Here is a 57,671-nt window from a genome sequence, read left to right as displayed (position 1 = left end):
GATCCGGCAGGGCCGGCGCTACCTGCTCATCACCGCCACCGGCGGGCTCGCCGCAGTCGTCGACACCGCCACCGGACGGACCCGCTGGGCGGCGGACCTGGGCCCGACGGCCAACCCGCACAGCATCGAGCTGCTCCCGGACGGCAATGTGGCGGTGGTGGCGAGCGGCGGCTGGGTGCGGCTGTACGCGGCCTCGCAGGGGCCGCGCGCCACGGCGTACACCGAGTTCGGGCTGCCCGGCGCGCACGGAGTGCTGTGGGACGGGCGGTCCGGCCTGCTCTGGGTGCTCGGGGACGGGGCACTGATCGCGCTGCGGGTGGGCGGTGCCCCGGCCGCACCGACGCTGACCGCCGTTCGCACCGCCCCGCTGCCGGACCGGGGCGGCCATGACCTCGCGCCGGTGCTGGCCGCCCCCGGCCGGTTCTGGCTGAGCACCCTGCGCGGCCTGTGGCAGTACGACCCGGCCGCCGACCGCTTCACGCCCGTCCGGCTGGCCGGTTCCGCGGCGGAGCGGGACGTCAAGAGCATCGGCGACGAGCCCGGCACCGGGCGGCTGCTCACGGTGGCCCCCGACCACACCGCGCCGTGCGACTGGTGCACCTCGGTGATCCGGCTGCACCGCCCGGAGGGGGTGCGGACCCTGAGCGGCACCCATCTGTACAAGGCGCGATGGTGGGGAGGCCAGTAGCAGATCAGTGACGGACGGTAGTCGATCTTGCTCGGCGGGTCGGCGATACCACCCGTTCTGCTTACCGCGTTCGGCTGACGGGGCATATTGTGTACTCCCGCAAACTACTCCGATGGAAGTCAGTTTCCCGTCACCGTCCGAAAACCTTCTGCGGACCCGCGCCGACTGGGATAGCGTCGAAGCCGTCGGGGGGCCGACACCGATCAGGGTGTAATCGAACGTCAGTTACCGGGCCGTAATGGCCCGAATTGGTCCTGGAGAAAAGAATGCGGTATTCACCGGAGGAAAGCCGGTCGGACGTCATCGACGATCTGCAGCTCGCAGTCGAATCGCTGGCGGCCTTTCCGGCCCGGAACGCGGCCGGTGCGGCCGATGTCACCGTACGCCTCGCCGCCGTCGCCGAACTCTGCCGGTCGGTCGACGTGGTGCTCGACAGCCTGGTCGTCCAGGCGGCGGCCGAAGCCGCCGAGGAGGGCTGGACGGCCGCCCGGATGGCGGCCGAACACTCCGGTTACTACGCCAGGTTGCAGCGCGCGCTGCTCCCCACCGGGGCCGGCGCCGGGCTGACGCAGCAGTGAGCGCGCTGTACTCGGGCGTGCACGTGCTGTCCTGCCCCACCCGGTGGAGCGACGTCGACGAGAACGGGCACATCAACAACGCCCGGCTGGTCGGCTACATCCAGGAGGGGATTTACGACCTGTTCTGCCACCACGCGACCGCCGTGCGGGAATCGCTTTTCCCGTCCGGATTCATTATCGCCCGGCATGAGATCGATTATCTGGAACAGTTGCACCACCGCCCCGAACCATTGTCGGTGCGGTTGACCGTGGAACGGATCGGGCGCAGTTCCGCCCATGTCGAGGTGAATGTCTGCCGCGAGCCGCTCACCTTTATGCGGGCACGGACCGTCGTGGTCGCGCGGGACCGGGAATCCGGTCGCTCGCGCAAACTCACCCAGAACGAGCGGCGCTTTCTGTCGGCGTATATGTCGGACTCGGTCGTGGACCGGGCGTCGGACATGGCGCGTGGCGACAACGTGGTCGCCGTCGCGCAGCCGATGGCGCCGGCCCAGCGGACGGCGGCGCGTTCCGGTGCCGGGGTGGGCTCTTCGCGCGGCTCGCGCAGGCGGGTTCGCGCCTCGGTGGGCTGACCCGAGCGTTCCCGTGCCGGTGACGGCACGGGCCGGTGGCGTGATCGACAACGGCGTCGATCCGCCCGACCGGTCCCGGCCCCGGCGTCAAGGTTCCGTTCAGCCTTCCGGCTCCCGCCGGATCGACGGGTCTCGACCCGGCCGGACCGCAGTACGCTGAGCAGCACGGGAACCGGTACGTCCCCCGGCGGTCACGGGCTGCGATGAGGCAGGCTCCACGGACCGACGGCCGCCGACCCGGCCCGGTCCCGCTGACCGGAAGGAGGACACGATGACCATCTCCTGGGAGGACTTCCTCGCCCGCGTCGTGGAGCGCGGCGAGTACCGGGGTCAGGCGGAGGCGGATCATGCCGCCCGGGTCGTGCTCGCGCTGCTGGGCGAGCACCTGGTGGGCGCGGAGCGGCTGGACCTCGCCGACGCGCTGCCCGGGACGTACGCCTCGCTGCTCCGGGACGCCCAGCCGGCCGCCGAGCCGCTGACCGCCGAACGCTTCGTGGAGGCCGTGGTCGGCTGGATCGACGGGGCGACGCCGGCGACGGCGCAGTGGGACATCGGGGCGGTGCTCAGCACCCTGGCCGACCTCGTCCCGGGGGAACTGATCGACGGGGTGATCGAGCAGCTGCCGGACGGCTACGACCTGCTCTTCGGGCACCCGCTGCCGGCCTGAGCCGACCGGGCGCCGGTGCCGGACCGGCTCGTCGCGCGGCAGGTCAACTCCGTGCGGGGCCTGTCCTTTGGCCTGCCCCGGGGCCGGCGCCCGGTGAGCCTCGCGCGCGGCGGTCATGCGCGCACGGAGGCGAAGTAGGGGGAGGGCGGCGGCCGGTAGGGAGGCGGGAGTTCGAAGACGGCCCCCCGGGGTCGCCCTGCCGACCGGCTCCGCCTGGCTTGGCCCGGGCGGCAGGGGGCCGGCACGGCTCAGCGGCAGAGCGCGGCCGCGCCGATCAGCCCGGCGTCGGTGCCGAGTTCGGCGCGGCGTACGTCCAGCCCGCGGACGTACGAGAGGACGGCGTAGCGGTCCAGGTGGCGGGCGAGCGGGGCGAACAGCACCTCCCCGGCGGTGGCGACGCCGCCGCCGACCACCACCCGGTGGAGGTCGACCAGGGCGGCCGTGGCGGCGATCCCGGCGGCCAGCGCCTGGGCGGCCCGGTCGAAGGAGGCCAGCGCGATCGGGTCGCCCGAGGCGGCGGCCACGGCCACGGCGCGGGCGGTGCGGTCCCCGCCGGGCGGCCGCCAGCCGTCGGCGAGCGCCCGGCGGGCGATCGCGGTGCCGCTGGCCAGGCCCTCCAGGCAGCCGCGGGAGCCGCACGGGCAGGGTTCGCCGTCCAGGTCGACGGTGATGTGGCCGAGGTGCCCGGCGTTGCCGCTGGGGCCGGGCCGGACGGCGCCGTCCAGCACCAGCCCGGCGCCGACGCCCGTGGACACCACCAGGCAGAGCGCGTTGTCGGCGCCCCGGGCCGCGCCCTGCCAGTGCTCGGCGGCGGCCATCGCCACGCCGTCCCCGGCGAGGCGCACGGGCAGCGCGCGGGCGGCCACCGCCGGGTGCGCCGCGACCTCGGCGACCAGCGGGAAGCCGCGCCAGCCGGGGATGTTGACCGGGCTGACGGTGCCGTCGGCCAGGTCGACCGGGCCGGCGCTGCCGATGCCGACGGCCGTCACAGCGGCCCAGTCGGCCGTACCGGCGAGCTGGTCCAGCACCTTGTGCACGACGGCGAGCACGGCCGCGCCGGGCTCGATGGCCGGGGTGGGCAGCTGGAGTCGGTGCCGCAGCCGTCCGTCGCCGTCGACCAGTGCCCCGGCGATCTTGGTGCCGCCGATGTCGACGGCGGCGAACAGGGGGGTGAGCGGCATGGCGGGCTCCAGGAGGGTCGCAGGGGCGGCGCCCCGGCCTGGACGGGGCCGGGGCGCCTTTACGGTACGTCGGCCGGCAAGCCGGGTACGTCGGCCGGCGGGCCGGGCACGTCCGTCAGCGGGCCGCGCTCAGCCGCAGCGTGACCAGTTCGAACGGCCGCAGCGCCAGCCGCACCCCACCGTCCTCGACCGTCACCTCGCCGCGGGTGCCGTCCCAGGGCCGCTCCAGCAGGTCGCAGGGCACGGCGCCGGCCAGCGGGAAGGAGGTGGTGAGCCGGCCGCGGGCGCGGCCGCCGCCCGCCTCGTAGACCCGGACGACCAGGTCGCCGCTGCGGTCGTCGGCGAGCTTGACCGCGCTGACCACCAGGGCGTCGTTGTCCAGCTCGACCAGCGGCGCGACCTGTTCGGCGCTGCCGGTGACCCGCCGCTCGGGCAGGCCGATCCGGTAGCCCTCGCGGACGGCGTCGGCGATCGCCGCGCCCGGCACGAGCGCGTGCCGGAAGCGGTGCAGGCCCTGGTCGGTCCTGGGGTCGGGGAAGCGCGGGGCGCGCAGCAGCGAGAAGCGGACCGTGGTGGTGGTCCCGCCGTCGGCCGCGCGCACGGTGCGGGTGACGTCGTGGCCGTAGGTGGAGGCGGTCACCAGGGCCACGCCCCAGCCGGGTTCGTCGAGGTGGACGAAGCGGTGGTTGCACGCCTCGAACTTGGCGGCGTCCCAGCTGGTGTTGGTGTGGGTGGGCCGGTAGAGGTGGCCGAACTGGGTCTCGGCGGCGTAGCGCTCGGTGTGGACGTCCAGCGGGAAGGCGGCCTTGAGGAACTTCTCGGTCTCGTGCCAGTCGACCTCGGTGTCGATGTCGAGGCGCTGCTCGCCGGCCCGCAGGGTGAGGGTCTGGACGACGGTGGAGGAGCCGAAGGAGCGGGCGACCCGGACGGCGGCCCGGCCGTCGGAGGCGGTGGCGGTGAGGGAGTCCACTCCGGTCAGGTCGGTGACGGTGTTGCGGTAGAACTGGTCGACGTCCCAGGCGTCCCACATGTTGGGGAAGTCGGGGTGCAGCTGCAGCAGGTTGGCACGGCTGCCGGGGGCGACGGTCTCGCGGCCGCTGGACAGTTCGACGACCGAGCCGATCAGGCCGTCGGCGTCGACGGTGACCTCCAGCAGGCCGTTGCGCAGGGTGAAGCCGCCCTCCGGCCGCTCGACGGCCGTGCAGCCCGCCTCCGCGGGGGCCACCACGGCGGCGCCGCCCGCCGGGACGGCCGAACGGGCGTGCGGCGCCGCGTTGAACACCAGCTCGCGCCCGCCCCCGGCCGCCCCGGCCAGCGCCTGCTGGGCGGCGCCGATCAGCCCCTCCAGCTCCGCCGCCAGCGCCGCGTACGTGGCCTCCGCCTCGCGGTGCACCCAGGCGATCGAGGAGCCGGGCAGGATGTCGTGGAACTGGTGCAGCAGCACGGTCTTCCAGATCCGGTCCAGCTGTTCGTACGGGTACGCCGCGCCGGTGCGCAACGCGGCGGTGGCGCACCAGAGTTCGGCCTCGCGCAGCAGGTTCTCGCTGCGCCGGTTGCCCTGCTTGGTCCTCGCCTGGCTGGTGAGGGTGGCCCGGTGGAGTTCGAGGTAGAGCTCGCCGACCCAGACCGGCGGGTTCGGATACTCGGCCTCGGCCTTGGCGAAGAACTCGGCGGGCTTCTCCCAGCGGACGGTGGCCGAACCCTCCAAGTCCCGCAGCCGGGCGGCCTTGGCGACCATCTCACGGGTCGTCCCGCCGCCGCCGTCACCCCAGCCGGTCGGCGCGATCGAGTGCCGGGCCACCCCCTTGTCCTTGAAGTTCCGTGCCGCGTGGGCGATTTCGCTGCCCTTCATGGAGCAGTTGTAGGTGTCCACGGGCGGGAAGTGGGTGAAGATGCGGGTCCCGTCGATGCCCTCCCAGAGGAAGGTGTGGTGCGGGAACTTGTTCACCTGGCTCCACGAGATCTTCTGGGTCAGCAGCCACTTGGAGCCCGCGTTGCGGATGATCTGCGGCAGGCCGCCGGTGAAGCCGAAGGTGTCCGGCAGCCAGGCCTCGTGGTTCTCGACCCCGAACTCCTCTAGGAAGAACCGTTTGCCGTGTACGAACTGACGGGCCATCGCCTCCGAGCTCGGCATGTTGGTGTCTGACTCGACCCACATGCCGCCGGCCGGCACGAACCGGCCCTCGGCCACCGCCTTGCGGACCCGCGCGTACACCTCGGGGCGGTGCTCCTTGATCCAGGCGTACTGCTGCGCCTGGGACATGGTGTAGAGGAAGTCCGGCTCGTCCTCCAGCAGGGCGGTCATGTTGGCGGTGGTGCGGGCGACCTTGCGCACCGTCTCGCGCAGCGGCCACAGCCAGGCGGAGTCGATGTGGGCGTGGCCGATCGCGCTGATCCGGTGCGCGGACGGGGCGGCGGGCGCGGCCAGTACGGCGGTGAGCTCCGAACGGGCCGCCGCCGCCGTGCCGTTGACGTCCTGGAGGTCGATCGCGTCCAGGGCCCGTTCCACCGCGCGCAGGACCTCCCAGCGGCGGGCGCCGTCCACCGGCAGTTCGGCCATCAGCTCGCCGAGCACCTCCAGGTCCAGCGACAGCTGCCAGACCGTGTCGTCGAAGACCGCGAGGTCCATCCGGGCCAGCTTGTACTGCGGCTGGTCGCCGGCCGTCTCCTTGTCGCCCAACTCGGTGGGCAGGAAGGGGTGGTAGTCCAGGACGACCGGGTTGGCGGCGGCCTCGACGTGCAGCAGCACCTGCTCGCCGCCGGCCGCCGGGGCGGCGATCCGCACCCACTGGTTGCGCGGGTTGAGGCCCTTCACCGGGCTGCCGTCCGGGCGGTAGACCAGGCCCTCGCACTGGAAGCCGGGCATGTTGGCGTCGAAGCCGAGGTCGATCAGCGCCTCGACCGTCCGTCCGGCCCAGGCCTCGGGCACGGTGCCGGAGACGGTCAGCCAGCTGGTGCCCCAGGGCGCGCCCCAGGCGTCGCCGACCGCGATCGGGGTGCGCGGCGCGGCCAGGCCCTCGGCGACCGGGACGGGCTCGCCGGGGGCGGTCCAGATGCCGACCTCCAGCGGGACGGACTCGGGGTAGATCGCCGGGAGGATGCGCTCCTCCAGGACGCGCTTGAGGCGGGACTCGACGAGGGTGCGGTCATCATGCATGTCGGCAGGCTCCGTTGCGTGCTGGGGACGATTGCGGAAACGGCTACAGAGAACGTACGTCGGCGGGCTGCAACACCTCGGTGATGCCGCGCGCAGCCAGGTGCGCCCGGTCCCCGGCGCGTTCGGCGAGCACGGCGGTCGGGCGGGCGCCGGCCTCGGCGAGGCGCATGAACGCCTCGTACACCGGGCCGCCGGGGCCGCACACCGAGCGGCGCGGCGAGGTGACCTCGTTACCGGTGGCGACCACCACGGCGGTGCTGCGCGGCTTGGGCGGCTGCCAGTCGCGGCGGGCCTCGGCGGCGGCCTCGGCGAGCCGGGCGCCGGCTGGCTTGACGGCCCGGTCGGTGGTCAACAGACCGAGGCCGTACTCGAGTTCGGGGAAGTCGGCGAGCGAGCGGTCCACGTCATGGGAGCACCACCAGGTGACGCCCCAGAGGTTTGGGCAGTCCAGCACGGCGTCGACGGTGGCGCCGGTGAACCGGGCCGCGTCCTCGGCGGTGATGTGCGGGGCGGGCGCGCCGACCTCCTGCAGCCAGACCGGGCGGGCCGGGTCGTCCGCCCAGGCCTTGGACAGCTCGACCAGGTAGGCGGCGTGCTGGGCGGTGGCGGTGGAGTGGGCGCCGTAGCGCTGGGCGGTGCCGTTGAACACCCAGGAGTGCACGGCGGTGGCGGCGCCCAGCCGGGCCGAGTGCCAGGGCGTGAACGGGTGCCCGTCCAGGTACCAGGCCGCGTCGTACGAGGCGTGCAGGTGCAGCCGCCCGGGCGCGCCCCGCTCGCAGGCGGCGAGCATCCGGCGCAGCCAGGCCTCGACCTCGGCGGGGGTGACCCGGTCCGGGTCGGGGTGCGGGCCGCCGGAGAACTGGTTGATCTCGTTGCCGAGCGTCATCCCGAGGAAGTTCGGCCGCTCGCGCAGCGCCCCGGCGAGGGTGCGCAGGTAGGCGGCCTGGCCGTCGAGGACCTCGGGGTCGGTGAAGATGTTGCGGCGGTGCCAGGTCTGCGTCCAGGACGGCAGGAAGTCGAAGCTGGACAGGTGGCCCTGCAGGCCGTCCACCGCTACGTCCAGGCCGCGTTCGCCGGCCGCGTCCACCAGGGCCGTCAGCTGTTCGACGGCGCGCGGACGGATCAGCGTGCGGTTGGGCTGGAACAGCGGCCAGAGCGGGAAGACCCGGACGTGGTCCAGGCCGAGAGCGGCGATGGAGTCGAAGTCGGCGCGCACGGCGTCGAGGTCGAAGTCGAGCCAGTGGTGGAACCAGCCGGCACTGGGGGTGTAGTTGACGCCGAAGCGTGGAGCCTGCGGAGTGGTGGTCACGGGGGCTTCCTCAACTGATCCGGGGCGTAAGGGAGACGGGCTCATCCCTTGACGGCTCCCTCCTCGACGCCCTTGAAGAAGAAGCGCTGGCAGACGGCGAACACCACGACGATCGGCAGGAAGGCGATCATGGTGCCGGCCGCGATGAGCCGGGGGTTGGCGGAGAAGGTGCCGTTGAGGTACTGGAGTCCGACGGTGAGGGTGTACTTCTGCGGGTCGTTGAGCACGATCAGCGGCCAGAGGAAGTCGTCCCAGGCGCCGATGAAGGTGAAGATGACGATCACGCTGAGCATGCCGCGCACGTTCGGCAGGCCGATGTGCCACAGCCGCTGCCAGACGTTGGCGCCGTCGACCAGCGCGGACTGGTCCAGCTCGGCCGGTACGGCGGCGAAGGCGGTGCGCATCAGCAGCACGTTGAGCATGGCGATCGCCCCGGGCAGGGCGACGCCCAGCAGGTTGTCGGCCAGGCCGAGGCCGCGCACCAGCACGTACTGGGAGACGATGGTGACCTCGCCGGGCAGCACCAGGGTGGCCAGGAACAGGCCGAGGAGCAGCTTGGCGCCCCGGAAGCGCAACCGGGCGAGGGCGTAGCCGGCCAGGGTGCAGCCGACCACGTTGCCGGTGATGCAGACGGCGGCGACGATCACCGAGTTGAGGGCGTAGGTCCACACCGGGATGGTGTCGGCGACCTTGCCGTAGTTGCCCACGGTGGGCTGGTCGGGCACGAAGCTCGGGGTGCGGGTGTAGACGTCCTCGGTGGCGCCCTTGAGGGAGGTGGACAGCTGCCACAGGAAGGGGCCGATCACCAGGAGCAGGACGAGGAGGAGCAGCAGGTAGCGGGCCGCCGTCCGGGCGGCGGATGGGGTGTTGAATCCCCTTGCGGCCCTGGGGCGTTCGGCGGTTCGGTGGAAGCGGTCGGCGGTCTCGGATTCGCGGACGGTGGTCATGGGTTCAGGCCGCCTTCCGGTTCAGCCGCAGCAGGAACAGCATCGGGCCGAGGGTGATGGCGAACAGCATCAGGCTGAGCGCGGAGGCGTAGCCCAGGTGGCCGTTGAAGCCGCGGCTGTACATCTGGATCAGCATCACCACCGACATGTCACGGCCGCCCGGGCCGCCCAGGCCGTTGGAGAGCACGTACAGCTCGGAGAAGACGCGCAGCGAGCTCACCGAGATGAGGGCGGAGATCAGCACCATGGTCGGCCGCACCCCCGGCAGGGTGACGTGCCGGAAGCGGCTCAGCGGGCTCGCGCCGTCCACGGCCGCCGCCTCGTGCAGTTCGCGCGGGACGTTGGCGAGGGCGGACAGGTAGATGACCATGTAGTAGCCCAGGCCCTTCCAGACGGTCAGGGCGATCGCGCTGAACAGCAGCAGCCAGCGGTCGGTGAGGAAGGAGACCGGGGAGTGGGTGAGGCCGCTCTGCTGGAGCAGTCCGTTGACCAGGCCCCGGTCGTCCAGCACCCAGCCCCAGATCAGCGCCACCACGACGGCGGAGGCGATCACCGGGGTGTAGAAGGCGGTGCGGAAGAAGGTGATGCCGGGGATGCGGCGCTGGACGAGCAGGGCGAGCAGCAGCGGCAGGACGGTCAGCAGGGGGAGGCAGACCAGCATGAAGACGATGCTGTTGAGCAGGGCGTCGGCGAGCTGGGCGTCGTCGAGCAGGCGGCCGTAGTTCTCCAGGCCGGTGAACCGGCCGCCGCCCAGGGGCTTGGCGTTGGTGAAGGACAGGATCACCGTGTTGACGGCCGGCCAGAGGTTGAAGACGGCCAGCCAGAGTATCGCGGGCCCGGCGAGCAGCCAGGGGGTGAACCAACGCCGGTGGGTCATACGGTCGCCTTCCTGGGGCGGGGCCTTCCGGGGAGCCCGGGGGTACGGGTCATTCCCGGGGCGGCGGGTGTGGGAGAGACCCGCCGCTTCGCCGGTACGGGTTCGGGGCGTGTGGGGGTGTCAGCCCTTGAGCAGCTTGTTGCACTGCTCGACGGCTGCGTCCAGCGCCTGCTTGGAGCTGGTCTGGCCGCTGATGGCGAGGGCGAACTGCTGCTTGACGATGGTGCCCATCGCGTCGTCCACCTCGACCGGCTGGATCAGCTTGGCCTTGGCGAGCGAGTCGAAGGCGATCACCTTGGCGTCGCCCGCGTTGGTGCCGTCGCTCTTGCTGAAGAACGGGTCGTTCGCGGAGGCCTTGGTGGACGGGAAGACGCTGGTCAGGTGGGCGAAGGAAGCCTGGTTCTCGGGGCTGGTGACCCAGCGGGCGAGGGCGACCGCGGCGGCCGGGTTCTTGGTGTTCTTGGGGATGGACAGGCCCTGGACGTACAGCGGCGGGGTGTCCATCGCGGGGGAGGCGACGACCTTCGGCGCGAGAGTCGGGTTGTCGGTGGCGAGGCTGGTGATGTAGTTGCCGCCACCGGTGGTCCAGGCCACGGTACCGGCGCTGAAGAGCTTGGAGTTGCCGGCGTAGGTGTCGGTGAGCACCCCGTTCGGCATCAGGCCGTCCTTGAAGGCGTCGCGGTACTTGTCGAGCAGCGCGGCGGCCTCGGGGGTGTTGAAGGTGAAGGACTTGCCGTCGTCGGCCATGATCTTCACGCCGATGTTGTAGAGGTCGCCGAGGCCCGGCTTACGGCTCATCAGGTAGTCCTGGCCGCCGGACTTCTCCTTCATCACCCGGGCCTGGGCGATGAGTTCGTCCAGGCTGGTCGGCGGCTTCTTCGGATTCAGGCCGTCCTTCGTGAGCAGCTCCGAACTCCAGTAGTTCACATCGGTGTTGAGGTACCAGGGGTAGCCGAAGGTGCCCTGGTAGCCGTGGTAGCGGTAGGCCTCCACGCCGCCGGCCAGGTACTCGTCGGCGAGCTTGGGGTCGGCCTTGGCGACGTCCAGCAGGACGTCCTTCCTGACGAGCGGGAAGGCGAAGTCCGGCGGGAGGTTGACCACGTCGGGCAGGGTGCCGGAGGCGGCCTGGCTGAGCACCTTGTCGGAGTAGCCCTCGCCGGGCTGGTCCAGCCAGTCGACCTCGACGCCGGGGTACTTCTTCTTGAAGCCGTCGATCACGCCCTGCATGTAGTCGGTGAACTTCGGCTTGAGCGCCCAGGTCTGGATCGAGACCTTGCCCTTGACCTCGCCGGTGGCGGCCGCACTCGCCACGCTGTCGCTGTTCTTGCTGTCTCCGGAGCCGAGACCGCAGCCGGTGAGGGCCACGGCGGTGAGGGCCGTCGTCGTCAGTACCGCCCAGATTCTTCGCATGAGGGTCTCCCGGTCCTGGGGGTGGGTGGGGGATCGCGCCGCGCTCGGGGGTGTGCGTTCTTCGGTTGTGTCGTGTTCGGAATCCGACCGACTAAACCGGTCTAGCTCTGGCAGGGACTATGCTCCCGCCTAAACTTGGCTGTCAAGAGAAGGAGTCGGGTTCCGTGGGCAGACCGACGATCGCCGACATCGCGCGCCAGGCCGGGGTCTCCAAGGGCGCGGTCTCCTTCGCGCTCAACGGCCGCCCGGGCGTCAGCGAGGCGACCAGGGCCCGGATCCTGCGGGTCGCCGAGGAGATGAACTGGCGCCCGCACCACGCCGCACGCGCCCTCGGCGGAGCCCGGACCGACGCCGTCGGCCTGGTGATCGCCCGCCCCGCCCGCACCATCGGCGTCGAGCCGTTCTTCAGCCACCTGCTCTCCGGCCTGCAGGCCGTGCTCTCGGCCAGCTCGGTCGCACTGCACCTGATGGTCGTCGAGGACACCGCCGCCGAGATCGAGGTCTACCGGCGCTGGGCCTCCGAACACCGGGTCGACGGCTTCGTCGTGGTGGACCTCCAGGTCAAGGATCCGCGGCTGCCGGTGCTGGACGAACTCGGGCTGCCCGCCGTCGTCCTCGGCGGGCCCGGCAAGGGCGGCAACCAGCTGCGGATCTGGGCCGACGACCGGGAGGCGATGCTCTCCATCGTCGACTACCTGGCCGCCATCGGGCACCGCCGGATCGCCCACCTCGCCGGGCTGCCGCACTTCCAGCACACCCAGCGGCGGATCCGCGCGCTGCGCGACGCCTCGCGCCGGCTCGGGCTGGAGGAGGCGGTGTCCGTGCCCACCGACTTCAGCGACGCCGAGGGCGCGGCGGCCACCCGCACGCTGCTCTCCCGGGCCGGGCGGCCCACCGCGATCGTCTACGACAGCGACGTGATGGCCGTCGCCGGGCTCGGTGTCGCTGGGGAGATGGGCTTCGCGGTGCCCGGGGAACTGTCCATCGTCTCCTTCGACGACTCGGTGCTCGCCCGGATCGTCCACCCACCGCTGACCGCGCTCAGCCGCGACACCTTCGCGCTCGGCGAGCAGGTCGCGCGCAGCCTGCTGGAGGCGGTGGACGGCACCGGGCCCGGACGGGACCTGCGGATGCCCACGCCCCGGCTGACCGTACGGGAGTCCACCTCGCCGCCGTCACCGGTCGGTGTGGTCGTTGCGCGAGTCGTTGACACGGGTTCTGAACCGATTTAGCCTCGCTGCGCCGAGGGGGGTCCGGCCTGCGCACCGTCTGCTGTCATGTTCGCTGCATTCCCCTCCTGAGCGCCGCCATGCCCGCATGCACCCGGGCCTGCCGCTGCCGGTGGGCCCGGCCCCACCCACTCCGCTCGATCGGAGCCACCGCATGTCAAGACGTCTGCCCCTACTGCTCAGCCTCGCGCTCGCGACGGCCGCGCTGGGCGTCGCACCCGCCGCCCATGCCGCTCCTGTTCCGGCCCCGCCGGCCGCCGCCCCCGGGAACCAGCCCTACGCCTCCTACTGGTACCCGAGCACCATCCTCAACTGGGACCCGGCCACCGACCCGGACGCCCGGTTCAACCGCTCCCGCGTCCCGCTCCAGCCGCGCACCAGCGACCCGGCCCTGGCCGCGAACCCCAACGCCCGCGCGGGCGAAGGGAAGATCGCCTCGCTGGTGTCCTTCGCCCCCACCTCCAACAACCCCTCCCAGGGCTCCGCCGACCCCAATTACTACGCGTTCGGCTACTGGCAGTACGTCGACAAGCTGGTGTTCTGGGGCGGCTCCGCCGGTGAGGGCCTGATCCTCGCGCCGAACCCGACCGTGATCGACGCCGCCCACCGCAACGGCGTCAAGGTCTACGGCACCGTCTTCTTCCCGCCCGCCGCGTACGGCGGCCAGCTCCAGTGGGTGCGCGACTTCGTCCAGAAGTCCGGCGACCACTACCCCGTCGCCGACAAGCTGGTGCAGGCCGCCCGGTACTACGGCTTCGACGGCTGGTTCATCAACCAGGAGACCGGCGGCGGCGATTCGGGCCTCGCGACCGACGTGCGCGACCTGATGCAGTACACCAAGGCGCGGAGCGGCACCGACTTCATGTGGTACGACGCGATGACCACCTCGGGTGCGGTCGACTGGCAGAACGCCCTCACCTCCGCCAACTCGCCCTTCCTGCAGGACGGTCCGAAGCGCACCTCGGACTCGATGTTCCTCAACTTCGGCTGGACGCCCGATGGCCTGGACTCCTCCCGGGCCCTGGCCCGCCAACTCGGCCGCAGCGAATACGACCTGTACTCCGGCATCGACACCGAGGCGAACGGCTACAACACCTCCGTCGACTGGAACACCCTCTTCCCGGCCGGTCAGCCGCACACCACCTCGCTCGGCCTCTACCGCCCCGAGTGGACCTGGAAGTCCGCCACCGACCGGGCCGACTTCTACGCCAAGGACGCCCGCTACTGGGTCGGTGCCAACAACGACCCGTCCAACACCGACCTCTCCAGCGGCTGGCCGGGTCTGGCGGGTTACGTCGCCGAGTCCTCGTCGATCACCGCCAAGCCCTTCGTCACCAACTTCGACACCGGCCAGGGCGACTTCTACAACGCCTCCGGCACCCGGGTCGCCACCGGCGGCTGGAACAACCTCTCGCTGCAGGACGTCCCGCCGACCTACCGCTGGGTGGTCAACTCCAATGGCAGCAAGCTCAGTCCGTCGATCGACTTCACCGACTCCTACCAGGGCGGCTCCTCGCTGCGGCTGACCGGCACCCTGGACTCCGCCAACACCGTGCGGCTCTACCAGACCAGCCTGCCGGTCGCCGCGAACACCAAGCTCGACCTGGTGGTCAAGACCCCGGCGGCCGGCCCGACCAAGCTCAAGGCCGCGGTTTCCTTCACCGACACCCCGGGCAGCTTCACCACCGTGGACGTCGGGGACAACGCCGGGGCCGGCTGGGAGCGGCACACGCTCGACCTCTCCCCGTACGCGGGCCGGACCATCTCCCAGCTCGCGCTGCAGGTGGACGGCTCCGATCCGTCCTACGACCTCCGGGTCGGCCAAGTCGCCCTCTACGACGGCTCGGTGGAGACTCCGGCGGCGCCGAGCGGGCTGACCGTCCTCGGGGCGAGCGACGTGACCGCGGGCGCCACCCAGTCGCTGCGGCTCTCCTGGACGGCCGCGCCCGGCGGCAACGTCCACCACTACGAGGTGTACCGGCGCAACGCCGACGGCAGCCGCACCTTCCTGGGGGCCACGCCCAACGACGTCTACTTCGTCGGGCGGCTCGACCGGGCCGGCACCGAGACCGGCACCACGCTGGACGTCGAGGCGGTGTCCACCACGTACGGACGCTCGGACGTCGCCTCCACGGCGGTGAGTTGGAACGGCACTCCGTCCACTTCGACCAACCTGGCGCTCAACCGCCCGGCCACCGCCTCCGGCCGGTGCAACGCCGACGAGGGCCCGGCCAAGGCCGTCAACGGCAGCGTCAGCGGCGGGACCAGTGACAAATGGTGCACGCTGACCTCGGCCAAGTGGCTTGAGGTGGACCTCGGTTCGGCGAAGCAGCTGAACAAGTTCGTGGTCAAGCACGCCCAGGCGGGCGGCGAGAGCGCTTCGTACAACACCCGGGACTTCTCCATCCAGGTCCGCTCGAAGACCACCGACCCCTGGACGACGGTCACCACCGTGACCGGCAACACCGCGGGCACCACCACCCACCCGGTGAACACCACCGCCCGCTGCGTCCGGCTGGTCGTCACCAAGCCCACCCAGAGCACCGATCCGGCGGCCCGCATCTACGAGTTCGAGGCCTGGGGCCAGTAGGACTCCGCAGGCCTCCGTCAGGAAAGGACCAATCCCCGTGCCGGTCACCATCATCACCGCCGTCGAGAGCACCGACCTGTTCACCGGCCCCGAGGGCGCCCCGCGCCAGCTGCTGCGGGTGACGATCGAGGGCCCGGCCGCCCGGATCACGGTCAGCGGAACGGGCGTCCGCGGCGAGGCGGCCGGCACGGGGCTGGTCGAAGTGCCCCTGGAGATCACCGGCGCCTCCCCGGGAGACCGACTTCCGGTGGTCGTCCGGGCGTCATCCAGCGAGATGCCGGGCGTCGTGGAGGTCGCGGAGCCGGGCTGGACGATGTTCCTGGTCTCCCATTTCCACTACGACCCGGTGTGGTGGAACACCCAGGCCGCCTACACCTCCCCCTGGGAACTGCTCTCCGCCGACGCCACCACCCGGCCGCTGTGGGAGCGCAACGGCTTCGCGCTCGTCGACGCCCACCTGGACCTCGCGCTGCGGGACCCGGTGTACAAGTTCGTGCTCGCCGAAGTCGACTACCTGAAGCCGTACTTCGACCAGCACCCGGAGCGCCGCGAGACGCTAAGCCTGCTGCTGGAGCGCGGGCAGGTCGAGCTCGTCGGCGGTACGTACAACGAGCCCAACACCAACCTCACCGGCGCCGAGACGACCATCCGCAACATCGTCTACGGCATCGGCTACCAGCGCGACATCCTCGGCGGCGATCCCCGAACCGCCTGGCAGCTCGACGTGTTCGGGCACGACCCGCAGTTCCCCGGCCACCTCGCCGCGGCCGGCCTCACCGGTAGCGCCTGGGCCCGCGGGCCGTTCCACCAGTGGGGACCGATCCAGAAGAACTTCCGCGAGGGCAAGGACGACGCCCGGGTGATGCAGTTCCCGAGCGAGTTCGAGTGGATCGCGCCCGGCGGGGAGGGCGTGCTCACCCACTACATGCCCCACCACTACTCGGCCGGCTGGTGGATGGACTCCTCCCCGGACCTCGCCACCGCCGAGCGCCTCACCCTGGTCGAGGGATTGGAACACCCCGGCGACCCCGCCCAGCCGGACAACCACCACCGCCACTGAGAACGCGCCAGGACGGCAAGCACCGCTTGATCGCGCTTCGGCGGGCGACCTGGAGCAGCGCTTCCCCGGCCTGATCGGCCCGCTGCTGGACGCCGCCCGACCCCCGACGGTCGAGTAGGGAGCGGCGCGGTGCGGCGCGCGTCGCCGGGCCGGGTGGACGCTGCTCAGGACTTCGGCCCCAACACCTTGCGGGCCTCGCCGAGTTGGTGCTGTTCGTTGGTGCGGTCGCGGTCGAGTTCCGCCTGGTGGGCCTGGATCTGCTGCTGTTGGTAGGCGGCGTCCACGGAGTACCAGATGCCGATCAGGTTGGTCCGCTGCTTGCAGTCGATGTCGGCCTGGACGGTGGCGAGTTCCCGCTGGTCGGCGGTGGGGGAGCCCTGCCAGTGCGGGTCGTTGTAGGCGTCGATCGGTGTGGCGTAGTCGTAGCCGGCGGTCTTCATGCAGCCGGACCAGGCGGCGAACGCGGCCTTGACCCGGTCGTCGGCGGTGGCCTTCTTGTAGCTGGCGGAGTTGATCTGGTCGCCGATCGAGGCGGCGGCGAATGCCGCGCCGCCGGTGAGTTGGGTCTCGGCGTCCTTGCGGCAGCTGTACACCGTGGCGCGTTCGGCGTCCGGCAGCGAGGCCAGGACGTCCGGTGGCATCTTGTCCTGCTCCGCCACGGGCGGGGAGTGGTAGCCGTACTTGGCGGTGGCCGGATCCGCAGGTCCGTAGCGGCGTGGCACCTCACTGCCGCTGCGCTGGTGGGTGAGTGCGGGCGGCGCCTGGAAGTCGAAGCCGTGGTGCTGCGCGCAAGCGGCGGCGAGCACCCACATGGCGTGGTTCAGCTGGGTGTCCTCGGCCGGGGTGAGCACGTACTGCTCGATCGGCAGGCGGAGGGCGCTCAGATCGGTCGGGACGGCGGTCGGGACGGTGACGCTGGGGGTGGCCGGGATGTCCGCCAGGGTTGGTGCGGCAGTCACGCCGTTCGGGGCGGCGGTCGGCTGCCGCGAGGCGGCGCAGCCGGCCAGCAGGGCGCCGAGCGCCGCGACGACGAGTGCGGCGGATCCGGCGGACACGCGGTGCGGGAGACGCGGCACGGCAGTGGGGACCTTCCAGGAGCAGGGTGGTGGCTGCCGGGGCGGCCGCCCGCGCGCGGTGCGCGAGCGGCCGCCCCGACGGAGATCTGCGAACAACCGGTGGCCGAGGTACGAGGCAGGCCTCACCGCGGCCGACGGCCGTCAGCCGGCGGCGATCACCCGTAGTTGGTGATCGAGTACGAGGCCTCGTTGTTGTAGGTGACCCCCAGGTTGCCGGCGTAGGTGGAGATGACCTTGTCGTAGGCGCCCCAGCCGTAGCCCTTGCTGTTGACGTACACGTACAGGTCCTCGGCTCCGCCGTTGGCGACCCAGGCGGCGGCGTTCTTGACGTCCGCGCCGTAACCCTGGTAGGCGGTGGAACCCTGCATGCCCACGCCGAACTTCTGGCCGGCCAGGTCGGTCCACTCGGGGGCGTCCGACGTCCACCAGGAACCGATGCCGTCCGGGTGGTACGAGAAGCAGACCCGGTTGTAGCACGGGAAGTTGCTGTAGCCCTGGATGGTGTCGGCGTTGGCCGGGACGGCGAGGGCCAGGCTGCCGGCGGCGAGGCCGAGCGTGGCGGCGGACAGCGCGATCTTGCTGCGCAGGAGGGACATGGCGGTGCCTTTCTGATGAATCGGTGAGGGTGGAGTCCGGAAGAAGGGAGATGACGCCGCGTCTGCCGTCCGGACGTCTCACGAACGGACGCCGCAGAGACCTTGAGGCGTCGCGAGGGTCTGCCGACAGCGGGCGTCAATGCACGCTGGAATTCCCCGTTCCTTTCAACCAGACCTGTGCAAAGGCCGAATGACGTGCCTGCCGAGACGTCACTCGGCATACCTTCGCGGCCATTACGGCGGCCTGGTGCACTGCGACCATTCTGGATTCGATCTTCGGGAAGCACAACAAATGTCCGTGGACGCATCTTCTGGCACCGCCGGGATGTCGAAGCTCGAACGCCGCCGCGCCGGGAAATTCGTGCGCTGACGGAAGCTTAAATCCGCTTCGTGTCGGGCGCTCCACCTGATCCGGCGTCACTACACGCGAGCGCTGAGGGCAGAATGGCCGACGCGGCGAGTGCCGCCACGGCATCAGGGAGACGCGTATGGCCGACTACTTCCCGCACCGCATCGTGACCAGCCCACCGCTTCCCACCCGGGGGCCGCTCCACGACAGCGCCCACGAGAGGATTTCCGGCGGAGAAGCCCTCGACCCGACCGCCGGCGAGGAAGCCTGGGCGGACGAGGAGGCCGCAGCCGCGCGCGAACTCCTCCGCACGGGGCTGGACCTCCGGGAACGCGCCGTGCACGGCGCCGCTACCAGCACGGTGGTGCTGATGTGCGGCCTGCCGGGGGCGGGCAAGACCACCTATGCGCTGGAACTGGTGCGACGCGGCTACGTCCGGCTCTCCATCGACGAGGTGGTCTGGCAGCGACTCGGGCAGCGCGACGCCGGCCTGGTGCTGGACGAGGAGGCGTACGACCGGCTCAAGGAGGAGGTCCGCCGCGAGCAGCGACAGGAACTGGTCGAACTGATACTGGCCGGGCGGGACGTGGTGGTGGACTACAGCTTCTGGAGCCGCGCCGCTCGCGATGACTACAAGGCGCTCATCGAGGGCCACGGCGGCCGTTGGGAACTGGTCCACCTCAAGGCCGACCGGACGACGCTGGAGCGCCGCCTCGCGGTGCGGAACGGCGAGGAGGGTGCGAACTCCGTCACCGTGGACGGACCGCTGTTCAATCGCTACCTGGCCAACTTCGAGGCACCGAACGGAGAGGGCGAACAGGTCGTCGTGCAGCCCTGAAACAGCCGGCGTGCCGATCGGTCCAGGATTGCCGCATGGTTACCGTAGTGGTGAACGGACTTCCAGGAGGGGGAAAGACGACCCTCGCCCGGGATCTGGCACGGCAGTTGGGACTCCGCTGCTCGCGAAGCGGATCAGGGAGACGGGCTGGGCGAAGGGCAGGGCACGCGCGCGTCGTGACCTGACGGACAATCAAGTATCCAGGCATGCTACAGATTCGGAACAGTTGCGGACGAGGACGATCGGACCGGGCGGGTCGGCGGGCAAGCTGCACAGCAGTACCGACCCACCACGCCTTCAGGAGTCCACCGATGCACGAGCAGCAGGACGGGGCACCCACCAACCCGCCGAGAAGCTTTCCGCCGCCGCCCGCCTACCCGCCGCCACCCGCACCCCGCCCTTCCCGCGCCGGGCTCTGGGTCGCGCTCGGCGTGGTCGCGGCACTGGTCGCGGGCGGTGGGCTGTACGCGTTGACGAACTCCCACGGGCAGGCGGCACCGCAGGGCGGGGTGGCGCAGTCCGCCGCCGGTGGCGCACCGGCGGCCGGCGATGCCGGCGGTCAGCCGGTGTCCCAGGTGCGGTTACCGGACAGCTTCCTCGGCATGCGGCACAACGATGACACCAATGCCGGGCGCCTGCTGAAACTGCAGGGCCAACGCCTCAACCAGGACCCGAACCTACACGTCAGCACTGCCTTCTACGCGGGGGGCCAGTTCGGGGCGCGGTTCATGACGGTGGTGGCAGTCGTGAAGGACAGCGCGTTCACCGCGCAGGAGCACTCCGTCGGCCTGGCCAAGATGTGGCAGATGACCGACACGCCGGACGTCAAGATCACCCACGGTCCGGTCACGGACGCCGACCCGGGCCCGCTCGGCGGGACGATGCAGTGCGCGCACGTGTACACCCAGACCAGCATGGCCGACGCGTTGGGGAACCACGTGCAAAGCGGGATCCAGTGCGCCTGGATCGACGACAGCACCTGGGTGGTGGTCTCGGAGGGGGACCCGCTGACCGGCGGGAACATCAGCAAGGCCGGCGACATCGCCCGCCAGTTCCGTGCCCAGGCCGAGACCCGGGGGTAGCGGCTGGGTGCCTCGCCACCGAGGGTCAGCCTCGGGACGGCACCGGGTTCTCCGGACCGTCCAGCCACACGGCGTCGCCAAAGGGGTCAGTGCGGGGTGCCGCAGCGTGTTCGCTTGTCGCGGTCGCTTTGGCATACCTGAATTGACACTTGCAGGTCGGCAGGGAACTGCGGAGTTCGCGACGGTGCGTCAGATCGGCAGGTCCCAGCCGGGTCCGTCCTCGTCGCCGAGCCAGACCCGCTGACGGGCGGCCGAGACCGTGATGCCGAAGGCCTCCTGGTGGGGTTCGCCGCCGGCCTGCCAGCACTGCACGGCCCGCTCGACGCGGTCCCACAGTCGGACGGGACCGCGCTGCACGACGGTCCACCCGCGATCGGGGCCGGGCGCCGTCCGGGCCTGCGAACCGGTGGACACGTCCCAGAGGATCTGTTCCGCTCCCGCCCCCATGCGTTCGGCCGAGGGTGCCGCGAGCTGCGCGACCCAACCGCCGGTCCAGTCGTCGAGCTTCGCGGGGTCGATCCGGCTGGGGCGCTCCTGCCCGGGCAACAGTGCCAGTGTCGGGCGGGGCGGCCGGTCGTGGGGCCGGGCGATCATGAAGCTGGTGTAGCCGGGCAGGAAGCGGCCCGTGGCCTGTCCGGGGCCGGTCACGTCGAGGAGCGCGAGGGCGTGGGCGTAGCTCCATCCGGACAAGGTGGCCAGGATCTTTCCGCCCGGTTTCACCTGGTGCAGCCATGGAAGCGGGATGTACCGGACCGAGCAGGTGGCGATGAGCCGGTCGTACTGCTTGCCGTCCGGGTCACCGCGCAGCCCGTCACCGATGATCAGTCGGGGTGCGAAGCCGGCTGCCTTGAGCGCCACGGCGGCTGCCCCGCCCACCACCGGGTCGTACTCGACGCTGGTGAGACGGGTGTCCCCGAGACGGTGCGCGCCGAGGGCGGTCGAGTAGCCGGTTCCGGTGCCGATCTCCAGTACCCGGTGTCCGGTTTCGGCGCCGAGTTGCTGCCACATGCGCAACACCAGGGAGGGCAGGGTGGACGAGGACGACGGTGAGCCGGACACGGTCCCGTCAGTCACGTCGTCGGGCCTGCTACGGCCGTCGAGTTGAGTGATCAGCGTTTCGTCGGAGTAGACCCCCTCCAACCATCCGGCCTCGCCCGCCCGAACGGCCCGGTAGCTCGTCGGGACGCTGCCCGCCAGCGGCACGAAGTAGGACCCCGCGAACAACTCGCGGGGCACCGCCCTGGCCGCGCTGCGCCACCCGGGATCCATCAGGGCGCCGTCCGCGGCGAGCCTGTCCACCAGGGCAGCGCGGAGCTGAGCTGCTGTGCTCACGTGTCGTGGCCTTTCTCCAGCTGGCCGGTGATGGCGCGGGCGACTGCCGCGGTGGTCTCCACCGGCTGCCAGGCCCACTGGCCGTTCGGATTGCACTCAAGGAAGTACCAGTCGCCGAAGGCGGTTACGGCGAAGTCGAACGCGCCGTTCGTCAAACGGAATTCTGCGAGGTAGGTGACGACCGCACGTGCGATCGGCTCCGGTACGCCGACCGGTGTGCACGTCATGAGGTCCTGGCGGTGGCGCCAATCGAGATCGGGGCTGTCGATCCGGACCCCGAACGTTTGGCAGCCCACGGCGGTCACCCGGACGTCGAACGCCTTGTCCACCTTGGCTTGGAACATGTGGGGGCGTGCGGGTGGTACCGCTTCGACCACGGCCAGCACTGGGCGGCAGGCAAGCTCTGGGGAGCGGCCCTGCAGAACGCGCACGCGGCGGGGGACCGCGACCACGGGGCGGGCGTGCTCTCGGACTTCGCCTATCAGTCGAACTGGCTCGGCGAACCCAAGGTGTCTGTCGATCAGCTCGGATACGCCCTGTCCGGGACGCAGCACCCGACTGCCAGGTCGCTGTTGCTGCTGCGGCGCGCGCGGGCGCACGCCGCCCTGGGCGAGGGCGCTGCCTGCTACCGGGATCTGTCGGCGGCCGAGGTCGCGCTCGGGTCTCGGTCGGTCGACCCCGCCCCGAGCTGGTGCGCGTGGATGGGGTCGGCTGACCTGGCGGTCGACTCCGGTCAGTGCCTGCTCGACCTCGGCCGTACGAAGGAGGCGCACGCCCGGATCGTCGAGGGGATGGCGCTGCTGCCCGGGGCCCGCGACAAGACGCGTGGGGTCTTCCTGACGTACCAGGCGAAGGGGTATCTGCAGTCCGACGAGGTCGAGCAGGCGCTCGCCGTCACCGGTGAGTCGCTCGACCTGGCTACGCGTATCGGAGCCCCGCGGTGCGTTGCCCTCGTGCGCGAGCTCGCACCGGCATTGAAGCGCTACCGTCAGGTGGACGGCGTCCAGGACTTCTTGGACCGACTGGCCGAGGCGAGTTGATCGCGCGACAAGGTGGGCGGCTACGACCTCGCGGTGGTGAGACTGACGGAGGCGGTGAACGGCATCACCCCGGTGAAGCTGCCGACCAGAGGCACCGACGCGATGCTCCGGCCGGGACAGGAGGCCACCGTCATCGGGCGGGTTCAACCCGGACACCGACACCTGCGCCGGCCGCGAGGGCCGCGACTCCTGTCAAGGGGACAGCGGAGGGCCGCCGGGCCGATGCAAGTGGCGGAAAAATGAGTGGAAGGGGTGGGTGCTCAAGCTGATAGCTTCTCAGTCGACCGTGACGCCGCCCGAGGAGGTGAGACCCATGAACGCTGTACCGATATGGGTGCTCCCCCTTGCCGTCACGAATGGCGATTGACGTAGATCTCGCCGGGAGCGCCTTCTCACAAGGCACTCTCGAAGGGCAACTGCCATGAACGCTTTCCTTTTCACCGCTGAATCCACCGCTGACGGCATCGTCGAACGCGACTTCACCGTCAACGGCGTCCCCGGTGTCCTCTGGTCCCCCGAGTCCGGTGCGGATCGTGCGCCGCTGGTCCTTCAGGCCCACGGCGGCGGCAACCACAAGAAGCACCCCGCGATGTCGGGCCGGGCCGGGCACCTGGTGCGCGGCTGCGGCTACCACGTGGCCGTCCTCGACGCGCCCGGTCACGGCGACCGGGCGCGCACGGAGCACGACGAGCGGGAGATAGCCGCCCTGTTCGCGGCCCGGGCGGCCGGCGAGCCGGAGGGCCCGATCGTGGTCCGCTACAACGACCATCTGGCCAAGCTCGCCGTGCCCGAGTACCGCGCGCTGCTGGACGCCCTCCAGCAGCTGCCGGAGATCGGAACCGACGGGCCGATCGGTTTCTGGGGCATCAACATGGGCACCGCGATCGGCATCCCGTTCGTTGCCGCCGAGCCCCGGATCACGGCCGCGGTGTTCGGTCAGCACTGGCCCGATGTGCTGGCCGGGTACGCGAAGCAGATCACCATCCCCGTCGAGTTCGACCTCCAGTGGGACGACGAGCACATATCCCGCGAGGAGGGCCTCGCGCTGTTCGACGCCTTCGCCTCGGCGGAGAAGTCCCTGCACGTGAACTCGGGCAAGCACAAGGAACTGCCCCGGTTCGAAGTCGACAGTGCGGTCCGCTTCTTTACCCGGCACCTCGGCCGAGGGGGCAACGCGTCGGCCTGACGTGCGGCCTGGCGGCCTCCGTGAGCAGCGCGCGCCACTATGGTGGGCCGATGTCAACGATCAGGCAGTTCCAGGTCACCTTCGACTGCGCAGAACCGGAGCGCGTTGGCCGCTTCTGGTGCGAGGTGTTGGGGTACGTCGCGCCGGAGCCACCGAAGGAGTTCGCCACTTGGGAGGACTACGAGAATTCCCGTCCTCCGGAGGAGCGGGGTTCGTGGTTCGCCTGCAGCGATCCCTCGGGGGTGGGTCCGCGGCTGTATTTCCAGCGCGTTCCCGAGGGGAAGGTCGTCAAGAACCGGGTGCACCTCGATGTGCGGGTCGGGACCGGGCTCGTGGGCGAGGAGCGGTTGGCCGCGCTTGAGGCCGAGTGCGAACGAGTGGTCGCGCTCGGCGCGGTAGGGGTGCAACTGCTGTACGACGGCCACGATTCGTGCATCTCGATGCAGGACATCGAGGGCAATGAGTTCTGCCTGGACTGAGGTTTGCTGGGAGGCCGCTTCGCTCCACGGAGCGAAGCGGCCGCCTGGTTACCTGGTTAGTGGGTGTGGCGGTCGAACTCGCCGGCCTTGGCGGCCTGGAGGAACTTCGCGAACCTGGCGGGAACGGTGCGGACGATGACCTCGCCGTCGTCGGACTCACGCAGCTCGACCAGCCCGCCGACGGTGCGCACTTCGACGCACTCGTCACCGACGCCACCGCGACCCACCCGATCGAGCACCGGGTCGCGCGGCCCGGCGCAACGGCGACGAGCAGCAGACCAGCGCGATGCTCAGGCACCGGGCCCACCTCGTCGACGCCGTCCACCACGTACAGGACCTGATCGACGCCGGATTCACCACCCGGCTGCGCCTTGCCGAACTCGCCGCCGCGTCCGGCGTCAGCGAGCGCACCCTCACCCGCCACTTCACCGGGGCCACCGGCCTCACCCCGCTGCGCTACCAGCAGGAGCTGCGGCTCGAACGCGCCGAACACCTCATCTCCCACGGCGCGACCGCCGAGACCGCGGCGCGGGCGGTCGGCTTCCAGGACGCCCGGATGCTCCGCCGTCTGCGCGTCTGCGCGCGGGCGTAAGGCGCCCTGACTCCGCACGGAACAGGGACAGTCATCGCCTGCCGGTACGGTCGAGCGCATGACTGAACTCAGCGACTGGACCTACGTGGTGACCGACATCGAGGTCGACGGCCCGTGGCCGGGCGCGAACTCGATGCGGTCCTTCGCCTCCGTTGCCACCACGATGGACGGGCGGACCTTCGGCGAGTTCGAGGCCGTCCTCGAACCGCTCCCCGGCGCGGCGCCGAACCCGCGTACCAAGGAGTGGTTCGATTCCGAGCCCGGCACCTGGGAGGCCGCGACGGCGAATCCGGAACCCGTCGTCGACGTGCTGGGCAGGTACGTGGAGTGGATCCGATCGCTGCCCGGGCGGCGGGCGTTCGCCGCGGCGCCGCTGTCGTTCGACGGCCTGTGGATCGACTACTACCTGCGGCGGTTCACCCCGTACGGGCTGCACCAGGGCCCGTACGAGGAGGACCGCCTCTTCCACGGGCCGGCGCTGTGCCTGCGCTCGTACACGGCGGCGCTGACCGGGCGGCCGGCTGCGGACCTCGCGGCGCCGAAGCTGCCTTCGCACTGGCTCGGCGGGGTGGAGCACACCCACAAGGCGATCGACGACGCGCGTGGCTTCGCCAACCTGTTGCACTTCCTCGCCCGGAACGCCGGGGCGCCCGCGATCGCCTCGGCGGAGTGAGCTGCGCCACAAAGATCAATGTTCTTCATGACCCTGACACAAGCGTTCATATGATCGTAACGCTTCGCACAACTTCGGTTGATTGCGTGGCGCACACAGCTGCCCGGAAACACAAGATCCGGGCAACGTAGAGGAAAGGCATCACGAATGCGACGCATCACCATGACGGTCGCCGGCCTGCTGGCGACCGGCGCGGCCTCGGCGATCCTGATGGCCGGCACCGCCCAAGCCGCTACCACGGGCACCACCGTGCTCGGCTCGGTTCACCTGACCAAGACCGACTCCACGGGCACCACGACCTCGGCCGACCTGACCTGTTCCTCCGCCCAGGACGGCAACGGCTTAACCGTCATCACCGGCACGGGCACCGTCACCAACCCGGACGCGGCCTGCAGTGAACTGGCCAACGTCAACGGTGACTTCAGCAAGCTGCTGGTGCACCCGACCTGGATGGTCATGGCCCTCCAGGCGCCGGTCAGCGTCACGGCGCAGGGCAACTGGGGCGCCACCAGCGTCAACTGGTCGAACACCTACGTCAACAGCAGCGCGCTGGGCAAGTACACGGGTGACGTCTTCGGCTTCTGAGCCCCGGATGTGACCCTGCACTGACGGCGTGGCCGCTCCCGGGTTCGGGAGCGGCCACGCTCGTGTGCGTCCTTCGCGCGTCCGCTGTGCGTCACGCGGTCGTGTTGCCGCAGAACTCCGCCTCCAGTTCCTTGGTGAAGACCGAGACCGGGCCCCACTGCTCGCCGTCGGCCCAGTCGCCGTTGACCTCGGTGGAGAGCAGGTGGCGGCCGTCCCGGGTGCCGAAGGTGTACGACCAGGAGCCGTCGATCGCACCGCCCATGCCCCAGACCCGGCCGCAGGAGAGGGTGAGGGAGGCGACGCCCAGGCCGTAGTGGGACTGCGGGATCCACGCGCCGCCCGGGTCCTGCATGGTGAACATCTCGGCGGTCTGGGCGGGCGGCAGCAGGCGGCCCGCCAGCAGGGCCTGGAAGAAGGTGCTCAGGTCGCCCACGGTGGAGATGAGGTCGCCGGAGCCGTAGCCCCAGGACGGGTTGAGCTCGGTGACGTCGTACTCGGGGAGCGTGGGGGCGTCGAACGGGCCGAGCTTGGAGTAGAAGCGGCCGTGCGGGCCGTGGATGCCGGTGTCGTCGGCGGTCGGCTCGTAGGTGCTCTTCAGGTGCAGCGGCTTCACGAAGCGGTCGGTGATCTCCCGCGCGAGGCTGTGCCCGGTGGCCTGCTCGATGACCAGGCCGGCCAGTACGTAGTTGGTGTCGGAGTACTGCCAGCCGGTGCCGGGGGCGAACTGGGGCTTCACGCTGATCCCGAGCTGGACCAGCTGGCGAGGAGTGAAGCTGTCGAAGCGGTGCTGCAGGAACGGCTGCCCCTGGAAGTCCTTGCTGACCTGGTCGGCCACCGCGAAGTTGGCGATCCCGCTGGTGTGGTTGAGCAGCTGACGAACGGTGATCTTCGACCCGTCGTAGCCGTTGCCGTCCACCAGGCCGGGCAGCCACTGCTCGACGCTGTCGTCCAGGCTCAGCCGGTGCTCGGCCTCCAGCTGGAGCAGCACGGTGGCCACGAAGGTCTTGGTGGTGCTGCCGATCCGGAACCGGTCCTGCGGGCGCAGCGGCCGGCCGGTGTTCAGGTCGGCCGCGCCGGCCTGTCCGAACCAGGTCGAGCCGCCGTTGTGCACCTCGGCCATCGCCCCCGGCAGGCCGGCCCCGGTGACCGCCTGGTCGAGGGTGGTCTGCAGGCCCTGGTGACCGCCGGCGGCGGAGGCGGCGGAGGCGGCCGGGGTGGCGGTCAGTAGGGCACCGGCCACGGCGGTGGCGAGAACGGTGGTGATGGCGGCGCGGGCGGTGGTCTTCACGGTGGGTCCCCCTGGTTGGTCGGGCTTTCGTCGTTGGTGAAGAACGTACGGCAGGATTCGGGATTCCCTCAACAAGAGATTGCACCAATCCGTGCGAAATGGCAGGTCAGTGACGGTCAATCATTGCAATGGGCCTGTCGACGAATGCAATCGTGATTGCAATCGTCCCCGGTGCCCGGATACTCGTCCCGAGGACTGAGGGCCGAGGACCGAGGCCCGAAGAAAGGAGCCCCCGTGCCAGGCGCCAGGCTGAGCCAGCAGGACCGTGTCGCGATCGCCACCGGTCTCGCCGAAGGGCTCGACTACGCCGCGATCGCCCGGCTGATCGCCCGCCCCACCTCCACGGTGACCCGGGAGATCGCCCGCAACGGCGGCCCCGGGCGCTACCGCGCGCACGCAGCCCAGCGCGCCACCGCCCGACGGGCCCGCCGCCGACCGGGCACGGCCCGGCCCGCCGGGGGCGCCACCTCCGTGCCGGACGGGCGCGACCCGGCCGCCGTCGCCGAGTTCGCCGGCAAGTTCGCCGACCTCCTGGTACAACTCGGCCTGCCCCGCATGGTGGCCCGGGTCCTCAGCTGCCTCTACGTCACCGACAGCGGAACCCTGAGCGCAGCCGAGCTGGTGCAACGGCTCGGCGTGAGCCCTGCCTCGGTCTCCAAGGCGGTCGGCTACCTGGAGGACCAGGAACTGATCCGCCGCGAACGGGACGGCCACGGCCGCCGCGAGCAGTACACGATCGACTCCGACGTCTGGTACCGCTCGATGCTCGCCAGCGCCCAACGCAACGCCCTGCTGGCCGAGTTCACCCGCGACGGCGCCGACCTCCTCGGCGCGGCCACACCCGCCGGACAGCGGCTCGACACGGCCGCGGTCTTCCTCGCGGAGATCGGCACCGACCTGGTCCGGGCGGTCGAGCGGCGCCGGTCCGGCAATGGACTGCTCTGACCGATCGGCGTCAGGGACAACCCCGGGGAAACCCCGAGGGCATCTGCGGGACGGAACGGGGATCTTCCCCGATGGTGGGGCTGGGAGTGCTCCTGCCAGGATTTCAGGCAGCATGGGCCTGCAGCGGATCGAGCAGGACGGCGTGGTCGCCTGGGGCAAGACCGGTTCCCGGCCGGGCTACACCAGCGGGGTGTTCGCCACCCGCGACCTGAGCCGCAAGGTGGTGTACTCGGTGAACCCGACCGGCCTGGGCGGCGCGGAGACCCCGTACGTCAGCCGTCTGCTCGTCACCTCCTTCGGCTTCGCCCGGTAGCGCGGCGGTTCACCCGGGCCCCGGTCAGTGCCACAGCTGGTCGAAGGTGTGGATCGCCTGCTGGGCGGCGGGGGCGAGGGTGTTGGTGGTGGCGGGGGAGCCGGCCGGCTGGAGGAGGTGGGTGACGTCCTGGAGGGTGATCAGGCCCGGGCCGCCGGTGCCGGCGGTCCTGAGGGCGTCGACCAGCGGGGCGGTGGTGGAGCAGGGCACCTGGGTGTCGGCGGTGCCGCAGGTGACCATGACCTTGGTGGCGGACGGCACCTTGGCCGCGAGGTCGGCCGGGTTGACCGCGTCGTCGGTCCGGGCGAACGTGAGGTTGGCGTTGAGGTTCTGGAACGCCGTTGCGATCGGGCCGGGCAAGCCCGTGGTGTCGGCGGGCCGGCCGGCGCGGATGGCGGCCACCCCGTTGGTGACGGCGGACTTGGCGGTCGTGGCCTGGGTGGGGTCGAGCTGACCGGCGGAGAGGGCGTCGTCCAGTTGCTGGTCCACCTGGAGGGTGAACAGGTCGAGCAGGCGCAGGTCCTGGGGCTCCAGCAGCGCCAGCCCGGCGGGGGCCGGGGCCGGTTTCGGGTTCTGGTCGACCTCCAGGGCGATCAGCGCGCCCTCGCTGTGGCCCGCGATGAGGAGCTTCTGCGGGTCGGCGCCGGGCTGGGCGGCGAGGAACTGGTAGGCGGCGGTGGCCTGTTGGACGAAGGCGTTGAGGTCGAGGCCACCCGGGTTCCCGGCGTACGTACCCAGACCGGTCCGGCCGGTGGCGTACTTGTCGTACCGCAGGGTCATGATCCCGTCGTCGCCCATCAGCCGGGCGAGGTCGGCGAGGGTGTCGGGCATGAGTTGCGGCGGCTGGTTGCCGTTGCGGTCGGTCGGCCCGCTGCCGGGCAGCAGCAGCGCGGCCGGCATCATCGCGTTGGTGGGGCCCTGTGGGATGTGCAGGGTGCCGTAGGTGGTGGTGCCGTTGACCACGAAGGACACGTCGTGGTCGCCCGGGGCGGTGGACGGGCGCGCCTGCATCAGCGGCGCGGCGTCGACGGACGGCGTGCCAGCCGGGCCCGGGGTGCGGTCGGCGGCAGGAGCGCCGCAGCCCGCCGTCCACCCCAGGGCGGCGATCAGGGCGAGCGCCGAACCGGCGGCGGCCACCGGACGGGACGAGGGCGTGCGCAGGGGCATGGCTGACTCCGGAGGGTCGGGGAACGGGCCGCCCACCAGTCGAGCCGACGCCGCCGCGCCGGTGGCCGCAACGGGCCGTGTGGAGAGCCCGAATCCACTGTTCGGGCCAACGGTTCAGGGAGCAGGGCGCAGCACCGCCGGGGTCGGGCCGTTGGGGCGGACGGTGATGCTGAAGGCCTCGCCGTCGGGGCGGGAGTGGAACTCCAACCGGCCCAGCGGGAGCAGGAGTTCCAGCAGTGCCGTGGTCTCCCGGAGGGCGAACTGGGTGCCGAGGCAGGCGCGGGCGCCCAGGCCGAAGGGGAGGTAGGCGCCGAGGTGGGCGGGGCGGGTGGCGCCGGGGGCGAAGCGGGTGGGGTCGAAGCGTTCCGGGTCGGGCCACAGGGCCGGGTCGCGGTGGGTGAGGTACGGGCAGACCAGCACGTCGGTGCCGGCGGCGATGTGGTGGCCGGCGATCACGTCGTCCTCGACGGCGTGCCGGGGGAGCATCCAGGCAGCGGGGTAGAGCCGGAGGGTCTCGCTGACCAGGGTCTGGGGGTCGGCGTCACGCGCCCCGGGGTTGCGGTCGAGCAGCAGGAACAGCCAGGTGAGGGTGCTGGCGGTGGTCTCGTGACCGGCGACCAGCAGGGTGACCAGCTCGTCGCGGATCAACTGATCGGTGTACTCGGGGTGTTCGTCGGCGGCGTCGAGGAGAACGCGGAGCACCCCCGGTTCCGTGGTGTCCGCGGTGCGGGCCGCCTCGATCGCCGCGCGGGCGACGGCGTCGATCCGGGCGAGGTCCTCGGCTACGGCGTCCCGGGCGTCGGCCGCGTTGGTCGGCAGGGTCGGCATCGCGGCCACCACCCGTTCCACCGACCGGAGTTCGGTGTCCGTCCGGTCGTCCAGCTCCAGGCCGGTGAGCGCCCGCCAGACGGTGTCCAGGGCGAAGCCGCGCATCTCCTCGCCGACGTCGAAGGTCTTCCCGCTGCGCCGGTACCCCTCCCAGCGCTGCGCCGTCCGGCGCGCGGCGGCGGCGATCCGCTGCTCGTAGCGGCGCATGCCCGGGCCGGTGAACTGGGACTGGAGCAGCCGCCGTTGGCGCTTCCAGGCGTCCCCGGTGGCGGACAGCACGCCGTCCCCGACCAGCATCCGGGCCCGGTGCGAGCGCTTGACGTACCGGTCGGGATGGCGGCCAAGCACGTGCTGCACCGCGGCCGGGTCGGTGACCAGCACGGTCGGCGTCGGGCCGAGCCGGAAGGCGGCGATGCCGCCGATGCCGCGCTGCGCCCGGGCGAGCAACTCGACCAGCTGGGCCTCCTCGGCGCGCCACTGCTCGACGGCCTCGGGGGCCAGTTCCGGTACCGGGATGGCGTCCGTGGTCACGTGCTTCTTCCTTCCGATTCGCTGACGTGGCGTCCGCTCAGACTCTAGTGCCGGACGGGGGCGGGCCGCGGGTGCGCCGAACGGGTGGTGGGCCCGGCCTGGGTCTGCGTGGCGCACCACCGGGCCGTATGCGAACGGGTACCGTGCGGCGGGGCCGACGGGCCCTGTTCGCTGAGCGGATGGGAGGACGGATGCCCGGGACGCGGCACATCGGATGTGGCGGGGCCGGCGGAGCGGCCCGGTGGCTGGCGGCCGCCCTGCTCGTTCCGGCCCTGGCGGCTTGCGGCGGCGGGGGAGGGGGAGGGGGCGGTTCTACCAACGTCAGCCCGACCGGCCAGGGAGGCAACGGGCAGGGCGGCAACGGGGAGAACGGGAACGGGCAGAGCGGGAACGGGCAGAGCGGCAACGGTCGGCAGCCCACGGAGTCCCGGACCAAGCCGGGCGAGGCCAAGGGCGGATTCAAGAACGCCGGTGAGGTGTCCGCCAACGCGACGGGCACCGGGACGACCGCCGTCATCACGTTGAAGAGCACCTCGACGGCGACGTTCACCGCCACCATCAGCGACGTCACCGACTGCACGAAGGGTGCGGCGTCCGCGAGCCCGCACGAGCTCCCGACCACCGTGACCGGCGGCACCGGCGAATCGGTGGTGTTCACCCTCCCGACGGAGAGCTCGGAGGCCCGGCCGGTCTGCCTCACGGTGACCATCGACGGGGAGAGCAGGCAACTGCAGGCCGGCGGAACGGTCGCCGGCTCGGGGACGAGCGGTACGGGCGGCGGACCGACGAGCCCCGGGGGAGATGGATCCCCGCGCGGCGGCGGCCAGGGAAGCAGCACGGGGCACGGCACCGAGAGCGGGAGCACCCCCTGAGCCCTGCCGGGGAGGAGCGCTCGGGCGAGGCGGCGGAGCGGCCGTTCGGGCCCGAGCGGCAGCCCGCCGCCCCGGAGGGACCGCCCACGGCCCCGTGGAGCGACTGGGTCACCCGGCTGGCGAGCTGGATCGCCCCGACCACCTTCGTCACGGCGCTGCTCTTCTTCTTCGGGTACGCCTACACCAACGCCTTCTACAGCCACTTCGGCATCGACGCCGCGTCCATCGGCTTCTCCACCCAGAACCTGCTGCTCCGCAGTTCCTCCGCGCTCTACCTGCCCGCCGGGGCGGCGCTCAGCGGAGCGCTGGTGGTCGTGCTCGCGTACCAGTTCGCGTCCGGCGTCTCCGAACGCGGCGCGGCGGGTGTCCGGGCGCTGCGCCGGGTGTGCCTCGCCGCCGCGCTGCCGGTGGCCGCGCTGCTGGTGCTCGGCCTGCTGGCGGGAATCGAGGCGATCGACGCCGGTCCGATGGGCACCCCGTTGCTGCTGGGCGGTGCGCTGCTGCTCGCCGTCATGGCGCGGCTGCTGTTCGTGCGGGTCACGGGCGCGGCCTTCCCGGCGAGGGGCGAGCGGGCGGTGCTGGGCGTCGTGGTGGCGATCATCGCGCTGTGCGCGTACTGGGCGGTCGGCGGGTACGCCCTGGAGAAGGGGCAGGCCGACGCCGTCTGGCTCTCCCGCAACCTGTACCTCCGGCCGGCGATCCTGCTCGACACCCGGGAGCGGCTCTCCGTGGACTGGGCCGGGGTGCGGGAGACGCCACTGCCGAACGTGGAGACAGGGGCGCGCTACCGGTACCGCTACGAGGGCTTCCGGCTGTTGGCGCAGTCCGGCGACCGGATGTTCCTGATCCCGCAGTACTGGACGTGGGAGAGCGGCAACGTGCTGGTCGTCCCGGTCGGCGCCGATGTCCGGGTGATCTTCCACCCCGGATAAGCCCCGGATGAGCCCCGGACGAGCACTCGGGTCCTGACCGCTGAGGCCTCGGCGGGGGGCGTGCGGGGCGGACCGTCCGGGCGCCGTGCGCACCGCACTCCGGTGGCCGGCGAACCCGGCAGTGAATGCGCCCGGTTCACGCCGCTCATACGTCAACTTCGTGCTCGGATCTTCCATCGATCGGGTTATTCATGGCGTTAACACGTCGAATGACTGAACCTGCCAGCAGCTCCCGCTAGAGTCTCTGACGTTTCCATTCGTTAGTCCGCGAATAACAAGGGGGAGCGTGCTGTCCGCCATCGCACGCCGGCTCGCCCATCCGTTTCTGCTCCTGGGGGTGCTGTGCACGGCCGTCGCGACACTGCGCTTCCACTGGGCGCCCGACAAGGTCTCCCCGCTCGTGCTGATCGCCGTCATCGGCTACCTGGCGGTGCTGGAGCGGGTGATCCCGTACCGGACCGACTGGCATCCCAGTGGGCGTGAACTCCGGTGGTACAGCGTGTACTTCGTGCTTAGCATGGTCGGCGGCGGACTGGCCCAGGGGCTGGTGACCACGCTGGTGGAGCTGCTCGGCCCGGCCCGCCCGGCGCTGCCGTTCGCGCTGGAGATCCCGCTCGCCCTGCTGCTCGGCTCGCTCGGCGACTACCTGGTGCACCGCTGGTCGCACCACAACCGGTGGCTCTGGCGGCTGCACGGCGTGCACCACGTGCCGGACAAGGTGAATGTCGCCAACAACGGCGTGAACCATTTCCTGGACGTCCTGTTCGCGCAGTCCGTGGTCCAACTTCTGCTGGCGTTGATCGGATTCTCGGCGGACTCGGTGTTCGTGGTCGGAATATTCGTCATGGCGCAGGGGTATTTCGTCCATGCCAACATCGACGTCCGCATCGGTCCGCTCGGCCACGTGCTGGCCGGCCCGGAACTCCACCGCCTGCACCACAGCACCGACCTCGCCGAAGCCGGCCACTACGCCTCCGACCTGTCGCTGTGGGACCACGTGTTCGGAAGCTTCACCTGGCGGCCCGGACGGACCCCGGAAGCCGTCGGCCTCACCGACCCGGCCGCGTTCCCGACCACCGACGAGCTCGGCGCCACCCTGCTGCACCCGTGGCGCCGGATGAAGACCACCGAGCAGTCCGTCTGACACCCCGGCCCCGACGAACGTCCCCGCGAGGCCGCCCCCTCGCCCGTGCCCGCGCCACCACCCCTCGGATTGGACCATGACCACCTCGCCCTTCGCCGTGCCCTGCGAACGGATCGCGATCACCGGCATCGGCTGTCGCCTGCCCGGACACGCCAACGACCACCGCACCTACTGGCGCAACCTGATCGAGGGCCGGGACTGTCTCATCGACACCCCCGCCGACCGGTACGACACCGGCACCCTGGGCAGCCGGGACCGGGCCAAGCCGGGGCGGCTGATCGGCGGCCGGGGCGGCTACATCGACGGCTTCGACACCTTCGACCCGGACTTCTTCGGGATCAGCCCGCGCGAGGCAGCCCACATGGACCCGCAGCAGCGCAAGCTCCTGGAGGTGAGCTGGGAGGCGCTGGAGGACGGCGGGCTGCGCCCCGGCGAGCTCGCCGGGCGGGACGTCGGCGTCTACATGGGCGCCTTCACCCTGGACTGGAAGATCCTGCAGTTCGCCGACCTCGACTTCGCCACCATCGCCGCGCACACCGCCACCGGCACCATGATGACGATGGTGTCGAACCGGATCTCGCACTGCTTCGACTTCCGCGGCCCCAGCGTCTCGCTCGACACCGCCTGCAGCTCCTCCCTGGTCGCGGTCCACCTCGCCTGCCAGAGCCTGCTCCGCGGCGAGACCGAACTCGCCCTGGCCGGCGGCGCGTTGCTGCACATGGCGCCGCAGTACACGATCGCCGAGACCAAGGGCGGCTTCCTCTCCGCCGACGGCCGCTCGCGGGCCTTCGACGCCTCCGCCGACGGTTACGTGCGGGCCGAGGGGGTCGGCGTGGTGGTGCTCAAGCGGCTCTCCGACGCGCTGCGCGACGGGGATCCGGTGCATGCCGTCATCCTCGGCAGCGGCGTCAACCAGGACGGCCGCACCAACGGCATCACCGTCCCCAGCGCCGGCGCCCAGGCGGCCCTGATCGAGCGGGTCTGCGCCGAGGCCGGGGTGCAGCCCGGCAGCCTCCAGTACGTCGAGGCGCACGGCACCTCCACCCCGGTCGGCGACCCGATCGAGGCGGCCGCGCTCGGCCGGGTGCTGGGCATCGGCCGCCGGGCCGGGGAGCGCTGCTACGTCGGCTCGGTGAAGACCAACATCGGGCACACCGAGGCAGCCGCCGGGGTCGCCGGGCTGATCAAGACCGCGCTGGCCCTCCGGCACCGCCGCATCCCGCCGCATCTCAACCTGGAGCGGCCCAACCCCGGCATCGACCTGGCCGCACTGCCCTTCGACATCCCCACCGCCCCCGTCGACTGGCCCGAACACCAGGGCCCGGCCCGCGCGGGCGTCAACTCCTTCGGCTTCGGCGGCACCAACGCCCATGTCCTGCTGGAGGAACCGCCGCCGCCCGCCCCCGTGGAACCGGCGCCGCAGCCGGCCGTCACCGTACTGCCGCTGAGCACCCGGGACGCCGCCGCACTGCCCGAACTCGCCGCCGCCGTACGGCGGGAGCTGGCCGCCGGGGCCTCGCTCACGGACCTCGGCCACACCCTGGCGCACCGCCGCCAGCACCTGCCCGAGCGGCTCGCCGTGGTCCACTCCGGGCCGGCCGACCTGGACGAGGCACTGGCCGCCTGCGAGCGCGGCGAGACCCACCCGAAGATCGTCCAGGGCCGTGCCCGGGACCGCCGACAGCGGCGCCTGGCCTGGGTGTTCACCGGTATGGGCCCCCAGTGGTGGGGGATGGGCCGGGGCCTGTACGAGAGCGAACCGGTCTACCGGGAGGCCGTACGGGCCGTGGACGCGGAGATCCGCGCCCAGGCCGGCTGGTCGCTGCTGGACGAACTCGGACGCGACGAGGCCGACTCCCGGATGGCCGAGACCTGGCTCGCCCAGCCCGCCAACTTCGCCGTCCAGCTGGGACTTTCGGCACTCTGGCAGAGCCACGGGCTGCAACCCGACGCGGTGGTGGGCCACAGCACCGGCGAGGTCGCCGCCTTCCACCAGGCCGGGGTCTACGACCTGGCCGACGCCGTCCGGGTGGTGCTCACCCGCAGCCGGCTCCAGCAGCGGCTGGCCGGGACGGGCTCGATGCTCGCCGTCGGCCTGCCGGAGGCCGAGGCCGAGCGGCGGATCCGCCCCTACCGCGCCCGGGTCTCGCTCGGCGCCGTCAACAGCCCCTCCGCCGTGACCCTCGCCGGGGACACCGAGGCGCTGCGCGAACTGGCCGGCGAACTCGAACAGCAGGGCCTCTTCGCCCGCCTGCTCGACGTCGAAGTCCCGTACCACAGCGTGCGGATGGAGCCGATCCGCGGCGAGCTGACCGCCGCGCTGGCCGGGATCAAGCCGCAGAAGGCGCGGCTGCCGCTCTACCTGACCGCCCGCGAGGGGCTCGCCCGGGGGCCGGAGCTGGACGCCGAGTACTGGTGGCACAACGTCCGCCACCCGGTGCGGTTCCGGGCCGCCGTCGAGCGGATGGCCGAGGACGGGCATCGGCTGTTCCTGGAGGTCGGCCCGCACCCGGTGCTCGGCCACGCGATCCGCGAGTGCGCCGAGCAGGCGCACACCCTGCCCTCGATCCGCCGCGGGCAGGACGAGCCCGAGCGCATCGCCCGTACCCTGGCCGAACTACACACCCTGGGCGTCGAGTTGAGCTGGGGCGCGTTGCACCCGGCCGGGCGCCCGGTGCCGCTGCCGGGCTACCCGTGGCGGCGCGAGCGGTACTGGGTGGAGCCCGAACCGGTCGCGCAGGTCCGGCTCGGGCGGGTCGACCACCCGCTGCTCGGCCGCCGCACCGCCGCCGCCCAGCCCTCCTGGACCACCGCGCTCGACCCCGAGCGGCTGCCCTACCTGGATGACCACCGGATCGAGGGCCGGGTGGTCTTCCCCGCCGCCGGATACCTGGAGATGGCCGCCCAGGCCGTCCGCGCACTGACCGGCGGCACCGAGGTGGTGCTCGCCGAGATCGAGCTGAGCCGGGCGCTGTTCCTCTCCGACACCGAACCGGTCCCCGTGCAGCTCGGCTACGCCCCCGAGGACGCCCGCTTCACCATCGCCTCCACCCCGGCCGGCGCCGAGCCCGCCGTGCACGCGAGCGGCCGGGTCCGCACAGGCCAGCGCCGCTCCCACGGGCCCGCCGCCGACCTCGACGCACTGCGCGCCCGCGGGCAGCACCTCGACGGCCCCGACTGCTACCGGCGCCTGGCCGAGCGCGGCTACGACTACGGGCCCGCCTTCCGGGCCGTCGCCGAGGTGTGGGCCGGGCCCGGCGAGGCACTCGCCCGGATCCTTCCCACCGAACAGCTCGGCCCCGACGCGGCCGACCACCACCTGCACCCGGTACTGCTCGACGCCTGCTTCCAGACCCTGCTCACCACCCGGCTGCACGCCCCCGAGGACGGCGGCGTCCGGCTGCCGGTCTCGATCGAGGAGGTCCGGCTCGACGGGATCGGCTCCCGGCCGCTGTGGGCGCACGCCACCGTCACCCGGGACAGCGGCGAGGAACTCGTCGGCGACCTCGCTCTCTACGCCGAGGACGGCACCCCGCTCGGCCGGATCACCGGCTTCAAGGCTGCCGACATCGCCCGGGCGGCCGCGTCGGTGAGCCTGGCCACCATCGACGGCTGGCTCACCGAGCTCACCTGGCAGGACGCCCCGGCACCGCGGCACGACCGGCCCACCGGCGACCTGCTGATCTTCGCGGACGACGGCGGCCTCGCCGAGCGGCTCGCCGCCCTGGCCGCCGACCGCGGCGCCCGCTGCCACCTGGTCCGGCCCGGCGGCGCGTACGCCTTCACGGACGGTACGGCGACCGTACGGCCCGACTGCGCCGAGGACCTCCGCCGGCTGTTCGCCGACCTGGACCCGGCCTACCGGACCGTCGTCCACCTGTGGAACCTCGACCTGCCCGCCCTGGACGCCACCGACCCCGGGCAGCTCCACCGGCTCGCCACCCACGGCGCCTACTCGCTGATCACCCTCGCCCAGGCCCTGCCCGCCGCCCGCCCGGACGGCCGGCTGCACATCGTCACCCGGGGCACCCAGGCCACCGGGCCGCAGGACCGGGTCGAACCGCTCGGCGCGCCCGCCTGGGGCATCGGCCGGGTGCTCTGGCAGCAGGAACTCGTCGCCCAGCGCGGCAGGCTGATCGACCTCGATCCGGCGGTGCCGGCCCGCGAACAGGCCGAGGCACTGCTGGCCGAACTCACCGCCGAGCTGCCGACCGAACTCGCCGCCGAGCTGCCGGCAGAGCTGCCCGCCGAGCTTGCCGCCGAACTCACCGCCGACGACGAACAGGAACTCGCCCTGCGGGCCGGCCGCCGGCTCACCAGCCGACTGCGCCCTGCCCAGGGCCTTACCAGGCCGTTGCCGCCCGCGCTGCGCCCCGACGGCAGCTACCTGGTCACCGGCGGGCTCGGCGCGCTCGGCCGACTGCTCTGCCGCACCCTGGTGCGGCGCGGCGCCCGTCGGCTGATCCTGGTCGGCCGCACCGCCCTGCCCCCGCGCGCCGAGTGGCACGCCGTCGACCCCGCCACGCCGGCCGGGGAGCGGATCGCCTTCCTGCGCGAACTGGAGTCGCTCGGCGCCGAACCCCTGCTCGCCCCGGTGGACGTCACCGACGAGACCGCCCTCGGCACCTGGCTCGCCGAGTACCGCGAGCGCGAACTCCCGCCGATCCGCGGGGTGTTCCACCTCGCCGGGCAGGTCAGGGACACCCTGCTGACCCAGATGGACCGCCCGGCCTTCGACGCCGGATACGCCCCCAAGGTCGTCGGCGCCCACCTGCTGCACCGGCTGCTGCGCGCCGAACCGCTCGACCACTTCGTGCTGTTCGCCTCCGTCGCCTCGCTGCTCACCACCGCCGGCCAGACCAACTACGCGGCCGGGAACGCCTTCCTGGACGCCCTCGCCCACCACCGCCGGGCCGACGGCCTGCCCGCGCTCAGCCTGGACTGGGGCCCCTGGGCCACCGGCATGATCGAGGAACTGGGCCTGGTCGCCCACTACCGCGACGCCCGCGGCATGAGCTCGCTGCCCCCGGAGGCCGGCGTCGCCGTGCTGGAACGCGTCCTCGGGCAGGACCGCGCCCAGCTGCTGGTCGCCACCGTGGTCGACTGGCCGACCTTCCTCGCCTGGTACCCGGCCCCGCCGCCACTGGTCGCCGAACTGGCGGCGAGCGCCGCCGAACAGGCCCCGGCCGGAACCGGCGGCTTCCTGGACGGCTACCGCACCGCCGACCCGGACAGCCGCCGCCAGCTGGCCACCGAACGGTTCACCGCCGCCGCCGCCGCCGTGCTGCGCACCGGCACCGAACGGATCAACCCGGACACCAGGCTCGGCGCGCACGGCCTGGACTCGCTGCTCGCCATGGAGCTGCGCGCCCGGCTGCACGGCGAACTCGGCTTCGCCCTGCCGGTGGTGGCCCTGCTCAGCAACGGCAGCGTCGCCGACCTGGTCGACCTGCTCACCGAGGGCCTGGACGCGCTGCTCGCCGCCGAGGGCGGCCCCGAGCGGGCCGAGGTCGAACTGCACACCGACGAGACCCGCTACCCGCTCACCCACAACCAGCAGGCGCTGTGGTTCCTGCGCCAGCTGCACCCGGACGGCTTCGCGTACAACATCGGCGGCGCGGTCGAGGTGCGGGCCGAGCTCGACCCGGAGCTGATGTTCGCCGCCTTCGCCTTCCTGATCGCCCGGCACCCCGGGCTGCGCGCCGCCTTCACCGCCGAGGAGGGCCGCCCCGTCCAGCGGATCCGCGCCGAAGCCGTCGCCGACACCGGGCTGTTCGACGTCGAGGGCCGCCCCTGGGAGGAGATCCACGAGCTGATCGTCCGCGAGTACCGGCGGCCGTACGACCTGGCCGAGGACCCGCTGGTACGGCTGCGGCTGTTCCGGCGCGGGCCGGACCGCTGGGTGCTGATGAAGGCTGTCCACCACATCGTCTCGGACGCGATCTCCACCTTCACCTTCATCGAGGAGCTGTTCGAGGTCTACCAGGCGCTGAGCCGCGGCCGCACCCCCGAACTGCCCCCGGTGGCCGCCCGCTACCTGGACTTCCTCAACCACCAGAACCGCTTCCTGGCCGGGCCGCAGGCTCAGCGGATGCTGGACTACTGGCGCGGCCACCTGCCGGCCGGGATGCCGGTGCTGGAGCTGCCCACCGACAGGCCGCGCCCGGCGGTGCAGACCCACAACGGGGCCTCCGAGTTCTTCCGGCTGGACGCCGAACTCACCGCCCGGGTCCACGCGTTGGCCCGGGCCCACAACGCCACCCCGTTCATGGTGCTGCTCGGCGCCTACTACCTGCTGCTGCACCGGTGGTCCGGACAGCAGGACATCGTGGTCGGCAGCCCCGTCACCGGCCGCACCCAGGAGGAGTTCGCCTCCGTCTACGGCTACTTCGTCAACCCGCTGCCGCTGCACGTCAGCCTGGCCGGGGAGCCGACGGTGGCCGAGCTGCTGGCCAGGGTGCGGGAGAGCGTGCTCGGCGGACTGGACCACCAGGAGTACCCGTTCCCGCTGCTGGTCGAGCAGCTGGGCCTCCAGCACGACCCGAGCCGCTCCGCGGTGTTCCAGGCGATGTTCATCCTGCTCACCCACAAGGTCGCCGTGGAGCGCTTCGGCTACCGCCTGGAGTACATCGAACTCCCCGAGGAGGAGGGGCAGTTCGACCTCACGCTGTCCGCCTACGAGGACCGCTCGGACGGCTGCTTCCACTGCGTCTTCAAGTACAACTCGGACCTCTTCGAGCCCGCCACCGTACGGCGCCTCGCCGCGCACTACCGCAACCTGCTGGACGCCATGACCCGGGCCGCCGAGGCCGAACCGGTCGGCCGGCTGCGGATGCTGGACCCGGCCGAGCGGAAGCGCATCCTCACCGGGTTCAGCGGCGTCGAGCGGCGGATCGACCACGAGGTGCCGCTGCCGGAACTGATCGCCAAGGCCGCCGCGGAACACCCGGAGGCGGTCGCGGTGGTCGCCCCCGGCCGCGATGCCGTCCGGCGGCTCAGCTACGGCGAGCTGGACCGCCGCTCCCAGGGCACCGCCGCCCGGCTGCGCGAACTGGGCGTCGGCGAGGGCTCGGTGGTCGCCGTCTGCCTGGACAAGTCGCCCGAGCTGATCACCACCCTGCTGGCGGTCTGGCGGGCCGGCGCCGCCTACCTGCCGCTCGACCCCGGGCACCCGGCCGACCGGCTGGCCCACCAGGTGGCCGACGCGGGGGCGGCGCTGGTCGTGGTGGACGAGCGGCACCCGGTCGCGGCCGAACTCCCTTCCCCGCTGGTCACCCTGGAGGAACTGGAGCGACCGGCCGCCGACGCCGGACCACTGCCCGCCGCCGACCCAGACCGGCCCGCCTACGTGATCCACACCTCCGGCTCCACCGGCCGCCCCAAGGGCGTACGGGTCGACCACCGCAACCTGGCCGCCGTGACGGCCGGCTGGCGGGCCGAGTACCGGCTGGACACCGAGGTCCGGGTGCACCTGCAGATGGCGGGAACCGCCTTCGACGTGTTCACCGGCGACCTCGCCCGGGCCCTCGGCACCGGCGGCACCCTCGTCCTGGTCGACCGCGAACTGCTCTTCGACACCGCCCGGCTGTACCGGGTGATGCGCGAAGAGGCGGTGGACTGCGGCGAGTTCGTGCCCGCCGTGGCCCGAGCCCTGCTGGCGCACTGCGAACGCGAGGGCCTGCGGCTGGACTTCCTGCGGCTGCTGGTCGTCGGCTCCGACTCCTGGAAGGCCGCCGAGCACCAGCGCCTGCGCGCCCTGTGCGGCCCGGCGACCAGGCTGGTCAACTCCTACGGCCTGACCGAGGCCACCGTGGACAGCAGCTACTACGAGGGCGCCACCGAGGCGCTGGAACCCGGCCGGATGGTCCCGATCGGGCGGCCCTTCCCGAACAGCGCGCTGTACGTCCTCGACCGCTACGGCGAGCCCGTCCCCGCCGGGGTGCCCGGCGAGCTGTGGATCGGCGGCGCGGGCGTCGCGGCCGGCTACCCGAACGACCCGGAGCAGACCGGACTGCGCTTCCGGACGCTCGACCTGGACGGCACCCCGAGGCGGCTCTACCGCACCGGCGACCTCGGCCACTGGGACACCGACGGCACCGCGCACCTGCTCGGCCGGATCGACAACCAGGTCAAGGTGCGCGGCCACCGGATCGAGCCGGGCGAGATCGAGGCCCACCTCACCGCCCGGCCCGAGATCGCCGAAGCCTGCGTGACTGTCCGTCAGGACGGCTCGGGCGAAGCGGTCCTGGCCGCCTACCTGGTGCCCGCCGAGGGCGTCGAGCTGGACCGCCGCGAACTACGCCGCCACCTCGCCGAACACCTGCCCACCGTGATGATCCCCTCCTACCTCACCGAACTACCCGCCCTGCCGCTCACCCCCAACGGCAAGGTCGACCTGGCCGCCCTGCCCGAGCCCGCGGCCGACACCGGCGGCGAGCGGCCCGAACCGCCCGTCACCCTCTACGAGAAGCGGGTCGCCGAGCACTGGAGCAAGCTCCTCGGCCTGGCCGAAGTCGGCCTCCAGCACGACTTCTTCGAGCTCGGCGGCAGTTCGATCCGGCTGATCGAACTGATCCACCACCTGCAGACCGAGTTCACCATCAGCATCCCGGTCGGCCAGCTGTTCAAGGTCACCACCCTGCACGGGATGGCCCGCACCGTCGAGCAGATCGTCACCGGCGAGCTGGCCGGCGGCCAGCCCCACCTGTGGTTCAACTCCGCCGCGCCCGAAGGCCGTACGGTCTTCTGCTTCCCGCCGGCCGGCGGCCACGGCCTGGTCTACCGGCAGCTCGCCGCTCACCTGCCCGAGCACCGGATCGCCGCCTTCAACTACCTGACCGGCGAGGACAAGACCGCCCGCTACGCCGACCAGGTCGAGGCGCTGCACCCGGCCGGGCCGTACCGGCTGCTCGGCTACTCGCTCGGCGGCAACCTCGCCTTCGAGGTGGCCAAGGAGCTGGAACGGCGCGGCCGTACGGTCGCCTCAGTGCTGCTGGTCGACGCCTACCGGTCGCTGGACGCCTTCGACCTCGGCGAGGAGCACGTGGCCGTCTTCGAGCGCGAACTCCAGGAGCACCTGCACCGCCACACCGGCTCGCGGATCGTCGCCCGCGACACACTCGAACAGGCTCGGGACTACCTGGAGTTCTGCAGCCGCACCCCCAACACCGGTACCGTGCAAGCCCAGTTGGACGTGGTCTGCGAGCGCGAGCGCCTCGCCGTCCACGGCGGCGACGAGCCGGGCTCCTGGCACGGTGCCTCCACCACCGGTACCGCCGTGTACGCGGGCCACGGCAGCCACGCCGAGATGCTCGACGGCGAGCACGCCGCCCGCAACGCCGAACTGGCGGCCGCGATCCTGGCCGGAGGCACCACCGATGGCCGGGGCTGACCGCGGGCCGGACTGGTCCGCCCGGGAGCGGCCGACCGGCGGCCCGCCCAGGGTGATCGTGATCGGGGCCGGCCTGGCCGGCCTCGCCACCGGCTGCTACGCCCAGATGAGCGGGCTGGAGACCCGGATCTTCGAGAAGCACGTGCTGCCCGGCGGCTGCTGCACCGCGTGGTCCCGGCACGGCTACCTGTTCGACTACTGCATCGACTGGCTGATCGGCACCGCCGAGGGCACCGGCGCCCACCAGGTCTGGCGCGAACTCGGCGCCCTGGACGGCAAGTCGGTGGCCCACTTCGACACCTTCAACCGGGTCGTCGACGAACACGGCCGGTCCGTCACCTTCCACACCGACCCGGACCGGCTGGAGGCCCACCTGCTGGCCCTCGCCCCCGGCGACGCCAAGCCGATCCGGGCCTTCTGCCGGGACCTGCGCCGCTTCGCCGCGATCGACCTGCCCTGGGACCTCACCCCGCCGCCGCTGCGGACCACCGCCGAACGGCTGCGCACCCTGCGCGCCGTGCTGCCCGCCTTCCGGCTGTTCTGGCGCACCGCGACCACCCCGATGAGCGTCTTCGCCGAGCGCTTCCAGGACCCGCTGCTGCGCCGGGCCTTCCCCACCATGTTCCTCCAGGAGCCGGCCGGCTTCCCGCTGCTGCCCTACCTGTACACCCTGGCCGCGGCCCACACCGGCAACGCGGGCTTCCCGCAAGGGGGTTCGCTGGGGCTGGCCCGATCGGTGGAGGAGCGGTACACCTCGCTCGGCGGGGTGATCGGCTACCGCTGCCGGGTCGACCGGATCCTGGTCGAGGACGGGCGCGCCGTCGGCGTCGAACTGCGCGACGGCACCCGGCAGTTCGCCGACCACGTGGTGGCCGCCTGCGATGGCCCGACGGTGCTCGACCGGCTGCTGCGGGGCCGCTACTCCAGCCCCGCCACCGACCGGCTGTACGGCGAACTGCTGGACAAGCCAGGCAACCTCTACCCAGCCGTGGTCTCCGCCTTCGTCGGGGTGGACGGCCCGCTGCCGCAGGGCGAACCGCACTGCACCACCTACCTGCTGGCGCCCGAGGACGCCGGGCGGCTGCCCGGCTCGCTCCAGCACAGCCTGGTGGTGCAGCTGCGCTCCGCCTACGCGGAGGGCTTCGCGCCGCCCGGCAAGTCGGTGCTGCACTGCACCTACTTCAGCGACTACCGCTCCTGGAAGGACCTGCGGGTCCGCGACCGCCGGGCCTACCGGGCGCGCAAGCGGCAAGTCGCCTCCTTCGTCCGGGAGTTCCTGGACCGGACCCACCCCGGGCTCGGCGCGCGGATCGAACTGGTCGACGTCGCCTCACCGGTGACCACCGAGCGGTTCACCGGCAACACCCGCGGCAGCATCCTCGCCTGGCAGGCCTTCTCCGAGGCCGAGGATACCGCCAACCGGCTGGTCAACCGGGACCGGATGCGGCTGCCCGGGCTCAGCGGCTTCTCCATGGCCGGGCAGTGGGCCTCGCTCGGCGGCCTGATCCGGGCCGCCACCAGCGGCCGGTACGCGGCGCAGTACCTCTGCCGGGAACTCGGCCGGCCGTTCCGGGCCTGGCCCAGCGACAACCGGGAGCCCTGGCACCCGGGCAAGTGGGGCCACCTGCCGCAACTCGACCGGGTCACCACGGGAGTGAGCGAATGAGCCCCAGGCAGAGCGTGGTCATCATCGGCGGCGGGCTCGGCGGCCTGTCCACCGGCTGCTACGCGCGGATGAACGGCTACCGCACCCAGATCCTGGAGATGCACGAGCTGCCCGGCGGCTGCTGCACCGCCTGGGACCGCGGCGAGTTCACCTTCGACTGCTGCGTCAGCTGGCTGCTGGGCAGTGGGCCCGGCAACGAGATGCACCGGATCTGGCTCGAACTCGGCGCGCTGCAGGGCAAGCGGATGCGCAACTTCGACGTCTTCAACGTGGTGCGCACCAGGGACGGCCGGGCGGTCTACTTCTACTCCGACCCGGACCGGCTGGAGGCCCACCTGCTGGACCTCGCCCCCGAGGACGCCCGGCGGATCCGCCAGTTCTGCGACGGGCTGCGCACGTTCCGCCTGGCGCTGGCCCGTTACCCGTTCCTCAAGCCGGTCGGGCTGATGGGCCGCTGGGAACGCTGGCGGATGCTCGCCTCCTTCCTGCCGTACTTCAACGTGATCCGGCGCTCGATCTCGGTGCTGATGAGCGACTACTCGGCGCGGTTCCGCAGCCCGCTGCTGCGCGAGGCGTTCAACTTCGTGCTGTACGAGAAGCACCCCAACTTCCCGGTGCTGCCCACCTACTTCCAACTCGCCTCGCACGCCGGGCAGTCGGCCGGGGTGCCGGAGGGCGGCTCGCTCGGCCTGGCCCGTTCGATCGAGCAGCGCTACCGGCGGCTCGGCGGCGAGATCACCTACAACGCCAAGGTGACCGAGATCCTGGTGGAGCGGGACACCGCCGTCGGGGTGCGGCTGAGCGACGGGCGGGAGGTGCGCGCCGACATCGTGGTGGCCGCCTGCGACGGCCGTACCACGATGATGGACCTGCTCAAGGGCCGCTACCTGAACGACACCTACCGCCGGCTCTACACCAGGACGCTGACCGAGCCGGGCATGGTCTTCCCCGGCTACCTGACCGTCTTCCTCGGTCTGCGCCGGCCCTTCCCGGCGGGCGACCCGTGCACCACCTACCTGCTGGAGGAGGAGTTCGCGGCGCGGCTCACCGGCATCCGCCACCCCAGCATCAACATCCAGTTCCGCAGCCGCCACTACCCGGAGCTGTCGCCCGCCGCGACCACCGTCGTCTACGCCAGCTACTTCTGTGACATCGCCCCCTGGCGGGAGCTGAGCACCGGCCCCGAGCAGGCGCCCCGGCTGCGGCGCGGCGAGGAACTGCACACCCTGCCGGTCGGCCGGGGCCGGGAGTACCAGCGGGAGAAGCGCCGGGTGCGCGACGCCGTGATCGAGTTCCTGGACGGCCACCACCCCGGGTTGCGGGAGGCGGTGGCCGTCCGGGACGTCTCCACCCCGCTCACCCAGGTCCGCTACACCGGCAACTACGACGGCACGGTGCTCGGTTGGCAGCCCTTCGTGGAGGGCGGGGAGACCCTGGAGGAGGAGATCAAGCGCAACGGCCCGGGACTGCCGGGCCTGGCCAACTTCTACCTCTCCGGCGTCTGGGCGACCACCGGCGGCCTGATCCGCGCGGCCGCGGCCGGTCGGCACGTCGTTCAGTTCATCTGCCGCGACGACGACCGGCCGTTCACCGCCGAGGTGGACGACTTCGCGCCGCCGCCCACCCTGATCACCGAACCGGTCGGCCCCGACGACCGGCAGTTTGGAGTCACCTCGTGAGTGATGTGGTTCGGATCGAGAAGTGGATCGTCCGCGAGCACGTGGACGGCGTTCCGGACGTGGACCGGATGTACCGGAAGGTCGTGGAGGAGGTGCCCGTCCGGCTCGCCGAGGACGAGATGCTGCTGCGCACCCGGTGGGTGTCGGTGGACCCGTACCTCCAGGGGATCGCCCTGGACACCCCGGTCGGCGACCACATGGGCGCCGACTCGATCATGGAGGTGGTGCAGGCCGGGCCCGCCGCGCGGTTCGCGGTCGGCGACCTGGTGCAGGGCTTCGGCGGCTGGCGCAGCCACGTGATCGGCAACGGCGCGTCCTGGCTCTGGCAGACCGGCACCTTCCCGATGGTCTTCCCGGCCTACCGGCGGCTGGACCGAGCGGACTACGACGAGCGGCTGCCGATCACCACCGCGCTCGGCCTGCTGGGCGGCCCGGGTATGACGGCCTGGGCAACGGTGGAGAAGTTCCTGGACGTCCGCCCCGGCCAGACGGTGCTGGTCAGCGGGGCCAGTGGGGCCGTCGGCTCGGTGGTCGGCCAGCTGGCCAAGCACCGGGGAGCCCGGGTCATCGGCACCACGGCGACCCCGGCGAAGGCCGAGTGGCTGGAGGAGCTGGGCTTCGACGCGGTGCTGAACTACCGCGACGGCGACGATCCGGAGCGGCTGGCGGAGGAGCTGGCCGGCCTCGCCCCGGACGGCGTCGACCGCTACTTCGACAGCTTGGGCGGCACGCTCACCGACGTGGTCTTCGGGATGCTCGCGGTGGACAGCCGGGTGGCGGTCTGCTGGCAGTGGGGGAGCCAGGTGGGCGGCGAGTGGGCGGGCCCCCGACTGCTGCCGATGATCATGTTCCCGCGCACCCTGATCCGCGGCATCTTCGCGCTGGAGTGGTTCACCGAGGAGAACTGGTCCGCGCTGCGGCGGGACCTCGGCGCCCTGGTGCGCAGCGGGGACCTGCGCTACCGGCAGACCGTCCACCAGGGGTTCGACAGCATCCCGGCCGCCTACCGCAGCCTCTACACCGACCGGTCGGCGAGCCGGGGGAAGGTGCTGGTCGAGCTGTGAGCAGCGGCGCGGAGTGACGGTGTTTCAGTATAGTGATTGACTAGTGTTCTAGTAGAGCGTAACAATTCACGGGCAGGCCTCAGTCGGGCCTGAGTCAGAGCCTGAGTCAGAGCCTCAGTCAGGCCTGAGCGCCTCCACGGACCGAGGAGATGCCCCGTGATCGAATTCCACGTGGACCGGGCGGACAGCGTCCCGGCCTACGCCCAGCTCGTCCGCCAGGTGCGGGAGGCGCTCAGGCTGGGCGTGCTCAAGCCCGGCGACCGCCTCCCGGCCGTGCGCGACGTCGTCGTCTCGTGCACGGTCAACGCCAACACCGTGCTCAAGGCCTACCGCGAACTGGAGCACGTCGGCCTGGTCGAGGCCCGGCAGGGCTCCGGCACCTTCGTCACCGGCTCGCTCGGCGCCGTAGAACCGCACGACATGGCGCGGCTGCGCACCGGGCTCTCCCGCTGGGTCGGCGAGGCCCGCGAGGCCGGGCTGGAGGACGAGGACGTCAAGGCCCTGGTCACCGCGGTGCTCGCCGAGGAGCCGGCCGCCGCCGAGCGCCAGTGGCACGGGGCCGAGGCGTGATCGCCACCGAGCCGGCGCTGACGGTGCGCGGGCTGACCAAGAAGTACCGCGGCGTCACCGCCCTGGACGACTGCAGCTTCACCCTCCCGGCCGGCGGCGTGATCGCCCTGGTCGGCGCGAACGGCGCCGGCAAGTCGACCCTGATGGGGGTCGTCAGCGGCATGGTCCGCCCCACCGCCGGGGAGTACCGGGTCGGCGGCCGGGTCGTGCTGCTCTCCCAGGACAAGCCGCTCTACCGCAGCTTCAGCGTCGTCGACATGCTGAACTTCGGCCGGCACACCAACCACGTCTGGGACCAGCAGCGCTCGCTCGGCTGGCTGGAGCGGTTCAACATCCCGCTCGACCGGCGCTGCGACAAGCTCTCCGGCGGGCAGCAGGCCCAGGTCGCACTCGCCGTCGCGCTCGGCGCCTGCCCCTCGCTGCTCCTGCTGGACGAGCCGCTGGCCAACCTCGACCCGGTCGCCCGCAAGGCCGTCACCGGCGAACTGCTCGGCGAGGTCGCCGAGACCGGGATGACGGTGCTGCTCTCCACCCACGTGGTGGCCGAACTCGCGGGCGTGGGAGACCACCTGCTGCTGCTCTCGCACGGCCGCGACATCCTCGACGGCGACACCGAGGACCTGCTGGCCCAGCACCTGCGGCTGACCGGCCCGCGCTCCGAGCGGCCGCCGGTCGAGGGCGAGGTCGTCCACCGGACCCACACCGCCCGGCAGTCCACCTTCGTGGTCCGCGGCCTGCTCGGCGCGGCCACCCCGCTCGACGCCCCCGGCTGGACGGCCCACCCCGTCACCCTGGAGGACATCGTGCTCGCCTACCTCAAGACCTCACTCGGGGAGACCGGATCGTGAGCGCATCCACCACCACCCCGGCGCCGGCCGCCGGGACCCGGCCCGGGCCCGCCGCGCGGGGGAACCTGTGGCGCGGCATCCTCTGGCTCACCTGGCGCCAGCACCGCGTGCAGCTGATCTCGTTCACCGCCCTCACCGTCGTCATCCTGGTCTGGATGGCCGTCAACGCCGCCGAGCTGCAGAGCGCGATGGACCTGTGCCACGGGCCGGACTGCGCCAAGGCCGTCGCCGACGAGCGGCTCGGCCGGATCCGGGACGCCGCCGACATCGCCGGCTACCAGCTCAACTCCGTGGTCTTCCTGCCGGCCATGATCGGCACCTTCATGGGGGTGCCGCTGCTGGCCAAGGAGTACGAGCACCGCACCCTGCTGCTCGCCTGGTCCCAGGACATCAGCCCGCAGCGCTGGCTGCTCGGCAAGCTCGCCGTACTCGGCACCTTCGTCGTCGTGCTGTCCGCGGCGCTCTCCGCCGAGAGCCTGCACGTCGCCCGGCTCGTCCACCTCGCCGACCGGCGCAGCCTGTTCGAGGGGACGCTGTTCCAGGCCGGCGGCTGGATGCCGCTCACGCTCGGCGTCGCCTGGGGGATGTTCGGCGTGGCGGTGGGCGCGGGGCTGCGCCGGCTGCTGCCCGCCTTCGCGGTGGTGCTCGGTGCCTTCGGAGCGCGCACCACGCTGATGGAGCAGCTGAGGCCGCACCTGCTGGAGCCGCTCACCCGGGTGCTGCCGCTCGGCCCGGAGCGCGGCGTCGACCCGTACGCGCCGGTGCCCAACGAACTGCTGCTGGACGGCGGCAAGTCGCCGTTCGTGGACGCCGCCGGGCACGTCCACTCGTACAGCGACGTGATGACCCAGTACTGCGGAAGTATCCCGGACGGGCGGGGCGACGCCTTCGTCTCCTGCCTCAAGCAGCAGGGGCTGGTCGGCGTCCAGCAGAGCTACCAGTCGGCGGAGCGGCTGGGGACGTTCCACCTGATCGAGAACGGGATGAACCTGGCGGTGTTCGTGGTGTCGCTGGTGGCCGCCTGGTGGCTGGTGCGGCGGGCGCGGACCACGGCGTAAGTCCGGGTGCGGGGTCGTGGTCGCAGGGGTGGGCCCCTCGGCCTGGCGGAGCCGAGGGGTCGGTCTGCGGCCGGGGCGTGCCTCAGCCCAGGGCGAACCAGGTGCTGCGGGACTTCTTCCACCGCGTCGTCCCGCGCCCGGTCAGCCGGTGATCCCGGCCGCGCGCAGCCGGCGCTCGACCTCCTCCCAGGTCGGGACGGCCGGGGTGGTCCGGTGGGAGCCCATGCCCTTGTCCTTGAAGCCGCTGGAGGTGGAGACGCACACCACCGGGCCGTCGTCCGGCGCCTGCGTGCCGAGGCTGCGCAGCCCGGCCAGACCGGCCGCCGCGGACAGCTCGGCCCACAGCCCGGCTCGTGCCAGTTCGCCCTGGGCGTCGGCGAGCTGACGGTCGTCCACGGTCAACGCCCGGCCGCCGCTCTCGCGCACCGCCAGCACCCCCCGGTAGCCGCTCACCGGCGAGGCGATCGAGTACGCCTCGCTCGCGCCGACCGTCACGTGCGCGGCCGGCGCGCCCTCGGCGAAAGCCCGGTGCAGCGCGCCGGAGGCCGCGGACTCGCAGGCGAACACCCGCGGCACCCGGTCGGCCAGGCCCAGCCGGCGCAGCTCCTCGAAGCCCTTCCAGACACCGAAGAGCAACTCCCCGTACCCGGTGGGGACGAACACCGCGCTCGGCACGCCGACGTCCTGGAAGATCTCGTACGCCACGGTCTTGTAGCCCTCGGGGCCGTACGCGTGCCCGGTGTGGGTGGTGGTCAGGTTGCTGACCGGGTGCAGGCCGAGCCGCTCCACCACCTGGCGCAGTAGCGGCCAGCGGGCCTGCCACGGCACGGGCAGCACCACGGCGCCGTAGGCGTTGAGGAAGGCGTCCACGGCGGGCGGGGTGTCCGGGCCGGTGAACACCACGCAGGGCAGCCCCGCGCGGGCGGCGTAGGCGGCCGCCGAGGCGCCGTGGTTGCCGGAGGACGCCACCGCGATGCCTGGCGCGCCGACTCCGACGGCGGCGCTGGTGGTGCAGCGGTTCAGCCGGTCCTTGTGGCTCCAGGTCGGGTTGCGGGACTCGTCCTTGACGTACACGCCCGACTCGATCTCGACCAGCGGGGTGGACCCCTCGCCGAGGCCGGGCGCCAGCAGCGGGGGCAGCAGCGGCGCCCAGCGCTCCAGGCCGCCGCGGGCCCGTACGGGGGCGAACAGGGCGGCCGGGTCGGCCTTGTTGTAGGTGTAGTCGACCTCGACGGGGTAGGAGACGTCCTCCGTGCTGGTGCGCGGGCAGCCCGAGGTCAGCGGGGGCCAGAGGGGGTAGTCGAGGTCGGGGTCGCCGAGCGAGCGCTGTCCGGTCGCGAGGGAGTCGTCGGTTGCCATGTAAGCAGCCTAAACGGGTTTCGGGTGCTACATGGCAGGTTTTCGAATCCTCGGTTCCGGTCGGCGACCGTGGCGCTGCCGACTCTGGCTGTCTACTGGCTCCGGGTGTCTACCGGCTCCGGCTGTCTACTGGCTCTGGCCGTTCTGGCGGATGGCCGAGACGTCGAACTCCAGGACGACCTTCTCGCCGACCAGGACGCCGCCGCCCTCCAGGGCCGCGTTCCACGTCACCCCGAAGTCCTTGCGGTTGATCGTGACCGAACCCTCCAGTCCGACGCGCAGGTTGCCGTAGGGGTCGACGGCATTGCCGGTGTACTCGAAGTCGATGGAGACCGGGCGAGTGGTCTCCTTGATGGTGAGGTCCCCGGTGACCCGGTACTCGCCGTCGCCGCGCGGCTCGACCGCCGTGGCGACGAAGGTGATGGTCGGGAAGTTGGGGACGTCCAGGAAGTCATTGGTGCGCAGGTGCTGGTCGCGCTGGGCGACGCCGGTGTCGATGCTCCCGGCCTGGATCGTGAGCCGGGCGGAGCAACGGCTCGGATCGCTGCCGTCCAGGTGGGCGGTGCCCTCGAACTCGTGGAAGGAGCCGCGGACCTTGGTCACCATGGCGTGCCGGGCGACGAAGCCGATCCGGGTGTGGGCGGGATCGAGGACGTAGTCCCCGGTGAGTTCGGAGAGGTCGGCGGTCATGGTCGGGGTTCCTCCTGATGCGGGTCTCGGGCCTTTGCCCGGGCGCGTCCGGGCGGTCCCCGGACCACGCTAGGAGCTGTTTCGCGCCGGGGCTCGTCGGATTGCGCCGTCCGCCGGGTGTGGCGGGGGTGGCCGGGTGGGAAAGGTTCGCCGGGACAGTGGGGGCCGGACGGGAATGTCGGGGCGGGAATGTCGGACGGGACTGGAGGCGGGATGGACAGCGGGCTACGGGCGATGGTCGACGCGGTCGACGAGGCGCGGCGGCAGCTGCGGGAGAACGCGCTGCCGAATGCGAAGGGCGGGTGGCGGGACAAGGTTCCGGCAATGGACGAGGGCGTGATGCTGGGCACGCTCGCCGATCTGGTGGAGGTCGCGGCCGAGCTGGCGGCGGCCCTCTCCGGCCGGATGTCCACGAACGCGAGCCCCGGGTTCTATCACCTGGCGGGCAGACGGCTGAGGGACGAAGCAGGCCATCTGCGGGAGGCCGAGCAGAAGGTCGCCAAGCGGGTGGGCTGAGGGCGCCGCGGTCGCCGGCGTCTCCAGGGGCGCCGGCGACCGCTTCGCTGCTCAGCGGTGGCCGGCGAACTGCACCACCTGTTGGTACGTCGGCCGGTTCTGCCAGGTGGTCTTGTCGTCCGTCACCCCGCCCAGCGGGCGCTGGATGATGGTGTCGGCGCACCACTGGTCGCCCGCCGTGCAGTCCGCGTCGCCCGGGTAGACCTGGGCGGGGGTCTGGGCGGCGGCCTGGCTCAGGGTGGTGAGCAGGACGTTCCGGCAGGCCGTGAGGTCGCCCCCGCCGCAGAACGGGCGGGCCAGTGGTCCGGCGACCGGGTCGCCGAGGACGGACCGCAGGTCCTTGTCCAGATAGCTCCACCAGCCGTACTGGAAGGCCGAACCCTTGTGCGGGATCGATTCGTTGGCACTGACCGGGCCGCCGGCGGAGGCGCCGGTCTGCCCGCCGGAGGGCGACTCGTTGATCTGCAGCGCGCCGGTCAGGGCGGTGAACAGCTGGTCGCCGAGTCCGTGCCGCATGACGCCGTCGGCGAGCAGCGGCCACCAGGCGTCCAGCACCCGGATCGCGGTCGCGTCCGCGTAGTTGTGGCTGCCGGGTGAAGTCTCCTTCCGTTGGGCGCCGTCGGCGAGCCAGGCCTCCAGCTGCTGGAGGGCGGTGGCGGCCGTCGGGTCGGTGACCGGTGCGCTGCGCAGCACCCGGATCAGGTCGGGCAGCACGTCCTCGGCCCGCAGGTCGGCCAGTGCGGCGCTCTCCATGGCCTGGGTGAGCGAGACACTGCTCGCCTTGCTGCCGCCCTGCAGCAGTGCCTTGACCCGGTCGTCGAGCAGGTTGGCGCGGTGCACCGAGCCGTTGCCGAAGCCCGCGGCGGTGTAGCCGTCCGCCTGCTTGTTGTTCCAGGAGACGTAGTAGTCCTGGTTCACGGACTGCGGGTGCTCGGCCGGCGGGGTGTACCGGGCGGTGTTGGTGGCGGGGTCGAAGTCCGCCCACTCGTAGGCTGGTTGGGCGAGGACGGGGAGTCCGGGGTCGACGCCGGGGGCGCGGACCGGGTTGTTGCCGGAGTTGTAGTACGCGATGTCGCGGGAGTCGGCGTAGAACCAGTTGAAGGTGTAGTTGATGTCCTGCGCGGCCTGCTGGAAGCTCGGCGCGTCGTGCACCGCGCCCGGATCGTTCAACTCCTGGAAGCCGATGATGGAATCGGCCTCGTGCCGGTAGGTGGAGCGCAGCGAGGTGAAGGCGACGGGGGCGCCGCCGACGGTGCCGCGGGCCGTCACCAGGCCGTAGTCGGAGCGGTACATCACCAGGGTGTACGAGCCGGCCGGCGTGGAGTCGGCGGTGGTCGGGCTCCACGCGTCCTTGCGCTCCAGCCGGTCGAACGGCTGGCAACGTCCGTGCCAGAGGTACGAATTGGCGGCGGTGGTGACCGGTGAGCCGTCGGTGGTGCAGAGCGGGACGGCGTAGGTGTCGGTGATGTCCTGCCCGGCCGAGGTGGCGCTCCAGGCGTAGTCCTGGCCGCGGCCGAGCTGCACGTAGAAGCTGAGGCCCGCGAAGGCGGCGCCGCGGGCGCTGATCCCCGGGCCCTGGATCTCCTCCAGCATCAGCAACTGCGGTGCGAAGTAGCCGGTTTGCGGGCCGAACACGGCGACCGGGTGGCCGTCGTCGGTGTGCGCGCCGGAGACCAGCAGGGCGTTGGACATCCCGTGCTTGGCGGTGAGCAGGTTGCCGGGCAGGACGCCGTTCGCCTTCGTGGTCGCGGTGTTCGCCGAACCGCTGGCGTCGTAGATCATCCGCTCGGGCACCACCGAGCCGGGGTCGGGCAGCGCCTGGCCCTGCGGGGCGTCGGGCACGGTCGCGTACGGGAAGCTCTGCCCGTCGTGCAGGGTCCGCACGGCCTCCGGGTCGTCGGCCTCGCGCAGGGAGCGCCACACCGCGTCCCCGGCGTCCCTGCCGTAGCGGGCCTCGGCGGCCGACTTGACCTGGGCGGAGGCGAGTTCACCGCCGCCGCCGGAGCCGAACAGCGCGCCGACCACCGAGGCCAGGGCCACCAGGTCGGTCAGCTTGAAAGGCTCGATCGAACCGGCGTTGGTGATCGGGTCGATGTGCCCGGTCAGGTCGTACTCGCCGGGGAAGGTACGGCCGTTGTACGCCTCGCTGACGTACTGGTTGATGCCGTCCAGATAGGCGTTGGCGTCGGCGAGCGCCTGGGTGGCCCGGCCGCCGCGGGCGGCGAGCGCGTCGATCTGCTGCTGCAACTCGGGCTCCGTGTACGGCGCGGCCTGCCAGAAGCTCTGCTCCAGCTGTCGGTTGGCCGCCGCGCCGCCCGCGAAGCCGGACAGCTCGCCGCGGCCGACGTGCCGGAACAGGTCCATCACCCAGAGCCGGTCCTGCGCGGCGGCGTAGCCCGCGCCGAACTCGGTCCCGTAGCGGGTGGTGCCGCTGATGTGCGGCACGCCGGTGGCCTTGTCGCGCACGATCGTCACGTCCGGGCGTGGACTGGCGGTACTGGCCACCTGGTCGGCGGGCACCCCGAAGGACGCGTCGTTGAAGAAGCTCCGCAACCCTGCCTCGGTGAGCCCCGGATACCCAGAGGCGAGGGCGGAGTACGGCCCGAGCTGGTCGTCGGTGTGCGCGGGGCGACTGCCGAACATCCGGTTCAGCAGGATCTCGGCGAGCGTGGCGTTGCCGTTCTCGCCGGGCGGGAGGATGTCGGTGCAACGGCCGCCGCAGTAATCGGGGGCGGCTGTTGCGGTGGGGGAGGCGGTGGCGGTGGTGGCCGGTGCGGTCAGGGCGGCGGTGACGAACAGGACCGTCGCGAGGGCAGCGGCCGCCGGGAACCTTCTGGATCGGCCGAATCGGCTGGATCTGCTGGATCGGCCGGATCGGGTGGATCGGGTGGAGAGTCGGAGGGGGTGGGGGCGTAGGCGCAAGGCGAGCTCCTCCGTCGAAGCCACGGGGAGTCGACGGTAGGGGCGCTACTGGACGGTTGGCTAGTGGCGTGCATGCCATTTCGGTGGCGCGGCCGCGGGAGCTGACGGTTCGTGGACCCCGGGATCGGCGCTGATTGTCCGTGGGGTCGGCTATGGTCGCTCGCGTCGGTGGAAGATCGTCCGTCGTGGGTCGGCGGGGCAGGGGGCGTGCGGTGACGGGGACTGGTGTGGAGGCCGGGCGGCTTCGGGTGGTGCCCGAGGGGGTCACGCACGGGCCGAGTCGGGAGCTGCTCGCGGCCGGGGAGCTGTGCTGGTCGTACGCGTACCTGGACTTGGAGGCCTCGGGGGACGAGCCGCTGCAGTCCGCCACGTCCTGGTACGAACGGCAGGGCGTTCGGGGCACCGAGGGCCTGTACGTGCTGGGCGAGGCCTGCTACGAGGCCTGGACGGGGCCGGTCACCGTGTTGCTGGACGGTGCGAGCGGTGAGGTGTTCCTGGCCCGGCCGGACGATGACGACGTGCTCCAGCGGGACTTGCTGGCCAGCAGTCCGGAGTGCCTGATCGCGCTGGCGACGGAGATCGAGGCGGTCGGCGCGGCCGCCGCCGGCGAGCACGGGCTGCCGGAGGCCGAGGTGCGGCCGTACGGTCCGACGGCCGTCGCCGAAGTGGGGCAGCTCGTACGGCTGTTGCTGCGCGAGGCCGACCCGGAGCTGTTCCGGCGGACGGGCGACCGGCCCGCGCACTGGGAGACGGCGCTGGCGATCCGCGCCCTCGCCTGGGGCGCCGAGGCCGGCGGGCCGGGCGAACAGGCGTACACGGTCTCTCCGGCCCTGGTCGAGGACCTCGCGACGCTGGAGGGCGAGGGCAGCGTCCGGCGGTTCGAGGACGCCGAGCTGCCCGCGAGCCTCAGCCACGCCCCGACCCGCCGGCTGCTCACCGGGATCGGCCTGCCCGTCTCCGACCGGTGCGTGCTCGACGTCGACGCCGAGGGCCCGCTGCGCACCCTGGCCGAGGTCTACCCGGAGAACTACGACCCGGATGATGGGGACGAGTCGTCGACCCGCCCGCACCAGGGCGGCTTCCTGGTCGTCGGCGGCTGGATGTACGACTTCGTGGTCCTGCTCGACGGCGCCACCGGTAGGGTCGAGCTGCCCGACCTGTGGGACGACGGCGAGCCGGCCGCCTACCTGCACCGCGACCTGTCCGCCCTGCTCTACGTGCTGTGGACCTTCGAGCGCCTGCGGGCCCTGCGGCGCGAGACGGAACACCCGTGGACACCCGGGCCGTGGTCGGTGTTCGAGCCGTCCGAACTCCTCGACGGCGCAGCCGAGGCGGTGATGCGGGCCCTCGACCCGGAGGCCTTCGCCACCGAGAGCCACTTCTGGCCGATGCGGGTGGACGACGGGCACATGGGCAGCCTGCTGGAGTAGAGGCGCGAGTGATGCCGGTGGCGTTGGCGGGGGTGGTGCGGCGGCGGAAGAAGCTGATGACGCCCTTCTGGGCGGGCGGTGGGGTCGGGTCCAGCTATGCGCGCGGCGACGCGGTTGCTGTGTCCGTGGTTCGGGCTGGCTGGTCCTGCCGGTGATGCCGACCTTGAGGAACCGGCGCGGCCGGGGCTGGGCGGCTCGCCGGTGGAGAGGAGCACCGCGCGGGTGTGGCTGCCGCCGACGTCGATGCCGAGGTGGACGGGGAGGTGGAGGGGGCGGTTCATCGGGCGGCTCCCGGGGCCTGGGTCGGGTTCCTGGGAGCCAAGCACACTCGGGGGTCGGCAGCCGAGCGTGCGGCTGCCGACCCC

At 72.1% G+C, this 57,671-nt stretch carries 45 protein-coding genes and 1 pseudogene (1 of these 46 running past the window's edge); 29 read left to right on the top strand and 17 right to left on the bottom strand.

What is annotated here, in order from left to right; genetic code table 11:
* From ACIG5E_RS25560 to ACIG5E_RS25545, 4 genes are all read left to right on the top strand, one after another.
* Positions 1–688, top strand: partial view of a DUF6528 family protein gene (locus ACIG5E_RS25560; protein WP_396537024.1) — the 3' portion only. It extends 272 nt beyond the left edge of the window; only the last 688 of its 960 coding nucleotides appear in the window; its start codon lies beyond the left edge, outside the window; its stop codon occupies positions 686–688.
* A 266-nt stretch (positions 689–954) separates the two neighbouring features.
* Positions 955–1,266, top strand: coding sequence for a hypothetical protein (locus ACIG5E_RS25555; RefSeq protein ID WP_396537022.1), 312 nt, complete (start codon positions 955–957; stop codon positions 1,264–1,266).
* The gene (locus ACIG5E_RS25550) at positions 1,263–1,838 is read left to right on the top strand and encodes an acyl-CoA thioesterase (RefSeq protein WP_396537020.1); all 576 of its coding nucleotides are present in this window, start codon (positions 1,263–1,265) and stop codon (positions 1,836–1,838) included. Before ACIG5E_RS25555 ends, ACIG5E_RS25550 begins: the two co-directional genes overlap by 4 nt.
* A gap of 271 nt (positions 1,839–2,109) precedes the next feature.
* Positions 2,110–2,505 (top strand): DUF2267 domain-containing protein, encoded by a 396-nt coding sequence (locus tag ACIG5E_RS25545; protein ID WP_396537018.1) that lies wholly within the window; start codon positions 2,110–2,112, stop codon positions 2,503–2,505.
* 248 nt (positions 2,506–2,753) lie between these two features.
* Here ACIG5E_RS25545 and ACIG5E_RS25540 read toward each other — a convergent pair whose 3' ends face one another.
* The 6 genes from ACIG5E_RS25540 to ACIG5E_RS25515 form a co-directional block, all read right to left on the bottom strand.
* Entirely contained in the window at positions 2,754–3,686 is a 933-nt protein-coding gene (locus tag ACIG5E_RS25540; RefSeq protein ID WP_396537016.1) for an ROK family protein, read from the bottom strand.
* Positions 3,687–3,801: 115 nt separating this feature from the next.
* Entirely contained in the window at positions 3,802–6,843 is a 3,042-nt protein-coding gene (locus ACIG5E_RS25535) for an alpha-mannosidase (RefSeq protein ID WP_396537015.1), read from the bottom strand.
* 43 nt (positions 6,844–6,886) lie between these two features.
* Complete coding sequence (locus tag ACIG5E_RS25530) at positions 6,887–8,197, bottom strand: glycosyl hydrolase (RefSeq protein ID WP_396537014.1); 1,311 nt, start codon at positions 8,195–8,197, stop codon at positions 6,887–6,889.
* Complete coding sequence (locus tag ACIG5E_RS25525; RefSeq protein WP_396537013.1) at positions 8,194–9,099, bottom strand: carbohydrate ABC transporter permease; 906 nt, start codon at positions 9,097–9,099, stop codon at positions 8,194–8,196. Before ACIG5E_RS25525 ends, ACIG5E_RS25530 begins: the two co-directional genes overlap by 4 nt.
* 4 nt (positions 9,100–9,103) lie before the next feature.
* The gene (locus tag ACIG5E_RS25520; protein WP_396537012.1) at positions 9,104–9,976 is read right to left on the bottom strand and encodes a carbohydrate ABC transporter permease; all 873 of its coding nucleotides are present in this window, start codon (positions 9,974–9,976) and stop codon (positions 9,104–9,106) included.
* A gap of 120 nt (positions 9,977–10,096) precedes the next feature.
* Complete coding sequence (locus ACIG5E_RS25515; RefSeq protein ID WP_396537011.1) at positions 10,097–11,386, bottom strand: ABC transporter substrate-binding protein; 1,290 nt, start codon at positions 11,384–11,386, stop codon at positions 10,097–10,099.
* Between the two features lie 164 nt (positions 11,387–11,550).
* Here ACIG5E_RS25515 and ACIG5E_RS25510 point away from each other — a divergent pair, with 164 nt between their 5' ends.
* The 3 genes from ACIG5E_RS25510 to ACIG5E_RS25500 all read left to right on the top strand — a co-directional run bounded on the left by ACIG5E_RS25510 (position 11,551) and on the right by ACIG5E_RS25500 (position 16,265).
* On the top strand, positions 11,551–12,618 hold the full coding sequence (locus ACIG5E_RS25510; RefSeq protein ID WP_396537009.1) for a LacI family DNA-binding transcriptional regulator: 1,068 nt from the start codon (positions 11,551–11,553) through the stop codon (positions 12,616–12,618).
* Positions 12,619–12,769: 151 nt separating this feature from the next.
* Positions 12,770–15,205: a discoidin domain-containing protein gene (locus ACIG5E_RS25505; protein ID WP_396537007.1), complete on the top strand. Its 2,436-nt coding sequence runs from the start codon at positions 12,770–12,772 to the stop codon at positions 15,203–15,205.
* 37 nt (positions 15,206–15,242) lie between these two features.
* Positions 15,243–16,265, top strand: a complete 1,023-nt coding sequence (locus ACIG5E_RS25500) for a hypothetical protein (RefSeq protein ID WP_396537005.1) — start codon at positions 15,243–15,245, stop codon at positions 16,263–16,265.
* Positions 16,266–16,429: 164 nt separating this feature from the next.
* On the opposite strand, the gene ACIG5E_RS25495 is transcribed toward ACIG5E_RS25500, so the two are convergent.
* Positions 16,430–17,320 (bottom strand): hypothetical protein, encoded by an 891-nt coding sequence (locus ACIG5E_RS25495; protein ID WP_396537003.1) that lies wholly within the window; start codon positions 17,318–17,320, stop codon positions 16,430–16,432.
* Positions 17,321–17,496: 176 nt separating this feature from the next.
* Positions 17,497–17,937: a hypothetical protein gene (locus ACIG5E_RS25490; RefSeq protein ID WP_396537001.1), complete on the bottom strand. Its 441-nt coding sequence runs from the start codon at positions 17,935–17,937 to the stop codon at positions 17,497–17,499.
* Positions 17,938–18,425: 488 nt separating this feature from the next.
* On the opposite strand from ACIG5E_RS25490, the gene ACIG5E_RS25485 reads away from it, so the two are divergent.
* A complete protein-coding gene (locus ACIG5E_RS25485) occupies positions 18,426–19,124 on the top strand; it encodes an AAA family ATPase (RefSeq protein WP_396536999.1) in 699 nt (232 codons plus the stop codon).
* A gap of 311 nt (positions 19,125–19,435) precedes the next feature.
* Positions 19,436–20,206, top strand: coding sequence for a hypothetical protein (locus ACIG5E_RS25480; RefSeq protein ID WP_396536997.1), 771 nt, complete (start codon positions 19,436–19,438; stop codon positions 20,204–20,206).
* 189 nt (positions 20,207–20,395) lie between these two features.
* On the opposite strand, the gene tgmC is transcribed toward ACIG5E_RS25480, so the two are convergent.
* Together tgmC and ACIG5E_RS25470 are read right to left on the bottom strand one after the other, a co-directional pair.
* On the bottom strand, positions 20,396–21,538 hold the full coding sequence (gene tgmC, locus ACIG5E_RS25475) for an ATP-grasp peptide maturase system methyltransferase (protein ID WP_396536995.1): 1,143 nt from the start codon (positions 21,536–21,538) through the stop codon (positions 20,396–20,398).
* Positions 21,535–21,867, bottom strand: a complete 333-nt coding sequence (locus tag ACIG5E_RS25470; protein ID WP_396536993.1) for a hypothetical protein — start codon at positions 21,865–21,867, stop codon at positions 21,535–21,537. Before ACIG5E_RS25470 ends, tgmC begins: the two co-directional genes overlap by 4 nt.
* Before the next feature lie 6 nt (positions 21,868–21,873).
* Here ACIG5E_RS25470 and ACIG5E_RS25465 point away from each other — a divergent pair, with 6 nt between their 5' ends.
* From ACIG5E_RS25465 to ACIG5E_RS25455, 3 genes are all read left to right on the top strand, one after another.
* Positions 21,874–22,578 carry a hypothetical protein gene (locus ACIG5E_RS25465; RefSeq protein WP_396536991.1) on the top strand — a complete coding sequence of 235 codons (705 nt, stop codon included), beginning with the start codon at positions 21,874–21,876 and terminating at the stop codon, positions 22,576–22,578.
* Between the two features lie 421 nt (positions 22,579–22,999).
* On the top strand, positions 23,000–23,764 hold the full coding sequence (locus tag ACIG5E_RS25460; RefSeq protein ID WP_396536989.1) for an alpha/beta hydrolase: 765 nt from the start codon (positions 23,000–23,002) through the stop codon (positions 23,762–23,764).
* Positions 23,765–23,814: 50 nt separating this feature from the next.
* Positions 23,815–24,243 carry a VOC family protein gene (locus ACIG5E_RS25455; RefSeq protein ID WP_396536987.1) on the top strand — a complete coding sequence of 143 codons (429 nt, stop codon included), beginning with the start codon at positions 23,815–23,817 and terminating at the stop codon, positions 24,241–24,243.
* Between the two features lie 56 nt (positions 24,244–24,299).
* Here ACIG5E_RS25455 and ACIG5E_RS25450 read toward each other — a convergent pair whose 3' ends face one another.
* Complete coding sequence (locus tag ACIG5E_RS25450; RefSeq protein WP_396536985.1) at positions 24,300–24,470, bottom strand: DUF397 domain-containing protein; 171 nt, start codon at positions 24,468–24,470, stop codon at positions 24,300–24,302.
* Between the two features lie 23 nt (positions 24,471–24,493).
* Between ACIG5E_RS25450 and ACIG5E_RS25445 the strand changes: the two are divergent.
* From ACIG5E_RS25445 to ACIG5E_RS25435, 3 genes and pseudogenes are all read left to right on the top strand, one after another.
* Positions 24,494–24,835 (top strand): annotated as a pseudogene (locus ACIG5E_RS25445) (helix-turn-helix domain-containing protein); the annotation flags it as partial.
* A 58-nt stretch (positions 24,836–24,893) separates the two neighbouring features.
* The gene (locus ACIG5E_RS25440; RefSeq protein ID WP_396536983.1) at positions 24,894–25,508 is read left to right on the top strand and encodes a hypothetical protein; all 615 of its coding nucleotides are present in this window, start codon (positions 24,894–24,896) and stop codon (positions 25,506–25,508) included.
* Positions 25,509–25,655: 147 nt separating this feature from the next.
* A complete protein-coding gene (locus tag ACIG5E_RS25435; protein ID WP_396536981.1) occupies positions 25,656–26,093 on the top strand; it encodes an SSI family serine proteinase inhibitor in 438 nt (145 codons plus the stop codon).
* Between the two features lie 91 nt (positions 26,094–26,184).
* On the opposite strand, the gene ACIG5E_RS25430 is transcribed toward ACIG5E_RS25435, so the two are convergent.
* Complete coding sequence (locus ACIG5E_RS25430; protein WP_396536979.1) at positions 26,185–27,381, bottom strand: serine hydrolase domain-containing protein; 1,197 nt, start codon at positions 27,379–27,381, stop codon at positions 26,185–26,187.
* Positions 27,382–27,615: 234 nt separating this feature from the next.
* Here ACIG5E_RS25430 and ACIG5E_RS25425 point away from each other — a divergent pair, with 234 nt between their 5' ends.
* Positions 27,616–28,326: a MarR family transcriptional regulator gene (locus ACIG5E_RS25425; RefSeq protein WP_396536977.1), complete on the top strand. Its 711-nt coding sequence runs from the start codon at positions 27,616–27,618 to the stop codon at positions 28,324–28,326.
* A gap of 112 nt (positions 28,327–28,438) precedes the next feature.
* Positions 28,439–28,639, top strand: a complete 201-nt coding sequence (locus ACIG5E_RS25420; protein ID WP_396536975.1) for a hypothetical protein — start codon at positions 28,439–28,441, stop codon at positions 28,637–28,639.
* 24 nt (positions 28,640–28,663) lie between these two features.
* Here the strand turns inward: ACIG5E_RS25420 and ACIG5E_RS25415 are convergent, their stop codons facing one another.
* Positions 28,664–29,806: an alpha/beta hydrolase family protein gene (locus tag ACIG5E_RS25415; RefSeq protein WP_396536973.1), complete on the bottom strand. Its 1,143-nt coding sequence runs from the start codon at positions 29,804–29,806 to the stop codon at positions 28,664–28,666.
* A 114-nt stretch (positions 29,807–29,920) separates the two neighbouring features.
* A complete protein-coding gene (locus ACIG5E_RS25410; RefSeq protein WP_396536971.1) occupies positions 29,921–31,165 on the bottom strand; it encodes a cytochrome P450 in 1,245 nt (414 codons plus the stop codon).
* Between the two features lie 191 nt (positions 31,166–31,356).
* On the opposite strand from ACIG5E_RS25410, the gene ACIG5E_RS25405 reads away from it, so the two are divergent.
* The 10 genes from ACIG5E_RS25405 to ACIG5E_RS25360 all read left to right on the top strand — a co-directional run bounded on the left by ACIG5E_RS25405 (position 31,357) and on the right by ACIG5E_RS25360 (position 50,389).
* Positions 31,357–32,037: a hypothetical protein gene (locus ACIG5E_RS25405; protein WP_396536969.1), complete on the top strand. Its 681-nt coding sequence runs from the start codon at positions 31,357–31,359 to the stop codon at positions 32,035–32,037.
* A gap of 308 nt (positions 32,038–32,345) precedes the next feature.
* A complete protein-coding gene (locus ACIG5E_RS25400; RefSeq protein WP_396536967.1) occupies positions 32,346–32,969 on the top strand; it encodes a hypothetical protein in 624 nt (207 codons plus the stop codon).
* A gap of 286 nt (positions 32,970–33,255) precedes the next feature.
* Entirely contained in the window at positions 33,256–34,113 is an 858-nt protein-coding gene (locus ACIG5E_RS25395) for a sterol desaturase family protein (protein ID WP_396536965.1), read from the top strand.
* 76 nt (positions 34,114–34,189) lie between these two features.
* The gene (locus ACIG5E_RS25390) at positions 34,190–43,504 is read left to right on the top strand and encodes an amino acid adenylation domain-containing protein (protein WP_396536963.1); all 9,315 of its coding nucleotides are present in this window, start codon (positions 34,190–34,192) and stop codon (positions 43,502–43,504) included.
* Positions 43,491–45,170 carry a phytoene desaturase family protein gene (locus tag ACIG5E_RS25385; protein ID WP_396536961.1) on the top strand — a complete coding sequence of 560 codons (1,680 nt, stop codon included), beginning with the start codon at positions 43,491–43,493 and terminating at the stop codon, positions 45,168–45,170. The genes ACIG5E_RS25390 and ACIG5E_RS25385 overlap by 14 nt, the downstream gene beginning before the upstream one ends.
* Positions 45,167–46,849 (top strand): phytoene desaturase family protein, encoded by a 1,683-nt coding sequence (locus ACIG5E_RS25380; protein ID WP_396536959.1) that lies wholly within the window; start codon positions 45,167–45,169, stop codon positions 46,847–46,849. The genes ACIG5E_RS25385 and ACIG5E_RS25380 overlap by 4 nt, the downstream gene beginning before the upstream one ends.
* Positions 46,846–47,913 (top strand): zinc-binding dehydrogenase, encoded by a 1,068-nt coding sequence (locus tag ACIG5E_RS25375; protein ID WP_396536957.1) that lies wholly within the window; start codon positions 46,846–46,848, stop codon positions 47,911–47,913. Before ACIG5E_RS25380 ends, ACIG5E_RS25375 begins: the two co-directional genes overlap by 4 nt.
* Positions 47,914–48,069: 156 nt before the next feature.
* On the top strand, positions 48,070–48,483 hold the full coding sequence (locus ACIG5E_RS25370) for a GntR family transcriptional regulator (RefSeq protein WP_396536955.1): 414 nt from the start codon (positions 48,070–48,072) through the stop codon (positions 48,481–48,483).
* The gene (locus ACIG5E_RS25365) at positions 48,480–49,331 is read left to right on the top strand and encodes an ABC transporter ATP-binding protein (RefSeq protein ID WP_396536953.1); all 852 of its coding nucleotides are present in this window, start codon (positions 48,480–48,482) and stop codon (positions 49,329–49,331) included. Before ACIG5E_RS25370 ends, ACIG5E_RS25365 begins: the two co-directional genes overlap by 4 nt.
* The gene (locus ACIG5E_RS25360; protein WP_396536951.1) at positions 49,328–50,389 is read left to right on the top strand and encodes a hypothetical protein; all 1,062 of its coding nucleotides are present in this window, start codon (positions 49,328–49,330) and stop codon (positions 50,387–50,389) included. The genes ACIG5E_RS25365 and ACIG5E_RS25360 overlap by 4 nt, the downstream gene beginning before the upstream one ends.
* A 141-nt stretch (positions 50,390–50,530) precedes the next feature.
* On the opposite strand, the gene ACIG5E_RS25355 is transcribed toward ACIG5E_RS25360, so the two are convergent.
* Both ACIG5E_RS25355 and ACIG5E_RS25350 read right to left on the bottom strand, forming a co-directional pair.
* The gene (locus ACIG5E_RS25355) at positions 50,531–51,748 is read right to left on the bottom strand and encodes a pyridoxal-phosphate dependent enzyme (protein ID WP_396536949.1); all 1,218 of its coding nucleotides are present in this window, start codon (positions 51,746–51,748) and stop codon (positions 50,531–50,533) included.
* A 126-nt stretch (positions 51,749–51,874) separates the two neighbouring features.
* On the bottom strand, positions 51,875–52,438 hold the full coding sequence (locus ACIG5E_RS25350) for a YceI family protein (RefSeq protein ID WP_396536947.1): 564 nt from the start codon (positions 52,436–52,438) through the stop codon (positions 51,875–51,877).
* 213 nt (positions 52,439–52,651) lie between these two features.
* On the opposite strand from ACIG5E_RS25350, the gene ACIG5E_RS25345 reads away from it, so the two are divergent.
* On the top strand, positions 52,652–52,954 hold the full coding sequence (locus ACIG5E_RS25345) for a hypothetical protein (protein WP_396536945.1): 303 nt from the start codon (positions 52,652–52,654) through the stop codon (positions 52,952–52,954).
* Positions 52,955–53,005: 51 nt separating this feature from the next.
* Here the strand turns inward: ACIG5E_RS25345 and ACIG5E_RS25340 are convergent, their stop codons facing one another.
* A complete protein-coding gene (locus ACIG5E_RS25340) occupies positions 53,006–55,753 on the bottom strand; it encodes a penicillin acylase family protein (RefSeq protein ID WP_396537129.1) in 2,748 nt (915 codons plus the stop codon).
* A 335-nt stretch (positions 55,754–56,088) separates the two neighbouring features.
* Here ACIG5E_RS25340 and ACIG5E_RS25335 point away from each other — a divergent pair, with 335 nt between their 5' ends.
* Positions 56,089–57,306, top strand: coding sequence for an SUKH-4 family immunity protein (locus ACIG5E_RS25335; protein ID WP_396536943.1), 1,218 nt, complete (start codon positions 56,089–56,091; stop codon positions 57,304–57,306).
* Positions 57,307–57,671 lie beyond the last annotated feature (365 nt).

It is taken from the genome of Kitasatospora sp. NPDC053057 (genome assembly GCF_044546945.1).
Lineage (GTDB): Bacteria > Actinomycetota > Actinomycetes > Streptomycetales > Streptomycetaceae > Kitasatospora.
Note: the sequence above shows the minus strand (reverse complement) of the source record. Positions and strands in the feature narration are given on the sequence as shown.

Excerpts from the sequence above, each read along its gene's own strand:
- ACIG5E_RS25555 (WP_396537022.1), top strand. The coding sequence starts at position 955 with ATGCGGTATTCACCGGAGGAAAGCCGGTCGGACGTCATCGACGATCTG.
- ACIG5E_RS25545 (WP_396537018.1), top strand. The coding sequence starts at position 2,110 with ATGACCATCTCCTGGGAGGACTTCCTCGCCCGCGTCGTGGAGCGCGGC.
- ACIG5E_RS25540 (WP_396537016.1), bottom strand. The coding sequence starts at position 3,686 with ATGCCGCTCACCCCCCTGTTCGCCGCCGTCGACATCGGCGGCACCAAG.
- ACIG5E_RS25535 (WP_396537015.1), bottom strand. The coding sequence starts at position 6,843 with ATGCATGATGACCGCACCCTCGTCGAGTCCCGCCTCAAGCGCGTCCTG.
- ACIG5E_RS25530 (WP_396537014.1), bottom strand. The coding sequence starts at position 8,197 with ATGAGCCCGTCTCCCTTACGCCCCGGATCAGTTGAGGAAGCCCCCGTG.
- ACIG5E_RS25525 (WP_396537013.1), bottom strand. The coding sequence starts at position 9,099 with ATGACCACCGTCCGCGAATCCGAGACCGCCGACCGCTTCCACCGAACC.
- ACIG5E_RS25520 (WP_396537012.1), bottom strand. The coding sequence starts at position 9,976 with ATGACCCACCGGCGTTGGTTCACCCCCTGGCTGCTCGCCGGGCCCGCG.
- ACIG5E_RS25515 (WP_396537011.1), bottom strand. The coding sequence starts at position 11,386 with ATGCGAAGAATCTGGGCGGTACTGACGACGACGGCCCTCACCGCCGTG.
- ACIG5E_RS25505 (WP_396537007.1), top strand. The coding sequence starts at position 12,770 with ATGTCAAGACGTCTGCCCCTACTGCTCAGCCTCGCGCTCGCGACGGCC.
- ACIG5E_RS25490 (WP_396537001.1), bottom strand. The coding sequence starts at position 17,937 with ATGTCCCTCCTGCGCAGCAAGATCGCGCTGTCCGCCGCCACGCTCGGC.
- ACIG5E_RS25485 (WP_396536999.1), top strand. The coding sequence starts at position 18,426 with ATGGCCGACTACTTCCCGCACCGCATCGTGACCAGCCCACCGCTTCCC.
- ACIG5E_RS25480 (WP_396536997.1), top strand. The coding sequence starts at position 19,436 with ATGCACGAGCAGCAGGACGGGGCACCCACCAACCCGCCGAGAAGCTTT.
- ACIG5E_RS25460 (WP_396536989.1), top strand. The coding sequence starts at position 23,000 with ATGAACGCTTTCCTTTTCACCGCTGAATCCACCGCTGACGGCATCGTC.
- ACIG5E_RS25455 (WP_396536987.1), top strand. The coding sequence starts at position 23,815 with ATGTCAACGATCAGGCAGTTCCAGGTCACCTTCGACTGCGCAGAACCG.
- ACIG5E_RS25440 (WP_396536983.1), top strand. The coding sequence starts at position 24,894 with ATGACTGAACTCAGCGACTGGACCTACGTGGTGACCGACATCGAGGTC.
- ACIG5E_RS25435 (WP_396536981.1), top strand. The coding sequence starts at position 25,656 with ATGCGACGCATCACCATGACGGTCGCCGGCCTGCTGGCGACCGGCGCG.
- ACIG5E_RS25420 (WP_396536975.1), top strand. The coding sequence starts at position 28,439 with ATGGGCCTGCAGCGGATCGAGCAGGACGGCGTGGTCGCCTGGGGCAAG.
- ACIG5E_RS25415 (WP_396536973.1), bottom strand. The coding sequence starts at position 29,806 with ATGCCCCTGCGCACGCCCTCGTCCCGTCCGGTGGCCGCCGCCGGTTCG.
- ACIG5E_RS25405 (WP_396536969.1), top strand. The coding sequence starts at position 31,357 with ATGCCCGGGACGCGGCACATCGGATGTGGCGGGGCCGGCGGAGCGGCC.
- ACIG5E_RS25390 (WP_396536963.1), top strand. The coding sequence starts at position 34,190 with ATGACCACCTCGCCCTTCGCCGTGCCCTGCGAACGGATCGCGATCACC.
- ACIG5E_RS25385 (WP_396536961.1), top strand. The coding sequence starts at position 43,491 with ATGGCCGGGGCTGACCGCGGGCCGGACTGGTCCGCCCGGGAGCGGCCG.
- ACIG5E_RS25380 (WP_396536959.1), top strand. The coding sequence starts at position 45,167 with ATGAGCCCCAGGCAGAGCGTGGTCATCATCGGCGGCGGGCTCGGCGGC.
- ACIG5E_RS25355 (WP_396536949.1), bottom strand. The coding sequence starts at position 51,748 with ATGGCAACCGACGACTCCCTCGCGACCGGACAGCGCTCGCTCGGCGAC.
- ACIG5E_RS25350 (WP_396536947.1), bottom strand. The coding sequence starts at position 52,438 with ATGACCGCCGACCTCTCCGAACTCACCGGGGACTACGTCCTCGATCCC.
- ACIG5E_RS25345 (WP_396536945.1), top strand. The coding sequence starts at position 52,652 with ATGGACAGCGGGCTACGGGCGATGGTCGACGCGGTCGACGAGGCGCGG.